Here is a 55650-nt window from a genome sequence, read left to right on the forward strand (position 1 = left end):
CTCCCGGCCGCCGTCGGTGAGTACGCCACCGATACCGTCTTCGCCCTCGCGCTTGGCGAGGAACACCGCGGCGTCGATCGCCACGTCGAGCGCGACCGCGATGAGCACGAACGCGACGACGAACCCCTCGGCGGAGACGAGCGTGGCGTCGATCGCCTCGATGTCGATGTTGAACATCGCGTAGCCGATGCTCGCGGTGATCGATGCGCCCTCGGGGAAGCCGGCCGCCTCCCCGAAGGAGGCACCGAGGAACACGACCGTCAGCACGGCGAACAGGGCGACGGCCGCGAGCCCCGGGACGAGATGTCCCCCGAGCTTCAGGCGCGGTCGCGATCCCGCGTCGCTCACGCGTCGCTCACCCCGAGTTGCTCCGGTTCTCCTTCCCTGCGCACCAGCATCACGGCGAACGTGATGAGTATCAGGACCCCGCCCACGTAGACGAGGATCTGCATGGCGGCAAGCAGTTCCGCCTGCAACATCACGTAATGCACCGCGACGCTGAGGAGCGCGGCCCCGAGGAGGAGTGCGGAGTGCCACACGTCCTCGACGAGCACCACGCCCAGACTGCTCCCCACCGTGACGATGGCGAACAGCGCGAACGCGATAGTCTCTACAACCATTACCCGACACTCCCGCCGGAGTCCGTTTGAAGCTTTCGAGAACGGTTTGCGCGTACGCGTGTGCGGGCGGTCGGAGCTCGCGGATCGGTAGCGACGCGACAGGTGCGAGATATCGGCGGAAGGACACCGGTACCGCCCGAATCGACGGCTACTGGTCGCCGGATCTCCAGCGGGTCGTCGCCCGATCGGAGCGATCCGGCCGACGCGGTCGCTGTCGAGTCGTCGAACGGGGTGGAGAACCCGAGCGCGTGGGACGGTCCCGACCGACCGGCGGTTACTGGTAGTCGATCTCGCCGTCCCCCTCGCCGATCCACGCGTCGCGGTCCGGCTCGCGGGAGTTGAGCGGGTCGATCCCCTTGTACCAGGGGACGTTCTTCAGCTGTTCTTTGTTGTAGACGAACTCGTCTTTGGTGTCGGCGGTGAACTCGAAGTTCTGCGTCAGCAGGATCGCGTCCACCGGACACACCTCCTCGCAGAGCCGGCAGTAGATGCACTGTCCGATGTGGAGGTTGTACTGTTCGCCGTTGCGCTGGTCGTCCTGGACGATCTGGATCGTGTCGTTCGGACAGACGTTCTCGCACTGGCGGCACCAGATGCACCGCTCCTGGGAGAACTTGTGGACCCCGCGGAACCGCGGGCTCACCTCGGGCGCGACGTCCGGGTACTCGACCGTGAACGTCTTGCCGTCCAGCGCGTGCTTCATCGTCGTCGCCATTCCTTTGAGTAGTCCGATCATGGTTACGCGAGCACCCCCACGATGACCGCTGTGAGGATCAGGTTCGCAAACGCGAGCACGAGCATCCCCTTCCAGCCGATCTCGATGAACTGGTCGACGCGCAGGCGCGGGACCGCCGAGCGCAGCCACTGGGTGAACAGGAAGAACGCCCAGATCTTCGCGGTGAACCAGACGATCCCCAGCACGGCCGGGCCGGGACCGGCCGGACCGCCGAGGAACAGCGTCGCCGCGATCGCGCCGCCCAGGAAGATGTGGATGAACTCGCCCAGGTAGATGAGCACGAAGTACACGGAGGAGTACTCCGTCTGGTAGCCGGCGACGATCTCCGTCGGTGCCTCGGGGATGTCGAAGGGGTTGCGGCCGACCTCGGCGACGTTCGCCACCACGAACAGCACGAACGCGAACGGGTTCACGAACGCGAACCACTGCGGGATCGTGACGCCCGCGACCGAGACCAGCGCCACCTGCTGTTGGGCGACGATCTCGCTCATCTGGAGCGTCCCCGTGAATAACACGACCGAGACGCCGGTGACGATGAGCGGGATCTCGTAGGCGATGTTCGACGCGACCGCGCGAAGGCCGCCCAGCAGGCTGTACTTGTTGTTCGACGCGTACCCCATCATGATCAGCCCCAGCGAGGCGATCGAGGAGGCGGCGAAGGCGAACGCCAGCCCCGTTTCGGGGTCGGCCAACTGCAGGCCGCTGCCCATCGGGATGACCGCGAAGCCGAGCAGCGCCGAGAACGGAATGAGGAGCGGCCCCAGGTCCCACGCGGGGCGGTCGACGCCCTCGGGGACGATCAGCTCCTTCGAGAGGAGCCGAACCGCGTCCGCGACGATGACGAACAGGCCGAACGGTCCGACCCGGTTGACCGCGATGCGGTCGGTGAACGCCGCCGTGATCTTCCGCTTGGCCCACGGGCCCGCGAAGGCCGTGTTGATGAGCAGGAAGTTGGCGATGAGGAACGCGCCGAGCAGCGCGCCGACCACGTCGGCCGCGAGGCCGCCGAACGGGAGGAGCCCGGCGATCGTGTCGGGGAGCATCCCCTGCTGGAGCGGGACCCCCCCGGTCATCTGTCCACCTCGCCGAGCACGATGTCCAGGCTACCGAGCGCGGCGACGAGGTCGGGCACGTACTCGCCCTCGGCCATCTCCGGCAGCGTCTGGAGGTTCGAGAAGCACGGCGACCGGATCTTGAACCGCGCCGGCTTGTCCGTGCCGTCCGAGCGCATGTAGATGCCGAGTTCGCCCTTCGCGCCCTCGACCGCGCGGTAGATCTCGGTGTCGTCCTCGGGCTTCAGCGTCCGCGGGACGTTGGCCTGGATGGTCCGGTCCTCCTCGGGCCAGTCCTCGAGCAGGTCGATACACTGCTCGATGATCTTCGCGGACTCCTCGACCTCGCGAAGCCGCACGAGCAGGCGGCTGTAGTTGTCGCAGCCGTCCTCGGTCACCACGTCCCAGTCGAGTTCGTCGTAGTAGCCGTACGGGTCGTCGCGGCGCAGGTCGTAGTCGACGCCGGACCCGCGGGCGACCGGGCCGGTCGCGCCGTAGTTCTTGGCGACCTCCGGCGGCAGCACGCCGGTGTCGATGGTCCGCATCTGGAGGATCTCGTTGCCCGAGATGAGGTCGTGGTACTCCTCCAGCGCCTCCGGGAGGTCCTCGAGGAAGTCGCGGGTTTTCTCGAAGAACTCCTCGCGGGGCTCGGGCAGGTCCCAGACGACCCCGCCGAGGCGGAAGTAGTTGAACATGAGCCGCTGGCCCGTGAGGTCCTCGAGGATGTTCTGGGCCTTCTCGCGGTCCCGGATCGCGTACATGAAGATGGCGGTGAAGTCGCCGTACACGTCGAGCGCGAACGTGCCGACCGCGAGCATGTGCGCGGCGATGCGGCACAGTTCCGCGCCCATCGTCCGGATGACCTGCGCGTACTCTGGCACCTCGATGTCGGCCATGTCCTCGGCCGCGCGCGCGTACGCCCACTCGTTGAGCAGGCCCGCCGAGATGTAGTCCCAGCGGTCGGGGTACGGCATGATCTGGTGGCGGTAGGTGCCGTTCTGACAGATCTGCTCCTCGCACCGGTGGAGGTAGCCGATGTCGCTTTCCACGTCGGCGACCTGCTCGCCGTCGAGCGTCGTCTCCAGGTGGAGCACGCCGTGGGTCGCGGGGTGGTGGGGACCGATGTTGAGGAACATCGTGTCCGTGTCGTCCTCCCCGCGGTGGTCCTCCTCCAGCGGGTTCGCGTTCTCGCGCAGCGGAACGACCTGCGGGCGGTCCTGGTCGTAGTCCGTCGCCAGCGGGTGGCCCTGCCACGTCTCGGGCAGGAGGATGCGGCGCAGATCGGGGTGGTCGTCGTAGTCGATGCCGACGAGGTCGTACGCCTCGCGCTCGTGCCAGTCGGCCGTCCGGAACACCGGCTCGGCCGACTCGCTGACCGGGTTCTCGCGGTCGGCGGGGACGACGACGCTGACCTCCTGGGTCGGGTCGTCGAACTTCTTCAGGTGGTAGATGGACTCGTAGCGGTCCTCGTACTCCTGTGCGGTGACACACGAGAGGTGGTCGTACCCCGCCTCGTTCTTCAGCGTCGAGAGCACGTCCTGCACGGCGTCCGGGCGGATCACGTAGCCGGGCGCGTTCAGGTGCTCCTCGCGGCCGATGACGTGATCGCCCAGCAGCTCGGCGAGCTCGTCGGGGGACTGTTCCTCGACCGGTGCCGGAACGTCCGGCTCGGGTTCTTCCAGACTCATGATCAGGGGGAGTCCGCCCAGTTGTACCGCATGACGAGGTCCTCCTCGTCGATCTCCTGTGCGAGGTGATCGACGATCTCGTCGCGGTCGAGGTCACCGAACTGTTCGAGCTCGTAGGGCTTCACCGTCACCGGCGAGGACTCGCCGTTGGCGATGCGCTCCTGGAGCTTCGCGACGCCGTACACCAGCGCCTCGGGGCGGGGCGGGCAGCCGGGGACGTGGATGTCCACCGGGATGACCTCCTCGGCACCCTTGATCACGTTGTACCCCTCCTGGAACGGGCCGCCGGAGATGGTGCACGAGCCCATGCCGATGACGAACTTCGGCTCGGGCATCTGGTCGTACACGCGCTTCATCCGCGGCGCGAACTTCGAGACGATCGTTCCGGGAACGATGATCACGTCCGCCTGTCGCGGCGACGCGCGGGGGACGCCCGCGGCGAAGCGGTCGAGGTCGTGTTTGACCGCGTACGTGTGCATCATCTCGATGCTGCAGCAGGCGATGCCGAACTGCAGCATGAACATCGAGGAGCCCCGCACCCAGTTCATGAACTTGTCGAACTTGGTGAGGATGAACGGCGAGGAGCCGAACGCCTCGCGCAGCTTCGAGTTGAAGCGGTTGTCCTCGCCCGTCATCCGGGCGTCCCGGGTGTCGGTCAGTACCTGGCTGTCGTCCGTGACGAACGGTCTGTTGTCGCTACTCATTGTCGGGAACGCTCCGTCTTCTGTCTCGCCGCACGCGGGCTGGAGGCCCACTTCACGGCGCCCTGCCGCCACGCCCAGACGAGTCCCACGACGAGCACGCCGATGAAGATCAACATCGGGAGCAACACCGTCGTGAGGCCGACCCCCGCCTCGAGGGCGGGCTGATAGATCACGGCCCACGGGAAGATCAGGACGGTCTCGATGTCGAACACGACGAACAGCAGCGCAACCATGTAGTACTGGATGTTGAACTGGATGCCCGTCGCCGATCCCGTCGGAACCTCACCGGACTCGTAGGTGGCGCTTTTGCCTTGTTCCGGCACGCTCGGACGGAGGATCGCGGACACCGCCATCATCCCGAGCGGGATGCCCACGCCCATCACCGCCAACGCGCCGATCGCTATCCATGGATTCATACCGGGTTCTCCGTATCGTACGTCGGTTTGGAGCCCCCACACATAAGCGCTTCACTTGCACGTGCACGCGCGGAGCGGCCCGGAGGCCGCAGAGTGCTCACTCTCCGCCGTCGCGCGACGCGCGGAAGCCGGCGACGCCGAGGTCGTGGAGCTCGGCAGAGACGTCCGCGACGCCGCCCTTGAGGTCCTCGTGGTACTCGACGAGTCGTTCCTCGACGGCGTCGTGCTCCCTGGCGAGCACCTGCGCGGCCGACAGCGCCGCGTTGAACGACTTGCCGGCGTCAACGGCGACGATGGGCGCGCCCGTCGGCATCCCGATCACCGAGTCGACCGACTTCTCCTGGACGGGGACGCCGACGACGGGGATCGGGTACGCGAGGCTCGCGGTCATGTTCGGCAGGTCCGCGGACTTGCCGCCCGCACCGGCGACGATCACGTCGAGGCCGCGGTCGTCGGCGGTCTCGCCGTACGCGTACAGCAGCTCGGGCGTCCGGTGGGCGGAGACGACGTACGTCTCGTAGGTGAACCGCGCCTCCGGCGGGTCGCGGAAGTCGGTCTGCTCGGCGAACCCCAGTTCGTCGAGGGCGTCGAACGCGCCCTGCATGGTGTCGAGGTCCGAGTCCGACCCCATGATGACGCCCACGTCGGGCGTCGCGTCGGGGTCGGCGTCGCTGTTCGCCTCCGATTCGAGTCGGTCGATGAGGTCCTGAACGGTTGTCATGGTCCGTGAGTTCGGTCGGCTCGGTGGGCGATCACTCGAAGGTGAGTCCGTCCCGCAGGTCGCGGGCGCGGACGAGCAGGTCGTCGCGGTCGGCGTCGGTCGCCGAGAGGGTTACGTGGCCCATCTTGCGCAGCGGGCGGGCCTCGCGTTTGCCGTACCAATGGAGGTGCGCGTCGCCGGCGGCGAGCACGTCGCCGACGCCCGACAGCGACGCGGGGACAGGTTCCGGAACGTCGCCGAGGACGTTCGCCATCACGGTCGGCGCGCGCGCCGCAGCCGACCCGAGGGGCCACCCGAGGACGGCGCGGACGTGCTGTTCGAACTGCGAGGTCGTCGCCCCCTCGATGCTCCAGTGGCCGGAGTTGTGCGGGCGCGGGGCGACCTCGTTCACCAGCGTCTCGCCGTCCGCGGTCTCGAACAGCTCCACGGCGAACACGCCGCGACCGTCGAGCGGTTCGAGGGTGTCGAGAGCGACCTCTCGAGCGCGCTCGGCGACGGCCTCGGAGCACCTGGCGGGCGCGACCGTCTCGCGGAGGATCTCCTCGCGGTGGACGTTCTCGACGACGGGGAACGCCCGACGGTCGCCGTCGCCGCGGGCGGCCACGATCGAGAGCTCCCGCTCGAAGTCGATCAGCTCCTCGGCCATCGCGCCGCCGTCGCCCGCGCCGACCTCCGCGAGTTTCGCCTCGTAGTCGTCGCCCGGCTCGACCGGGAGGTTGCCGCGGCCGTCGTAGCCGCCGGTACGGGCCTTCAGCATACAGCCGTCGAAGCGCTCGACCGCGTCGGCGAGGTCGTCGGTGTCGTCGACGGCGACGAACTCCGGGACGGGGATCCCGGCGTCCGCGAACGCCCGCTTTTGCACGAGCTTGTCCCGGATCGTCCGCAGCGCGTCCGGCGAGGGGTGAACCGGCACGTCGTACTCCTCGCCGACCGTCTCCAGCACGTCGGGGTCGGCGAGTTCGATCTCCAGCGTCAGCGCGTCGGATCGGTCGGCCAGTTCACGGACCGCGTCGGGGTCGTCGAACGATCCCTCGATCTGCTCGGCGACCCGTGAGGCGGGGCAGTCGGGCGTCGGGTCGAGCACGACCACGTCGACGCCCAGGGGCGAGGCGGCCTCCGCGAGCATGCGGCCGAGTTGTCCGCCGCCGACGACGCCGAGCGTCGGTCCGGGACAGGTCGGTGTCACGGCCGGCGGTTCGGCAGGTCCGCGAATAAATCTTGCCTCATGCGTGAAGAGTGATCCACGTATGTGAAGTTCCGAGAGGAAGAGTGGAGCGCGGTCAGGGGTCCGATTCGGCCTCAAGTTCGTACGCCCGTTCGAGTTCCTCCTCGTCGATGAACACGACGATCCGCTCGGTCCACAGCCGGAAGGCGTACTCCCGCGACTCGTAGCCGTCGAGGCGTTGCTCCAGCTCGTCGGCGTCGTCGGGTTTGGCGAACACGACCGGCGGCATCTCCTCCGGGAGGCCGTCGAACCGAGCGCTGGGCGGGGTCGAAGTCTGCTCGGCGTCGGCCAGCTCGAGGTACCACGGCGTCGGCAGCCGCGAGTGCCAACTCGGCCCGCCGGGCGGCATCCGCTCGACGCTCGACTCGTCCTCGACGTACAGCCGGGTCCCGCGCGGCGTGTCGGTCCCCACCCACAGCACGTCGGTGCCCTCGTGGTTGCGGGCGATCACCTGGGCGTCGCGGAGGGCGTCCTTGTAGTCGTTCTCGGGCTGTGCCCACTGGAGCACCTGCTTGTCCTCCTCGGCCGCCGAGTTCCAGTAGTCCGCCGTGGGGGCTGCGACGCCCGCGACCGCGGCGAACACGATCAGCCCCGCGATGATGACCGTCTCGACGTCCTCGCGGGCGATCGCCGTCCGGAGCGAGTCGCCGACGTGTGCGACGCCGACGGCCGCCGGGATCGACAGCGGGAGGACGATGTGGATCGCCGCCCACGGGGCCTGGATGTCCGTCGCGACGGGGTAGCCGACGAGCGACGCGAGCCCCCAGTAGGCCGCGTACGCGACCAGCGGTCGGGTGCCGCGCTCGGAGCCGTAGCCGTCGGCGACGAAGCCGACGGCCGCGAACACGGCGAGCACGGCCGACCCGTACGCGAGCGTCTCACCGATGTCAAAGAGGTACGGCACGTACGGGTGGCCCGAGTGACTCCCCGCGGCCCACGTCCCCCAGAACTTCTCGCCAGACCCCCACGTCGCCTCCGTCAGCACCGACCCGAGCGTCGCCGCCGAGCCGCCGGACCCGCCGGCCTGCGAGGCGACGCCGAGCGCCTGCCACAGCTCCGGCCGCGGGGCGTAAAAGAACGACGTGACCCCGAGGAACGTCGCGACGACGCCGACCGCGACGACGGGCACCCAGACCGCGAGGTGGCCGACCAATCCGGCCTCCGGGGCGTACGGCGCGGGAGTGCCGGCGGCCCCGCGGTCGGCGTTCCCGCGGTCGGCGTCGCCGGCGTCGGTCTCGGTTCCGGTAGCCGCGTCGCCGTCGCCGACGCGGTCGCGGACGCGACGCTCGATCCACCGCCGGGTGCGGGCTCCCTCGGTCCAGCCGTCGAGGAACCTCGCGAGCGCGACGGCCTCTCCGACGACCGCATCGAGCGGTGAGCCGGTCCGAGAGGCCGTTCGGACGAGCCGGTGATCGAGCAGGAGCACAGCCGCGCCGAGGAAGCACGCGAGGTACACCAGCGCGTTCTCCTTGGCGGTGAACCCCAGCGCCAGCAGCGCGGCCGAGCCGAACAGCGGGAGCGTCCGCCGGGTGTCGATCGCGTACACGACGAGCGCGAACGCGGCGACGCAGAAGGAGCCGACGAGCACGTCGCCGCGCATGAACCGGCCGTAGTAGACGAGCAGGGGGTCGGCCGCGAGCACGAGCGCGAGCGCGACCACCTCGCGGTCGCGCAGGCGGTGTCGCAACAGCAACGCCGCGAGTGGAAGCAGCCCCCCGACGACCGCGACCGGAAGTCTGGCGGCGAAGTCGGACGCGCCGATCAGGTCGAAGAGGACGTTGTTGACGACCGGGAGGAACGGCCCGTGGATGATCGGCCGGTAGAAGAACTCACCCGTCGCGTCGAACCGGAGGATCCAGTAGGCGACCCGGCCTTCGTCCCAATGGAAGACCCGGCTCCCGAGTTGGACCGTCCGGAGGAGCAGCGAGCCGACGACGATCAGGAGGACGGCAGCGACCGCGGGGTCGCCGACGCGGTCGCGGAGACGATCGAGCGCGCCGTCGTCGGCGGCGGCCGGATCGGGGAGGGCGTCGGCCTCGTCGGCGGGTTCGTCGTCGTCCGAGCCGCCGGCTTCGGCGGGGTCGTCGTCGGTCGCGTCGTCGTCCGCGCGCCGGTCACCCCCGCCGCTCGCGACCCGATCGTCCGGGGACGCGTCCTCCACGGGGTCGTCCCCGTCGGCGGGACCACTCATTGGCGGCCGGTCGCACGCCGCCGGTAACAACTCTTGTGATCCGCGCGACACGGCGGGACCGCGTCTGCGACGCGGACTACGGAGGGCGGACACATCGGCCACGAGCGGTATGCCTTTGACCGGGCCGACCCTTCGCCTGTACAATGACCGAGACCGCACTCGGGCTGGTGGTCGCACGCTACTACGCGTCCATCGCCGAGGCAATGGAGGAGTCCGCCCGCGAGGCAGTCGCCGACCGCGGCGCGACCGTCGCCGAGACAGTCGACGTGCCCGGCGCGTACGACACGCCGCTGGCGGCCGACCGACTGGCCCGCCGCGACGACATCGACGCCGTCGCCGTCGTCGGGACCATCGTCTCCGGCGACACCGACCACGACCAGGTGATCGGCCAGGCCGTCGCGACGAAGCTCGCCGACGTGAGCCTCGACCGCGACACGCCCGTCACCTTCGGCGTGTCGGGGCCGGGACAGTCGGGGGCGGAGGCACGGGAACGCGCACAGAAGGGCGCGGAGGCCGCGAGCGCCGCCGTCGACCTCGCGGAGGGGCTCCCCGCCCCGGAGGTGGCCGCATGAGCGGACGGGAGGCCGCAGGGGAGTTCGCCTACGACTTCGCCGAGCGCGTCGGCCGCGTCGAGCCGTCGGCGACGCTGGCGATCTCGAACGCCGCGAACGAACTGGAGGCCGAGGGCCACGACGTGGTCGACCTCTCCGTGGGCGCGCCAGACTTCCCCACGCCCGAGACCGTCGTCGAGGCGGGCAAGGACGCGCTGGATGCGGGGCACACGGGCTACACCTCCTCCAACGGCGTCCCCGAGCTGAAGGAGGCCATCGCGGAGAAGCTCCGCGCCGACGACATCGACGCCGACGCCGACGACGTGATCGTCACGCCCGGCGCGAAGCAGGCGCTGTACGAGACGGTCCAGACGCTCGTGGACGACGGAGATGAAGTGGTCCTGCTGGACCCGGCGTGGGTGTCCTACGAGGCGATGGTGAAACTCGCCGGCGGCGACCTCGCCCGCGTCGACCTGGCCCCGCACAACTTCTCGCTGGCCGACGGGCTCGACGACCTCGCGGCGACGGTCTCCGACGACACTGAGCTCTTGATCGTCAACTCACCCAGCAATCCGACGGGCGCGGTCTACGCCGACGAGGGGCTGGAGGGCGTGCGCGACCTCGCGGTCGAGCACGACGTCGCGGTCATCTCCGACGAGATCTACGACGAGATCGTCTACGGCGTCGAGCAGACCAGCCTGGCGAGCCTCGACGGGATGGCCGACCGCACGGTGACGATCAACGGCTTCTCGAAGGCGTACTCGATGACCGGCTGGCGGCTGGGCTACCTCCACGCCACGGGCGACCTGATCCCGCAGGCGGGGAAGCTCCACAGCCACTCCGTCTCGTGTGCGACGAACTTCGTCCAGCGCGCGGGCATCGAGGCCCTGCGCAACACCGACGAGTCCGTCGAGGAGATGCGCGCGGCCTTCGAGTCGCGCCGCGACATGCTCGTCGACCTGTTCGACGACCACGGCGTCGACGTGACGGTGCCCGACGGCGCGTTCTACATGATGCTGCCCGTCGACGAGGACGACTCCGCGTGGGCCGAGGAGGCGATCCAGGAGGCGCACGTCGCGACCGTCCCCGGCTCCGCCTTCGGCGCGCCCGGCTACGCCCGCATCAGCTACGCCGCCAGCGAGGATCGCCTGAAGGAGGGCATGCAGCGCCTCTTCGACGCCGGACTCCTCGGCGACGAGTAGCGGAACCATCGCACAACAGTTCTGACTCCCCGGCGCGGTTTCTCGCGGGAGTCCGGGTTCGACGACTGCCCGTCCGACCGCCGAGCGACGACGCCCGTCCGACCGCCGAGCGACGACGCCCGTCCGAGCCACGGGTGGGACTGAAAGGGGCCGCGGCTGTGCGCGAAGGCGCGGACCGACAAGCACCGCAAGGCGAGCGAAGCGAGCCGAGGAGCGCAGCGGCCGCACCGAGCGCACAGCCGCGGGGGCTTTCGCGGTCGTCACCACGGTATCGCGGGCGGCGTCCCGAACCAGATCCATGCTACCGCGTGGCGAGATTTTATCAGCCGCGCCGGAATCAACCGTGTATGGACGGGATCCACGACCTCGGCGGGATGGATTCGTACCACGACCTCCCGCCGGACCAGCCCGACGACGCCAGCCCGTTCCACCACGAGTGGGAGGGCGTCGTCCAGTCGCTGTACATCGCCGGCCTCGGCTCGGACACGTTCGAGCTCGACCGCTTCCGGTACACGCTGGAGGGGGACGACCCCGAGCGCTACCTGACGGTTCCCTACTACGAGCGCTGGCTGGGTGCCATCGAGACGCTGTTCGTCGAGGCGGGCGTCGTCGACGCCGACGAGCTGCGCGAGCGCGCGGAGGCGTTCGCCGCCGGCGACGCGGAGGTGCCCGACGAGACGGACCCCGACCGGCTCCCCGCGCTGCTCGAGGGCACCCGCGAGAAGTACCTGAGCCGCCGCGGCGACGGCGACCCGAGCTTCGCCGTCGGCGACCGCGTCCGGGTGCGAAAGCGGCATCCGACCGGCCACACGCGCTGCCCGCGGTACGTCCGCGGCGCGGTCGGCGAGGTCGTCGCCGACCGCGGCGCGCACGTGTATCCGGACGAGAACGCCCGGAGCCGACGGGAGAGAGGGACCGACGGCGAGCGCGCCGAACAGCTGTACAACGTCCGCTTCGACGCCGCCGAGCTGTGGGGCGAGGACTGCACGGACGCCGACGGCCTCCACATCGAGCTCTGGGAGCCGTACCTCGTCGCGCCCGAGGACCGATAGGCCGACGCGGCCGAGGCCCCGAACCGGTCGGTTTCGGGGGCGGGGCGAACGCATAAGCCCCCAGACGCGCCACTACATCACATGACCGGCGACCGCGGCGATCACGACGGACGCGACCACGACGACCCGCCGTCTCATCCCGACCCGGAACTCCGCGACGAGATCGGCCCGCAGGCGAGGGCGCGCGCGCTCCAGTCGCTGCTGACCGAGAAGGGCGTCCTCAGCACCGACGCCGTCGACGAGGTGATCGCCACCTACGAGGGCGACGTGGGGCCGATGAACGGCGCACGGGTCGTCGCGCGGGCGTGGACGGACCCCGAGTACCGCGAGTGGCTGCTGGAGGACGGCATCGAGGCCGTCACGGAACTGGACATCTCGGTGAACGACGAGGTGATGGAGCTTCGGGTGGTCGAGAACACCGACGACACCCACAACGTCGTCGTCTGCACGCTCTGCTCGTGTTACCCGTGGGCCGTGCTGGGGCTGCCGCCGACGTGGTACAAGTCGCCCGCCTACCGCTCGCGCGTCGTCGACGAGCCGCGCGCGCTGCTGCGGGAGGAGTTCGACACGGATCTCGCGGACGGCGTGGACGTGGAGGTGTGGGACTCCAACTCCGAGGTGCGATACATGGTGCTCCCGCAGCGGCCCGACGGAGCCGAGGACATGAGCGAAGCCGAGCTGGCGGAGCTCGTCTCACGCAACGCGATGATCGGCGTCGAACGGCTCGGCGACGGGGGCTCGATCGCCTCCGACGGCGGCGCGCGGACGGCCGGCAGCGACGCGAACGCGACGGCCGGCAGCGACGCGACCGTCGATTCGACCGCTGAGGTCGACACAGCGGCCAAGCAGGTCCCGCGGACCGACGCCGACGGCCCGACGTTCGCGGAGCCGTGGATGGCGCGGTCGTTCGCGCTGGCGGTCGCGCTCACTAACGAAAACGACCCCGGGCACACGTGGGACGACTTCCAGTCGGAACTGGTCGCCGAACTCGACGCGAACCCGGGCGCGGAGGACGGGAGCGACGCCGACTACTACGGCGCGTGGCTGGCCGCCCTCGAGCGCTTCCTGACCGAGCGCGACCTCGTCGACGGGTCGGACTTCTCGGCCCGCGCGACCGCCTTCGCCGACGGCGACCGCAACGCCCACGAGTTCGTCGAGGGCGACCCCCACGCCCACGCCGACCAGTTGCCCGAGGGACACGCCGACGGCGCACATCACCACCGCGGTCACGACGACGACCACAGCCACCACTAACCGTCACGGCCGCGGGCGAGTCGGTCGGCGCACGGAGGTTTATATCCGAGAGGGACCCAGGGCCGGCATCGAATGCGCGTCGCCGACCTCCCGCTGGCCCCCGAGTACGTCGACCACTTCGCGGGCGAGGGGATCGAGGAGCTGTACCCCCCGCAGGTCGCAGCCGTGGAGGCCGGCGTCTGCGACGGCGACAACGTCGTCGCCGCCGTGCCGACCGCCTCGGGCAAGACGTTCGTCGCCGAGCTCGCCCTCCTGACGGCCGACGGCCCGGGGCTGTACGTCTGTCCGCTCCGGGCGCTCGCCCGCGAGAAGTACGAGGAGTTCGACGCGCTCCCGGGCGTCGAAGCGGGCATCTCCACCGGCGACTACGACTCGGCCGCGAGCGACCTCGCCGGCAACGACGTGATCGTCGCCACCAGCGAGAAGGTCGACTCCGCCATCCGAAACGGTGCCGAGTGGGTCGACGACCTCGCGTGCGTCGTCGTCGACGAGGTCCACCTGCTCGGCTCGCCCCGGCGGGGGCCGACGCTGGAGGTGACGCTCGCGACCCTCCGCCGCCGGACGCCAGACGTACAGATCGTCGCGCTGTCGGCGACCGTCGACAACCCCGCCGACATCGCCGACTGGCTCGACGCCGAACTCGTGGAGTCGACGTGGCGGCCGGTCGACCTCCGGGTCGGCGTCCACGCCGAGGGGACCGTCCGGTTCGACGACGGCACCGATCGCTCGCTCCCCGTCGACGGCGACGGTCCCACCGCCGATCACGCCGCCAATCCTGCCGACGACGCCGACACCGAGGCGACGGCGGCGCTCGTCGCCGGCGCGGTCGACGACGGGGGACAGGCGCTTGCGTTCGTCGCCTCTCGACGGGAGGCCGAGGCGCTCGCCGACCGGCTGGCGGAGGAACGGTTCGGCGGCGGTGGCGACGCCGCCGACGACGCGAGCGACGCGGACGGCGTCGCCGCGGACCTGCGCGACGCCGGCGGCACCGAGACGGGCGAGCGCCTGGCCGAGGCCGCCGAGCGCGGCGTCGCGTTCCACCACGCGGGGCTCTCCTCGGACCACCGGGCGACCGTCGAGCGGGCGTTCCGCGAGCGGAGGCTGGCGGTCATCTGCGCGACGCCGACGCTCGCGGCCGGCGTGAACGTCCCCGCGCGCCGCGTCGTCGTTCGCGATCAGCGGCGCTACACCGGCGAAGGCACGGAGTGGCTTCCCGTGCTGGAGGTCCATCAGATGTGCGGGCGTGCGGGGCGACCGCACCTCGATCCGTACGGCGAGGCGGTGCTCGTCGCCGACGACGCCGACGAGCGCGAGGAGCTGTGGGACCGGTACGTCACGGCCGACCCCGAGCGCGTGGAGTCGAAGCTCCGGGATCCCGCCGCGCTGCGCACGCACACGCTCGCGCTCGTCGCCACCGGCATCGCCGGGTCGCAGGCGGGGGTGCTCGACGCGCTCGGCGGGACGTTCTACGCCTCGCGCACGTCGAACCCGAACCTGGGGGGCGTCGTCGGCGACGCGATCGCGAGCCTCATCGACGACGGCCTGCTCGCGCCCGCACCCGACGGCGGCATCGAGGCGACGCCGGTCGGCTCGCAGGTGTCCCGACAGTACGTCACCCCCGACACCGGGGTCCGGATCGTCGACGGACTGCGGACGGTCGCCGGGATGGATCCCGACGACGTGACCGAGTTGACCGCCTTCGAGATCGTCTGCGACACCCCGGACATGGACGACACCTACCTCGGCAACGCCGAGCGCGCCGACATCTACCAGTTCGCCCGCTCGCGCTCGGCGGAGCTGACGACCGGCATGACGGACGCCGAGGACTTCGAAGGCTGGCTGGAGTCCGTGAAGACCGCCCGGGTTCTGACGGAGTGGGTCGACGGCGCGAGCGTCGAGGAGCTGGTCGAGACGTACCGCATCGGTCCCGGCGACCTGGAGTCGCGGATCGAGCGCGCCGAGTGGCTGCTGGGCGCGGCCGACGCGCTCGCAGAGGAGATCGGCGTCGAGCTGCCGGCGATCGGGTCGGCTCGGTCGAGGCTCTGACCGGGTTCAGCTCCCCTCGCGGTCGTACGCTCCCGCCATCCGGTGCTCCCCTGCCTCCCGGAGTACCGACGGAGTCCGACAGACGCCCTGCTCGCCGGCCGCCTGGGGGACGACGCAGTTGTTGCAGTCCTCGCAGGCGACCGCGACCCCGCGCTCGGGGGCGTCCTCCCGGAGCAGTCTGGCCGGCAACTCGGGTTCGGCGTAGAACGGCCGTGCCATCCCCACGGCGTCGGCGGATCGAACGGCGTCAGCGGATCGGACGCCGTCTGCGGACCGGCTGTCGTCAGCGGATCGGCCGCCGTCGCCGAGCAGCCCGTCGATCGTCGCCCGGTCCCTGACGCCGCCCTCACAGAGGACGGGCACGTCGACGCGCTCGCGCACCCGCCGGCAGAGGTCCGCGTTCCACGCCGGCTCCCGGGAGTAGACGAGCGACTCGACCCAGTTCGCGGCGGCGACGAGCGCCGCCCGCGGTCGCGAGCCGAAGGCGTCGACGTACTCCTCGCGGAAGCGCTCGTCGCGCCACGAGCGGCCGGGAAAGGCCCCTCGGATCACGCTCATGTCCCAGAAGACGGAGCCGTTGACCGGGACCAGCGCGTCGTAGCCCGCGTCCGCGAGGCGCTCGCAGAGCCGGACGCAGTCGGCGGCCGACAGCGTGGGCCCGATCCCCGGCGGTGCCTCGGTCTCGGCGGGGACCTTCGTCAGGACGGGCACGTCGCCGGCGCGGTCGCGGATCTCGGCGAGCACGACCTCGAAGAAGCGCGCGGGGTCGCCGAACTCGTCGTCGCGGCGGTTGTAGAACGGCGACGCGAACTGGTGGAGGATCCCCATGTTCGCGCCCGCGAGGTGTATCAGGTCGTAGTCGGCGTCGACCGCGGCGGCGGCCGCGCGACCGAAGTCCGCGGCCAGTTCGCGACACTCCTCGGTCGCGAGGACGTGCGCGTCGTAGTCGAGAACCCCGAGACGGTCGAGCAGACGGAGGGGTCGCGGGGGAGGCGACACCGCGAGCTGTTCGAGATCCGGGTTGCGGGCGCGGAAGCCGCGGTGCCACGTCTCCATCGAGCGCAGGCCGCCGTGTTCGAGTTGGATCGCGATCCGGCCGCCGTGATCGTGGATCGCCCCGGTGAGTCGGGAGAGCCCGGCGACGAAGTCGGGGTCGTGGACGCGGGTCATTCCGGGCGCGGCGCAGCCGCCCTCCTCGCGAACGATCGTCGCGCCCTGACAGACGAGCCCCGCGCCGGCCGCGGCCGCCGGCTCCAGCTCCGCGATCAGCGTGTCCACCGCGTCGGGACCGTTGCCCGCGTGCTCGAGCAGCGGCGCGCGGTAGAGCCGGTTCGGGAGCGTGACCCCCCCGATCCGGAGGGGATCGGTGATCGACGGCACGGAGATCTGATCGGGCTCGTCGGGCTTGAACGCTCGGCCGGAAGGTCGGGACCGTCGGGAAGGCACATCGCCGTAAGCGACACGACGGCGATCCGGCGTCCTGGCGGTGATCCGGCTACCACGTGGCGACCCGGCGGCGACTCGGCGGCGACCCGGCGACGGTCCCGATTTCAGACCCGTCGCTCGCTGATCTCCTCGGCGACGCGCTCGCCCGGCCGCCGAAGCTCGCCGGACTCGACCTCGTACACGTAGCCGGAGACGGTCACGTCCTCCGGAATCAGCTCGTGTTCCTCGAGGTAGCGGACCTGCGCGGCGCAGGCCTCGTCGATATTGTCGGTCATGCGGACCCACTCCTCGACGGCGGCGTCGCCGATGTCGAGTTCGGGCAGCGCCGGATCGAGATCCACGTCGTCGAGGTCGACGCCCGCGGCCTCCGCCCGCGCCTCCAGGCCGGCGGCCACGTCGTCGTCGCTCGCGGACATCATCCCGCAGTCGGTGTGGTTCACGACGACGATCTCGTCGGTGTCGAAGAAGTTCGTCGTCAGCGCCGCCGAGCGGATCACGTCGTCGGTGACCTTCCCGCCGGCGTTTCGGTAGATCTGCGCGTCGCCGAGGTCGAGGTCGAGGGCGTCCTCGACGGGGATGCGCTCGTCCATGCAGGCGACGACGAGGAGGTTCTCGTCGGTCGGGATCCCCTTGCGTCGGCGTCGCGCCCAGTCGTCGCGGGCGTCGACCGCCTCGTCGACCCGCTCGTGGACGTGGTCGTGTTCGTGCCCGTGCTCGTCGGTGCCGGTGTCGGTGTCGGCGTCGGTGTCGGACATCGACGGATCACAGGGCCCGCAACGACGGGGTCGTTTCGCCGTCCGTAATCCCGACCGGTGATCGCAGAAAGGGGCGATTTGATCCGGTAGGGTCCGGAGTAACGCGGCGACCCGGGTTTGACGCGGGCGACTACCCCTCGCCGGCGTCAACCTGCTCGTGAGTGTGGTGGTAGAACTCGACGAGGGCCTCGCCCCCGTCGCCGGCGACGGGTTCGAAACACACCCGACGGTAGCGCTCGTTGTCGAGGAGGTTCACCGCGAGTCCGGCGTCGTGCACCGAGACGGAGTCGTAGGCGACCCCGCAGGTCGGACACGACTCCGGCGGGTCGCTCGGGCGGTCCACGTGAGCGAAACGGTCGCCGGCGGCAAACCTGTGTCGACGGGACCGTGGCGGATGTGCGGACCGCCGCGGGCGACGACGGGTCCGGCGTGGACGACGCGAACCCGCGGGGCCGGCGCGTACCGGTGCGGATCCGCGTGAACCGACGCGACCGCCGCCGCCGACTCACTCGCCGACGGCCTCGCGGACCGTCTCGTACTCCGAGTCGGAGTAGGCGATGAAGCGCACGTCCCGCAGCGAGTCGGGGTCGAACGCGCGGATCTCCTCGGAGATGAGGCGCGCGCCCTCCGCGAGGTCGAACCCCGCGACGCCACAGCCGAGCGCCGGGATCACCAGCGACTCACAGCCGCGCTCGTCGGCCGCGGCGAGGGCGTTGCGCGCGGCGTCGCGAATGCTCTCGGCGGTCGCCTGTCCGTCCCCGTAGTGGGGCATCGCGGCCGCGTGGATCACGTACTCGGCGTCGAGGCCGAACGCGTCCGTGACCGCCACCGCACCCAGGTCGACCGGGCCCTTCGCCATCGCCGCCTCGTTCAGGCCGACGCCCGCGGCGCGCCGGAGCGCGCCGGCGACCCCGCTGCCCATCTTGAGGCTCGTCCCCGCCGCGTTCACCAGCGCGTCCGCGGACTGGTCGGCGATGTCGCCACGGATCACCTCGAACTCCATGTCGGGGGATCCGCGTCGATCGGCAAAGGCGTTGTCCGGTGGGCGTCGATGAATGGGAGCGTCAACGAGCGAGAGCGTCGGCGAGCGAGAGCGTCGGCGAGGAGCGCGACGGCGACGCGTCCCGGGACTACTGCGGCTCCTCGTCCGCGCGGTCGTGCGGGTCCGCCGCGTCGGGGTCGTCGACGGCGGGGTCGTGTCGGGCGTACCACGCGGTGACCTCCTCCAGTCGGTGGATCGCGCGGTCGGGCGTGCCGATGTTGTGGTGCTCGTTCTCGTAGAGGACGAGCCGCGCGTCGACGCCCTGTTTCTTGGCGGCGACGTACAGCTGCTCGCTCTGGCTCGGGGGACACCGCCAGTCCTCCTGGCCGGCGGTCACCAGTAGCGGCGTCTCGATGTTCCCCGCGTCCGTGATCGACGACGACGCGTCGATCCCCTCGGGGTTCTCCCACGGGAGGCCGTACTCGTTCTCCATCCAGACGTGGGAGTCGTCGGTGCCGTACGCCGACCGCAGGTCGTAGATGCCGTGTTCGGGCGCGGCGGCGGTGAACAGATCCGGCTCCTGGGTGACGAGGAACCCCTGCGCGATGCCGCCGTAGGAGAAGCCGTAGCCGAACACGCGGTCGTCGTCGACCCAGCCGCGCTCGACCACGTCGTCGACGCCGTTGGCGATGTCGGTCACCTCGTGGGTGCCCCACTGCCCCTTCAGCGCCTCGGCGAACTCGCGGCCGTAGGAGGAGCCGCCGCGGTAGTTGGGCCGGAGGACGACGTAGCCCCTGCTCGTCAGGGCGGCGTGGGCGAAGCTGAACACGGGCTCGTCGTAGCTGATCGGCCCGCCGTGGATGGCGACGACGAGCGGGTGATCGCCGTCGGAGAGGTCCACGTCAGGGTCGTGATACACGATCCCCGAGACGTGCTCGCCGTCCGACTCCCACTCGATCCGGCGGGCCTCCGGCATCGCGTACTCGTCGGTGAGGTCGGCGTTCACGGCGGAGAGCCGCGCCAGCGACTCGGCGTCCGTCTCCTCGGCGGCGTCGAGGTCCGCGGCGTCGACGGCGTAGACGTCCTGGCCGTCGCTCGGGTGCGAGAAGGCGAACCCGGCGCGCCCGCCGTCGGCCGAGAGGTCGAACGCGCCCATCGCCCGGTCGTCGCCCTGCGCCTCGAAGACGCGCTCGGCGGCCGGGGGCGCGCCGTCGGCGTCCGCGGTCTCGGCGGCCGTCGCGGGACCGCCGGCGACCGCGGCGTCGGGGTCGGCCGCGACCCGCACCAGTCGCGTCCGAGCCTCGTCGGCGACCAGGCAGTACAGCGTGTCGTCGTCGGCCCACGCCGGCGCGCCGCCGCGGGCGACCGTCCGGTCGAGGTCCGCCGTCAGCGACCCGTACTCGCCGTCCGCATAGAGGTACACCTGCGTCGGAACGCACCAGTTCACGGGATCGCCGGCGCAGAAGGCGAGTCGGTCGCCGTCCGGCGACCAGGTCGGCGCGTTCGCCGAGAGGTCGCCGTCGGTGAGCCGGCGGAGTCCGGTGCCGTCCGGATGGATCGTGAACACGTCGCGGACGAGGGTGTCGTCGGGATTCTCCTCGCGACAGGAGGTGAACGCGATCCGGTCGTTCGCGCCCCAGTCGGGCTCCATTCCGGAGAGTCCCTGATACGCCCCGCCGCCGTGGGCGTCGTCGAGACGCTCGGCGTCGCCCGTCTCCGCGTCGACGACGTGGAGGTACGTCGTCACGGTGTCGGTGTAGCCGACCCCGTCGAGCTTGTGCTGGAGGCGCTCGGTCTCGACCGGCTCGCCCTCCTCGCGGCCGTCGAGGTACGCCCGCTCGGCGTCGGTCGGGTCGCGCGCGGCGACGACGAGGCGCTCGCCGTCGGGGCCCCAGTCGAACTCCTCCGCGCCCTCCTCGAAGTCGGTCACCTGCCGGGCGTCGCCGCCGAGCGCGAGGTCGAAGGCCCACACCTGCGGCGTCGGCTCCTCGTCGCCGCCGGCACCGGCGTCGGCGGCGTCCGCGTCGCCGTCGTCCTCGTCGTCCCGCCCGACGCGGCGGTCGGCGTCCTCGTCGCGGGCGGCGACGAACGCGAGGCGGTCACCGGCGGGTGACCACGCCGGCGAGGAGGCACCCGAGACGCGGGTGAGGCGGTGCGGATCGCGCGAGCCGTCGGCGGGCGCGACGAACAGCGACGCGACCGGTTCGTCGGCGTCGGGGTCGTACTCGGTGGTCGTGAAGGCGACCCGGTCCCCCGTCGGCGAGACGGCCACCTCGCCGACCTGGGTCAGGTCGTAGAACGCGTCGAGCGGGAGCGTCGACATGCTCTGACGTGCCGGCGCGCGCGGCAAATACCTTCGTCATGCGGTCGCGTCGGCCGCATCCCTCCGGCCGTCGGACTCAGCGGATTCGGCGGGCTCGGCGGGCTCGGCGGGACCCCGTGACCGCTCCCGCCGCGGCGACGCGGTCGCCCCGTCGGCTCCTCGAACCGACGCGCTGAACCCGACCGCACGCACACCACCGGATATGACAGATGACGCCGACCGGGACGCGCCGCCCCCGGAGTCGCTGGCGGCGACCGCGGAGGCCGCGGTGCGAGCGGCCGGGGCGTACCTCGCCGACCGCTTTCGCGACGGCGACACCGTCGGGGCGTTCGAGACGGACGACGTGAAAGCGGCGGCCGACGAGGCGGCCGAGCGGCTGGCGTTCGACCGGATCCACGCGGACTTTCCGAACCACTCGCTCCACGGTGAGGAGTCGGGCCGCGCCGGCGAGGGTCCCGTCGAGTGGATCGTCGACCCGCTCGACGGCACGAACAACTACGCGATCGACTACCCCTCGATCGCCTCGGCCGTCGCCGCCCGAGTCGACGGCGAGGCGGTCGCGGCCGCGATCCACGAGCCGCTGGTCGACGACTGCTACGTCGCGGTCCGCGACGGCGGCGCGAGACTGAACGGCGAGCCGCTCCCGCCCGCGCCCCGCGACCGGCCGCTCGAGCGCTCGACGGTGTCGCTCGTGGTCGGCCTCCCCGCCGTCCGCGACGAGTCGCTGTCGGCGGAGGTCGCGTCGGTCCGGTCGGCGCTTCGCGGCCGGTGCAAGCGGGTGCTGGAGACGTGGTCGCCGTGCGTCGACTGGGGGCTGCTCGCGCGCGGCTCGATCGCGGGCGTCGTCTGCGCGTATCCGGACGTGTTCGAGCAGGAGGCCGGCGAACTCCTCGCGAGCGAGGCCGGCGTCGTCTCCGCGTCGGCCGACGGCTACTACGTCGGCGCGCTCGACGAGGCGACCCGAACGGAGTTGGCAGAGGCGCTTCCGGTCGCCGTCGGCGACGGGGACGAGAAGTGAGCGAACGGCGAGTCCCCGACGGTCACGGACCGCGTCGTCGATTCCGGAGGTACCGGACGCCGAGCGCGACCCCCGCGAGGGGCACGCTCGCGACGAGGAGGAACGGCAGCGCGTAGGCCGTCAACACGACGAGACTCCGGCCGAGCACGATCACGCCGTCGACCGACTGGAGGAACGCCTCCGTGACCGGCGTGTCGTACCAGCTCGTTCGCTCGACCGGCTCGGGGTCCGGGGCGGGCTCGCGAAGCTCGACGGTGATCGTCGCGTACGCCACGCGGTCCTCCAGGCTCCGCAGTCGCGCCTCCGTGCGCTCGATCTCGGTTTGCACGTCCGAGAGCTCGCGCTGGACCGCCAGCACCTCCTCGGTGTCGTTGGCGTCCTCGTACAGCTCGCGGAGCCGGTCGCGCTCGGCCCGGAGACTCTCCAGGCGCGCCTCGAGGTCGACCACCTGGTCGGTCACGTCCCGCACCGACTGCTCGGAGGAGCGGACCTCGCCGCGCTCCTCGACGGCCGACAGCGCCCCCGAGTAGTTGCCCGTCGGCACCCGAAGGACGATCCGCCCGGCCGTCCACGTGCGGTTCCCCTCGCCGTTGACCTGCCGCGAGGAGTCGCCGACGTAGCCGCCGCGCTCGCGGGCCGTCTCGGCGATGTCCGCGCGGGCGGCGTCGAAGTCGTCGACCCTGAGTCGCACGGTCGCCTCGTAGATCAGATCGCGTTCCGCCGCCTGCGCGCGCACGCCGCCGTCGCTTCCGCCGTCCTCGCCCGACTCGGCGTCGGCGGCGGCGGTCGCCTCGGCGGTCACGTCCACCGATCCGCCGGTCTGCGCGGCGTCGCCGCCGGCGGAGTTTCCGGCTCCGGAACACCCCGCGAGGACCAGCAGGAGAGCACAACACACGGCCAGTATCGGGCCTCGTCGCATGCCCGGCGCTACCACGCCGGGTTCCCTAACCGTTCGGTACGGTGAAAGGGTCGTTTGACCCTTCCGTGTGCGGCCCGTCGGGTCGATCGTGTCCCGACGGCTGCTCTCGATGCGGTGGCGCGACGCGCTGTTCGCCCACTGGCGGGTCGACCCCGCGACGGTCGCCGCCCGCCTGCCCGACCCGCTGTCGGTCGCGACGCACGACGGCGACGCGTACCTCGGGGTCGTCCCGTTCGAGATGACCGACATCCGGCCGCGGGGGTCCCCGATCGGCCTGTCGTTCCCGGAGCTCAACCTCCGGACGTACGTCACCCACGGCGACACGAAGGGGGTGTACTTCTTCAGTCTCGACGCGGAGGACGCCCTCGGCGTCGGCGTCGCCCGGACGCTGTTCCGGCTCCCGTACTACCGCGCGTCGATGGACGTGACCAGGGACGACGGCGACGTGACCGTGCGGAGCCGCCGGGCTCACCCCGGCGCGCCGCCCGCGCCGTTCGACGCGACCTACGGTCCGTGTGGGGAGACGAGCCCGCCCGAGCCCGGGAGTCTCGAGGCGTTCCTCGTCGAAAACTACCGCTTCTACACCCAGGGCCGCGACCGGATCTACTACGGCGACATCGACCACGAGCCGTGGCCGCTCGCGCCGGCCGACTGCGAGATCCGCGAGAACGGCCTGTTCGCAGCGAACGGCTTCGACGAGCCGGAGGGTGACCCGATCCTCCACTACTCGCCCGGGATAGACGTGACCGCGGATCGGATCCGGCGACTGGACGCGAACGGGCGCGGCGACGGAACCGTCGCCGGCGACGCCGCGAGCGTGTCGATCCCCGTCGACGACGACTGACGGGACCCGAGTCTCACTCCGGCAGGTCGTGGAGGAACGTCTGGAACTCGACGGTCCGGCCGTCCGGATCGGCCGCGAAGAACTGGTAGATGTCGTACCGGTCGTTCACGTGCGGCTCCTCGCGGGCGGCGTCGCCGACGCGGTCGTGGAGGCGGTCGACGCCGGCGCGGTCCGGGTAGACGAACGTGAGTATCCCCTCGGTCTCGGTGTCGCCCTCGTCCGCGTCACAGAGGCCGAACCGGAAGCCCTCCCGCGAGAGGATCGTACAGCCGGGCTGTTCGAGCCAGACCTCACAGCCGACGACCTCGCGGTACCAGTCGACGGCGCGGTCGCGGTTCGCGGTCCGGAAGAAGACGAGGCCGCCGGGGTGCGACATGGGAACCGGATCGCCCGCCGGCGACGAATAGGCTTCGGCCGAGGGTGTCGTAGAACTCTTCTCAGGGCGATCGGTTTCGGTGTAGAATCCGCCGAACGGGCTGGTGAGTGGGATTGCGGAGTGACTACTCGATCTCTAACTGACCACTTCTGCTCTCTTCCCCACCGTCGTTCTCGTCCCATTCGAGTTCGAACTCGATGCTGCGTTCGGTCATGTTGCCAGCGGGACCTTCGCGTTCAGCTTTGACCTCGAAGGTCGGCCGGGCAGGGGGGTTCAGCGTTACGGACTCGGAGCCCGCTTTCAGCTTGATGGGGTCTCCGCTCTCGAGATTGTCCGCGACTTTCCGGAGGTACGATGCAATCGCTTCTCGACTCTGGTCGCTCTCTGATTTGAACAGGACTTCTTCGGGCATACACCGGAACGTACACAGCCTGCACCGATAAATGCGCCCGCTGTTCGTAGCGGATCACAGGACTCTCGATGCGGGTGTGAACTGTACGACACCACCCGATTGACCTCGCTACTCGCGTGCGGCCTCGATGACCTCGCGGAACGCCTCCGCGCGGTCGGTGATCGCCTCGAAGTCGCCGGCGGCGACGAGGTCGCGGTCGACGAGCGCCGACCCGGCACCGACGCAGACCGCGCCGGCGTCGATGTACTCGCCGGCGTTGTCGGGGGAGACGCCGCCGGTGGGCATGATCTCCAACTGGCCGAGCGGTCCCTTCAGCGCCGCGACGTGGTCGGGTCCGACGGTCTTCGCCGGGAACACCTTCACCATGTCCGCGCCGGCCTCGTAGGCCCGTTGTGCCTCCGTCGGCGTCATCACGCCCGGGGCGCACAACACGCCGTAGCGGTTGCACGTCTCGACGACGCCCGCCTCGAACGTGGGGCAGACGACGAACTCCGCGCCGGCGGCGATCGCCGCGCGGGCGGTCGCGGCGTCGAGGACGGTGCCCGCGCCGACGAGCACGTCCTCGCCCAGCGCCGCCGAGAGGGTCGCGATCATGTCGGTCGCGCCGTCGGTGTCGGCGGTGACCTCCAGCGCCGTGACGCCGCCGGCGACGAGCGCCTCGGCGGTGTCGACGACGGTCTCGGGCTCGGCCCCCCGCATGACGGCGACGACGCCCGACTCGCGCATCGCCGCGAACGCCTCGGTGGTACTCATACGCGAGTGAACTTCCCGGCAGCGAATAAAAGCGACGGGTGCGAGACGTGCGAGACCGAGCGAACGACCGGAGGGAGTGAGCGAGGTCTCGGCGGACGGCGGCGAGCTTGTGGGTGAGCCGCCCACAGAACATGCGAGACGTGCGAGGCGCGAGGGAGCGACGCGACCGAGCGCCTCGTACTCACGGCGGCGAGGTCTTCGGGCCGAGCCGCCCACGGAGCTGCTGACTGAACAGGGGAGCGACGCGAGCGAGCGCCTCGGGGAACGGCGGCGAGCTTGTGGGCGAGCCGCCCACGGAGCTGCCGGCTGAACAAGGGAGCGACGCGACCGAGCGCCTCGACCCACGGCGGCGAGAGTCGACCACCGCCGCCGGCGACTCACTCCCCGCGCGGCACGGCGACCGCGCCGGCGACGAACGCGACGACCGACAGCGCCGCCAGGATCGCGAGGTTCTCCGCCGCGCCCACCCCCGCCAGCCCGCCGGCGTCGGGAGCCTCGAACGTGAGCGCGCGCACCCCCCGCGAGAAGTAGGTGAGCGGCGAGAGGTTCACGGCGGGGAGGAACCACCCCGGGAGGAGGTCGGGCGAGACGAACGTGTCCGAGAGGAACAGCAGGGGAAGCGCCACCGAGTTCGAGGCGGCGATGACGCCGTCCTGGGTGTCGGCGACCCGCCCCAGCACCGCGCCGACGCCGCAAAAGAGGACGACCCCGACGACGACGAACGGGACGAGCAGGAGGAGGTCCGCCGACAGCGGGATGCTCGCGCCGGTGACGAGAGTGACGAGCGCGAACACCGCGATCGAGGCGACGCCGATGACGCCGACGTTGACGAGCGTGTGCGCCAGCAGCCACTCCCCGCGCGTCAGCGGCGTGGTCGCCAGCTTCTCGAAGCGGTGGCCGTCGCGGTGACGGGCGATCTCCGAGCCGACTCGGGAGAGGGGCGTAAAGAGGACGACCGTCGCGAGGTAGCCCGGGAGGTAGTACGCGTCCGGCCGGGAGAACAGCCCCCCGCCGCCCGGCTGTGTCCGCACGAGCACGCCGAAGATCAGGACGAGCAGCAGCGGGAAGAAGAAGGTGAAGAACACCGCCGTCCGGCGGCGGAGGAACGACCGCGTCGCCGCCAGCGTCTCCGCGCGGACCCGACCGAGGCGGCTCACCGTTCCACCCCCGAGGGGGCGTCGCCGGCGCGGTCGCCGGGGGTAGCGTCGCCGGCGCGGTCGGCGGGGGAAGCGTCGCCGACGGCGTCGCCGTCAGCGGTCGAGTCGTCGCCGGCTGCGGCGTCGCCGTCAGCGGTCGAGTCGTCGCCGGCTGCGGCGTCGCCCGCGACCGCGCTCGCGCCGGGAGTGAACGCGCCCTCGAACGTCTCGCCGGTCAGTCGGAGGTACACGTCCTCGAGCGTCGGCTCGGTCCACGTGAGCGACTCGTAGTCGACGCCGGCGTCGGCGAGCGCGGTCACCGCCTGCCCCAGGTCCTCGGGACTCACGTCGCCGAGGACGACCTCGTCGGCCCCGACCTCGACGGCGAAGCCCGCCTCCCGAAGCGGGGCAGCCCCGGCCTCCGCGTCCGGTCCGGCGACGACGAGGCGGGCGGGCCCGCCGTGCTCCGCGACCAGTTCCGCGGGCGTGCCCGTCGCGACGAGGCGGCCGTCGCGCAGGAGGCCGACGCGGTCGGCGAGGCGCTCGACCTCGTCCATCGAGTGGCTGGTGAGGAGGACCGTGACGCCGCCGTCGGCGAGCGACTCCAGCAGTTCCCACAGCGCGCGCCGGCCCGCGGGGTCGATGCCGGTCGTCGGCTCGTCGAGCACGAGCACGTCGGGGTCGTTCACGAGCGCGGCGGCGACGCAGGCGCGGCGCTTCTGCCCGCCCGAGAGGTTCTCGTACCAGGTGTCGGCGTCCGCGTCGTCGGCGAGTCCCACGTCCGCGAGCACCGCCTCGACCGGTCGGGCGTCGTCGTACAGGCCGGCGTAGTAGGCGACGAGTTCGCGGGCGGTCAGGCGCTCGGCCGGGCTGAACTCCTGGGGGAGCAGGCCGAGTCGCGAGCGGTCGGAGTCGCGGGCGGGGTCGCCGAACAGCTCGAGGGTTCCCTCGGCGTCGACGGTGCCGGTGAGCGCGCGCACCAGCGTCGTCTTGCCCGCGCCGTTCGGGCCGATCAGCCCGAAGACCTCCCCCTCACGCACGTCGAGCGAGACGCCGTCGAGCGCGACCGTCCCGTCGTAGGACTTGCGCGCGCCGACGGCGCGCACGACCGGCTCGTCGTTCATGCCCACGGCTCCGGGCGTGGCGGAAGTAAGGGTGCCGAAGCGGGTCGCCGACGCGAGCGACGAGATCCGGCGGCGGCTCACCACTCGACCGCCCGCGTCGCGAACAGCGACACGCCGACGGCCCAGCGCGCGACCGCGCAGGCGACGACGACCGCGGCCGCGCCGGCGGGGTCGAGTCCCGTCCCGACGAGCCACTCGTGGGACGCCCAGAGCAACTCTGCCGGCGAGAGCGTCGCGCCGAGCGCGAGGAAGCCGCCGAGTTCGCCCGCGAGCGCACCGCGAACGGCGTCTATCGAGGAGAGCTCGGACGGCCACGGCTCGATCGGACCCCCCGACATACCCGACCGATCGGACCGCCCCGACGGATAATTCCACCGCCACGGGTATCGAACGTGAGTTCCGGGGCGGCCGTCGTCGCCGTCGTCGCCGCCGTCGAGCGCGGCCGTCGGACCGTCGCCGCACCGCGCCGGCGACGACGACGGAAACCGTGTGATACCGCGGACCACGGACGGGAAACGCTCTTGTGCACGTCATCGAAGTTGCGGACGTGAGCGACGACCCCGATCCGCCCGTGGATCCGCACACCCAGCGCGCGACCGTCCGCGACGGCTACGACGGCATGGCGGCCGCGTACGACCGCGAGCGAGAGGCGTCGGACGCGCCCTTCGTCGAGCCGTTCCTGGAGGGACTCTCGCCGGGAGACCGGGTCCTCGACGCCGGGTGCGGGCAGGGAACGCCGGTGTTGAACCGCGTTCCCGACGGTGTCAGCGTCGTCGGCGTCGACCTGTCGGCGTCGATGCTCGACCTGGCGCGCGACCGGACCGACGCCCCCCTCGTCCGCGGCGACCTGACCCGACTGCCGGTGGCGTCCGACGGCGTCGACGCCGTCACCGCCCTCCACTCGGTGATCCACGTGCCGATCGCCGAACATCCGACGGTGTTCCGAGAGTTCGCGCGGGCGCTCCGTCCGGGCGGCCGCCTGTACCTCACCGCCGCGACCGACGGGGAGGGGTGGGCCGGAGCCAACGACGACTGGCTCGGGGGCGGCGAAACGATGGCGTGGTCGTTCCCCGGTCTCGACGAGACTCGTACACAGCTTCGCGAGGCCGGGTTTCGTGTGACCGACGAACGCGTCCTCGACGACGCCGTCGCCGAGGACGACGGCGGCGCGTGGACCCACCTGTTCGCTCGACTCCGCGAGAACTGAGACGGGAATCCGAGTCGCCTCGCGGCGGCCCTCCCGGTGATCCCTCTCTCAGGCCGCCGCGCCGACGCGGCCTCCGACCGCGTCGACGATCGCGTCCACGTCGAACTCGTCGGACTCCTCGTCGAAGATGACCTCGTCGTCTGCGCGGACCTCGAAGACGCCGCCGTCGCCGGCGACCAGCGACACGGAATCGACCTCCGTCCCGTACCCCTCGAGGATCGCCGCTTGGACGTCCTGTGCACGGTCCAGCATCCCGCAGGGGACGCAGTACTCGATCTCGACGTGTGTCACCGTCCGCGTGTACGGACGCCCCGCGAGTGCCGAGGCCGACCCGTTCCCGACTACGTCGTTCACGCCCGCGTCGAACGGAGCTCCCGTACAAGGAACACCCTTAATGCGGTGAGTCGGAAGCCTACCCCAATGGTCGAACTCGAGGATATCACTACTCTCCCCGGATTCGGTCCCTCCAAAGTGGATAACTTCCGGGACGCAGGCTACCGATCTCTCGAGGATCTGCGCGGAATCACGTGGGACGAACTGGGCGAGATCAACGGGATCAAATCCGCCGCGAAGCGGCGCGCCCTCCTCAACTTCTTGGAGGAACACGACCTCAGAGAGACCCCCGAGACCGAGGAGAACTACGAACGGTTCCGATCGCTCCTCGAGGAGCTGTTTCAGTTCGAGAGCGCCGACCTCGACTTCGGCGTGTACCGGATACTGAACGCGAGGCGGGATCGGATCGAGGAGTTCCTCGACGAGGAACTTGAACGGACGGTGAAAGCGGAACTCGACGCGTTTCGAGCGGCCGAACGGGGACCGGCACGGGAGCGACTCGATGCAGTCGTGGACCGAATCGCGGAGGACTTTCCGCAGTGGTTGGACGAGAACGGGACCGTCGACGAGACCGCACTCCCCGAGGACCCACAGGGGATCGCCGAAGAGCGGATGAACGCCTATCTGGAGGCGAAAGCCGAGGCGGAACGGGCCGAGATCGGCGAGCGGACGGAGGCCGCGATCTATCAGGACCTCTATCGGTTCTTCAATCGCTACTACGAGGACGGCGACTTCGTCCCCCAGCGTCGCGCCGCGAACCAGGAGAAGTACGCCATCCCCTACAACGGCGAGGAGGTCAAACTCCATTGGGCCAACAGGGATCAGTACCTCGTCAAGACGGGCGAACGGTTCAGCGACTACAGGTTCCGGGAGGACTCCTACGAGGTCGAGTTCTCGCTGCACGACGCGTCCGTCGAACCGAGCAACAGGAAGGGCGACGAGCGGTACTTCGTCCTCCGGGCCGAGACGCCGGTCGAACAGGACGGCCGTCGGCTCACGGTCCACTTCGAGTACCGACCGCTCCGGGACGACGACTACGACGACTACGACCTCTCGGAGGGGTCCCGCACGAAGGCGCGAGATCTCCAAGCGAGGATCGAGACCCGGATCCTCTCGGGAGTTAGCTCCCAACTCGAGGGCGTCCTCGATCGAGAAACCGACGACGCGTACAGCGACAGCACCGTCCTCCAGAAACACCTGCGAAACTACCGGACGAGAAACGAGGAGGACTACTTCATCCACAAGGACCTCCGGGGGTTCCTCGAGCGGGAACTCGACTTCTACCTGAAAAACGAGGTATTCTCCTGGAGGGAACTGACCGACGACACGGGCGAGATACCTGCCCACGTCCGCGCGAGGATCGAGGCGATCGAGAACATCGCCGGCGAGATACTCGAGTTCGTCTCCGAGATAGAGGAGTTCCAGAAACGGCTGTACGAGAAGAAGAAGTTCGTCGTCGACACCGAATACTGTGTCACGCTGGACAACGTTCCCGAGGAACTCTACCCCGAGATCCTCGAGAACGAGGGACAACTGAACGAGTGGGAGTCCCTCTTCGGAGTCGAACGGGAGGATGGGATGACCGAGGACGACCTACGGGAACGGCACGGACTGGTCCTCGATACGAAACACTTCGACGAGGAGTTCCGATACGCCGTTCTGTCGAGCTTCGACGACATCGCCGAGCGAACGGACGGAATCGCGGTCAACGGCGAGAACTTCCAGGCGCTACGGCTGCTCGAGGCGACGTTCGAGGACCAGGTAGACTCCGTCTACATCGACCCGCCCTACAACACGGGCGAGGACGATTTCGTGTTCAAGGACGACTTCGCCGACTCCAGCTGGTTGTCCATGATGAACGATAGGCTCGACCTCGGGTTCGATCTGATGAAGCCCTCGGGAACGCTCCTTTGCCACATCGACGAACACGAGCTGTCCGAGCTCCATCGACTCCTCACGGAGAACTACGGGGAGGAGAACAACCTCGGAGAGATCGTCTGGAACAAGCGAAACCCGAAGGGGGACGCCGGAGGGGTGGCCACGCAGCACGAGTACGTCTTCTCGTGGACGAACAGCATCGAGGAGTTCAAATCCGCGAACGGTTTCGTCCGCCTGAAGGAGAACGCCGAGGCGATGCGGAACAAGGCGGACTCGCTGTTCGACGCCGTACAGCGGTCGGAGATCACGCTCGAGGAGGCGAACTCGAGGTACCAAGACTGGATACGGAACAACGAGAGCCTCAGCGGGGGAGAACGAGCGTACAAGTACATCGACGAGGAGGGGCGTATCTACCGGCCCACCTCGATGGCGTGGCCGAACAAGAACGATCCCCCCGACGACTACAGGTCCGACCTCGTTCATCCGAAGACCGGAGAACCCTGTAAGAAACCGAAGAGAGGCTGGCGATTCCCGTCCGACTCGTTAGCGGAGATGCAGGAGGGGACGCTGCGAGAGCGGGCGGATCACCTGATCAAAGGCGAGATCGTCTTCGGCCACGACCACACCACGATACCGAACAGGAAAACGCTCCTGGAAGGGAACGTCGTGGAGAACCTCCCCTCTGTGCTCTCGTACGGAGGAAGCGCGGACGCGCTCTTTACCGGGTTGGGACTGACGTTCGACGACAATCCGAAGCCGTTGGAGATAAGCAAGCGACTCCTGGAGCCCGCGCTGCTGTTATCGGACCCGGACCACACCGTCGAGAACCCCCTCGTGTTGGACTTCTTCGCGGGGTCCGGGACGACCGGCGACACCGCGATAACCCTCGAACGGGAGTTCGACACGGACATCGATTACATCCTGGTGGAGATGGGCGACCACTTCGATGAGGTCCTCCTGCCGAGGATCAAAAAGCGGGTGTTCTCCTCGACCTGGACGGACGGCGTCCCGCAGACCGAGGACTCGATCGGACACGTCGTTCGCTATCACCGGCTGGAGAGCTACGACGACACGCTCGATAACTTGGACGTGGACGAGGGACAAGCCAGCATCGACTCGTTCACGCCGAACACCCTGGAGTACCTGCTCAGGTTCGGCGTCGACGGTCCGTCCCTCCTCGACCTTGCCGGACTCAAAGACCCGTTCGACTACGAGATAGACGTCCGGAACGGTGACGAGTCCAGGACCGAACGGATCGACCTAGTCGAGACGTTCAACTACTTGCTCGGATTGCGGGTCGAAACGGTCCGGACCTTCGAGGAACACGGCCGGAAATACAGAGTGGTGAACGGGCAGACGGACGGCAAATCGGCCGTGATCGTCTGGCGACCCGTGAGCGAGGACGACGGGGCGGACTTCTTCGAGGCCGAGCGAGCGTTCCTGAACGCGACCGTCCTCGACGACGAGGACCTCGTGTACGTCAACTACGACTGTGCGGTAGCGGACGCCAAGTCCATCGAGAACGCGTTCCAGAACAGGATGTGGGACTGAATGGAGGACTTCGAGGAGAAACTCGTCGTCGTCGAGTACCTCCACGACACGTTCGGCGCGGACAGCTTCGAGGACTTCCGCGACGCCCTGAACGAGGTCGAAGAGGGGTTCAAAGCCGACAATCGAAGCCGGTTCAAGGAGCGCCTGATCTCGGAGCTGGATCCGACTGACTGGCTCCGGGAGCGGATGGACGAGTACGACCAAAACGTCGGCGAGTACGAACGCAGACTGAACGAGAACAGGGACGACGCCATCCAGTTGAAGTACTACCAGTACCTCTCGCTGCTCTTCGCCGAGATATACCTCGACCTCTACTACAACTACCGAGAGAAGCTCGAGCGGGAGCTCGGAGGAGTGATCGAGGACAAGCGAACCGAATTGGATGCCGAGGACCTCTATCCGCTCGACGAGGGAAACCTCGGCAGGATCGCCTACTGGATGGCGACCGGTTCGGGGAAGACACTGATAATGCATGCCAACCTCTGGCAGTTCCACCGCTACGCCGATCAGGAACCGGAGAACGTCCTCCTCATCACGCCCAACAGCGGACTCACCGAGCAACACCTGACCGAGTTCGAGGAGAGCGGTATCGACGCCGAGGCGTTCGGGACCGACGGCGTTCATACCGAGGACCTCGGATACGCCGGCGATTCGTCCTCGGTACCCACGGTCGGGGTCCTGGACATCCACAAACTGCGGGAGGAGGGGGGTGAGAAGACGTTCCCAGTAGATCTGTTCGAGGGAGACAATCTGGTGTTCGTCGACGAGGGGCACAAGGGCGCACAGGGAGACACGCACATCGACTACCGGGAACGGGTCATCGGGGATGACGGCTTCTCCTTCGAGTACAGCGCGACCTTCGGGCAGGCGCTCAGCTCCATCGACAACGAACAGCTACAGAACCGATACGTGAAGTCGATCCTGTTCGATTACTCCTTCCGGAACTTCCACGTCGACGGGTTCGGCAAGGAGTACGACATTTTGAACCTGGCGGACGACGACCGAACGCGTCGGGACAAATACCTCACGGCGAATCTGCTCTCCTTCTACGAGCAGAAGAAGTACTTCACGGAGAACACGGCGAGGCTCGAGGAGTTCAACCTGGAGGACCCGCTCTGGATCTTCGTCGGCCAGACGGTGAACGCGGTTCGCGGCCGTGAACTGACCCGGGAGGACAAGGTATCGGACGTCGAGGAGGTCGTCAGATTCCTCGACCGGGTTCTCGGTGAGCCCGAGGCCGTCATCGGCGAGATAGACGACATCCTCTCCGGGTCGGAGTTCCTCGACGAGAACGGAACGCCGCTGTTCGAGGACAGATTCGGGTATCTCAAATCGGCGGCTGTCACGCCCGAGGAGATGTATCGGGAGATGATGGATCTCGTCTTCAACGCCGCCGCCGACGCCGAACTGAACGTCGTCCGCCTGAACGACGCCGACGGCGAGATAGGACTCCGCGTCGGCCGAACCGAGCACTACTTCGGACTCATCAACATCGGGAAGGGGACGACGAGACGGTTCGTCGATCGCATCGAGGAGAACACGGACATCGCCGTCGAGAAACAGGAGTTCAGGGGATCGGTCTTCTCGGAACTGAACGAGGGGGACTCCGACATCAACGTCCTGATCGGCGCAAAGCGGTTTACCGAAGGCTGGGACAGCTATCGGGTCGCCAGCATGGGGCTCCTGGGCGTCGGCCGTACCGAGGGCGCGGAGATCATCCAGATATTCGGGAGAGGAATCAGACTCCGCGGGAAGGACCACTCGCTCAAGCGGACGTCCTACCTCGGTCTCCCGGAGTCCGAAGTCCCCGACGGGATCGAGATCCTCGAACGGCTCAACGTGTTCGGCATCAAGGCGGACTACATCAAGGAGTTCGAGGAGCAACTCGAGAAGGAGAACATCCCCGCCGGCTTCGTCACCAAGTCGCTCCGGACCGATGTCGACGCGGACCTCCTCGATGGAGACCTGAAGGTCCCCCGGAAAACGGACGAGGCAACGTACGCGGAGGAGACGGTTACCTCGCTACGCGTCTCGGAAGCCCACGGACCGATCGTCGATCTCTATCCCGAAGTTCAGACGCTCCGGAGCGACTCCTCGATCGGCCTCTCCGAGGAGAAAAACAGGGTGACGAGCGCGGAGTTGCACACCGAGGTCGTAGACTGGGACCGGATGCTCGTCGACATGGTCGAGTACAAGCGGCGCAAGGGGTACTCCAACCTGATCGTGAACGAGTCCGCCCTCCGATCGGTCGTCCTGAACGACGAGTTCGGTCTGTACTGCCCGGAACGGCGACTGAATTCGGATACCCCCGTCGAACGAAAAGAGCAGACCGAGGAGATCGTCAGGATCGTTCTCCGCAGCTACATCGACAACCTCTACGCCGCAGAGAAGTCCGACTGGGAGGACCGACGCCGGGAGTATCAGCGCCTGGCTGCCGACGACCCCGAGTTGAACTTCGATCTGAACTTCCGGGTCCCCGACGACGATGACCTCGTCGCGGAGGTGACCGAACTGATCGACGACGCGACGGCTACTGACAACGAGTATACGCTCGGCTTCGATCGGAGCCTCTATCGACCCCTCTTGATCAAGGAGCGAATCGAGGACAGGGACCCCGAGACCCGTCTCCGAGCGCCGGCGGAATCTCTCAACGAGGACGAACGGCGACTCGTCGAACGGTTGGAGGCCCTCTGCAGGCGGGGGACGATTTCCGAGGACACGGTCTATCTCTTGAGAAATCCCAGCGGTCGAGGGATCGGATTCGAACAGGGCGGCTACCCCGACTTCCTCCTCTGGGTCAAGACCGGGACCGAACAGAAACTGATCTTCCTCGATCCGCACGGGATGATATGGGAACCCGCCGCCGTCGAGAACGCGGACAAAGTGAAACTCAGCGAGCGCATCGACGGCCTGGAAGAGCGCCTCGACGACCCGACCGTCGAGATGCACTCGTACGTCATCTCGGTCACCGACGAGGAGACGCTCGCCGAGCGGTTCGAGGACTTCAGCGTGGAACACTACGAACGGAACAACGTCTACCTGCAGAACACGAAAGGAGGGCGGGGCTACGTGGAGCGAATCCTCCTCGACGCCGGTGTGACGCTCGAATAGGCGAGGGTTCGATACCTCCGTTGGGGTCCGTCCCGGTCGACCCCGCACCGCACCGTGCTCGCGACCGGCACGTCGCCGGCGACACTACGACTAAGTCCGTCGATCGTCAAGCGGACACGATGGCCACGGAGTCCCGGGACGCGGAACAGTACTTCGCTGACCTCTATCGGCTCGCGATCGCCGACGACCTGACGCTCGAGGAGAAGATCGACCGCGCGATCGCGGTCGGCTGTGAGCGCCTCGGCGTCGAGAACGGCGTGCTCTCGTACACGGGCGACGGCGACTACGAGGTCGTCGAGTCGACGATCGGGGAGGGCGTCTACGCTCCGGGCGGTCGAAGCGACCTCGACACCACGTGGTGTCGTCACGTGACGGAGTCGCGCGAGTCGCTCGGGTTCGCGGACGTGTCGGAGTCGGCGTACGCCGACGACGTGGCGCGGGAGGCGACCGGCCTCGCATGCTACATCGGCGCGCCGGTCGTCGTCGACAACGAGACGTACGGCACGCTGTGTTTCTCCGGCGACGACCCGCGGGAGACGGCGTTCACCGAGACCGAACGGCGATTCGTCCGCCTGCTCGCGCGGTGGGTGTCGTACGAGCTCGAACGCGACAGACACCACCGCGAGCTGCGCGAGCAGAACGAGCGCCTCGACGAGTTCGTCGGCATCGTCGCTCACGACCTCCGCAACCCCATCTCGACGGTCCGGGGGTACGCCGACCTCGCGCTGGAGTCGGCCGAGGGCGAGCAGGCCGAACACCTCGAGCGCATCCGGCGGGCGGCCGAGCGGATGGAGGGGTTGGTCACCGACCTCCTCGCGCTCGCGCGCGACGGGGGCGGCGTGGGCGAGCGCGAGCCCGTCGAACTGACGGCGGTCGCCCGCGACGCGTGGGCGTTCTTCGAGAGCGACGACGCCGAGTTGCGCCTCGAGACGGACGCGACGGTGTACGCGAACCGCTCACGGCTCCAGCAACTGTTCGAGAACGCCTTCCGGAACGCCGTCGAACACGGCGGTCCCTCAGTCACCGTCACCGTGCGCGACGTCGACGGCGGCTTCGCCATCGAGGACGACGGACCCGGGCTCCCGGCGGAGATCGCGCGGACGCTGTTCACCTCCGGGTCCGAGCGCACCGAGAGGATCGGCCTCGGCCTGTCGATCATCGAGCGCGTCGTCGGCGGTCACGAGTGGGACGCGACCGTCCGAAGCGACGACGGCGGAACCGTCCTCGAGTTCGTCGGCGTCGAACGCGTCCCCGCCGGGTAGGCGACCCTTCGTGCGACGGGCGGTGTGACGGGACCGCGTCCCGTCCTCCCGGCGCGTCCGCTCGCCGGCCGAGTCGCGAAAGAACCGATCGTTCGCTTCGCCGCTGATCCGACGGCGGGTCCCTGTTCCGCTCGTCGCGGCCGTCGCCGTCAGTCGGTCACACGTCCCCGGTCTCCGTCTCGGTGGACGTTTCGGTCTCGTTGGCCGCGGGCGTCTCCGTGGCGGTCGGCGGCGGCGACTCGGTCCCGTCGTCCGGCGTCTCCGTGGCGTCGTCCGACGGGGACTCCGTCCCGTTGTCCATGGGCGTCTCGGTCTCGTTGTCCATCGGCGTCTCAGTCTCGTTATCGTCCGCCGGCTCCCGCTCACTCGGGAGCGTCACGTCGGTCGTCGCATCGGCGACCAGCGAGACCTGGAAGGGCTCCCCGTCGGGCGCGGTGTCGTCCGCGCTCGGCGTCTCGGTCTCGTTGTCCATGGGTGTCTCAGTCTGGTTGTCGTCGGCGGGCGGCGTCTCAGTCTCGTTGTCCATCGGCGTCTCGGTCTCGTTGCCGACGGAGTCGTTCTCGTCAGCGTCCGCACCGAAGTAGCCGATCGCGTACGCGGTGTACGCCGAGCCCTCGTCGAGCGACACGTCGACGGTGTCGACGACCTCGCCGTCGTTATCGGCGGTGGCCGCGCGGATCTCGAGGGTGTAGTCGCCCGCGGGCACGGTCACGTAGTCGGTGACGGTGCCGTAGGTGACGTTCTCGGCGATGACGGTGCCTCCCTCGGTGACGATGTCGACCTCGGGGGCGTCCGGCGAGAGGTGCGCGACCGCGACGGCGGCGTCGCCCTCGGCGGGCGTGAGCGCGTCGTCACGGACGAACAGCGGCGAGAACGGAACGGTCGCGTTCTCGCCCACCTCGCCGCTGGCGGCGACGGTCGTCACCGCCCGCGACTCTACGGTGATGTTCGCCTCGTAGACGACCTCGTCGGTCCCGGCCGCCGAGATGGTCAGCCGGTAGTCGCCGCTCTCGATCTGGAGGTACTCGGAGTCGTTGCCGAAGCCGAGGTCGCTCACGACCGTCTCGTTGTCGAGCGACACGTTGACCGCCGGCGCGTCCGGCGAAGCGTGGACGACTCGGAGGTACGCCGTCTCCTGCGTCACCGGCTCGGCCGGCTCGTCGTCCGCCTGCGCGGTGGTCTGTGCGGGCCCAGCGACGCCGCCGAGGGTCGCCCCGCTCGCGAGGACGCTCCCCACGAGTATCAACGCGAGCGCTACTGCGAGTGTTCCTGTTGGATATCGCATCACGCCAGTAGGCCACGTGAGCGATGAGGTTTGTTATGCACCGACGGGCGGTTTCGGGCGCTGTCGCCGGCGTTTCGGCACGCTCGTAACGCTGTCGTACCCGGCCGTCCCGTGGGGCCGTCAGTCGACCCCCGATCCCGGTGCAGTCTGCGAGTAAGGAGTCAACCGGCGTCGAAACGACGAACTTCGAACGAGTAGTCCGTCGATTCGGGAGTCGAACTCCCCGGCACCTCCCGGCCGTAGGCGAGTCGTTCCCGCCGACTGATCAGGCCGTTTCCGTCTCGGTGGCGGTCTCGGTACCGGCTTCCGTCTCGGTACCGGACCCGGTGCCGTCGGCGGTTTCGGTACCGGTCTCGGTGCCGTCGGCGGTTTCGGTCCCCTCGACCGTTCCGCCGGCGTCGACCGTAGTGAGCAGCTCGAACGGTTCCTCGACGGGCGCGGCGGCGGTGTCGAGGTAGCCGACGGCGAACACCGACGACACCGTTCCCCCCTCGAGTGAGACCTCCGCGGCGGCGACGACCTCTCCCGTCTCGCCCGTGCCGTCCCCGGTTCCGGTCTCAGTTCCCGTCTCAGTTCCAGTTTCAGTTCCCGTCTCAGTTCCAGTTTCAGTTCCCGTCTCCGTCCCAGAGTCGTCCGTCTCAGTTCCGGTCTCGGTGTCGCTCGGCGTCCCGGTCGGCGTCCCCGCCGCCTCGTCGGCGGCGCTGACCGCCAGCGAGTAGTCGCCGGGGGCGACCTCGACGTACTCGCTCGCCTCGCCGAAGCCGACTCCCTCGAACAGCGGGTCGCCGCCCTCGACGGAGACGTCGACGGCCGGCGCGTCCGGCGCGGCGTGAACCAACCGCACGGCCGCCGACTCCTCGTCCGGCGGCTCGACCTCGTCCTCGAACGTCTCGATCCCGAGCGACTGGTTCGTCCCCGCGACCTCGCCGAGGGCGGCGACGGTGAACGCGCCGGTGGCGAACTCGGCGTCCTCCTCGAACACCGTCTCCTCCTCGCCGGTGGCCGTCACCACCACCGTGTACGTGCCCGGCTCCAACACGTAGTAGTCGCTCACGGTGCCGTAGGCAACGTCGCTCAGGATCTCCGCGTCGTCGACGGTCACGTCGACGTTCGGCGCGTCCGGCGACAGGTGCGCGATCCGAACGACCGCGTTCCCCTCGGCGACCGCCTCGGCGGGGTCGTCTGTCGCCTCGGGATCGGCCGCCGGTTCGTCCTCCGTCTCGGTCTCTGGTTCGGTCTCCTGGGGTGTCCCGTCGGTCTCCTCGTCGACCGTTCCGACCGTCTCGTCGGTCGCGTTCGTGCTGTTGTTCACGCCGCCGCCGCATCCCGCGAGGCCGACGCCGATACCGACCCCGAGCGCCGTCGCGAACCGTCGCCGTGACACGTCTCGTTGAGTCATGCAGGCCGTTCCGTCCCCCCGTGCGGCCTTTGTTATGCGTCGGACCGGTCTGGAAACGATCGGATTACGTCCCTCCGCGTGCCGTAGCCTCCCCGTGCTCCGGCGGCACCGCGAGTGCGACGTGGCCGTCGCTCCCGTTCCGTGGCGGTCAGTATGCGGACCCAACGCCGCGGTGGGTCCGAGTAATCGCGTCGTACGAACCGTGACGGTCCACGGCTGACCGCCGAAGACCGCCGAGGACCGTCGTCGGTCGTCGCGGGTCGAGGAGGGCCGTCGTGAGCCGCGGGGGAGTTGTCGCGAGTCGAGGCGAAGCCGTCGCGGGTCGAGGCGGATCCCCGTCGGAACCCGCCGCCTACCCGGTCGTGACGACTTCGACCACGTCGCGGTGAGCCAGCACGGTGTCTGCACCGACCTGGCGACCGCTCCGGCAGTCGATCCCGTGGAGGAAGCCGTCGCCGATGTCCGAGTGCAGCGTGTACGCGAAGTCCTCGGCGGTCGCGTGGCCCGGGAGCACGAAGCAGTCGCGGAACGGTCCCTTGCTCCAACTGCCGCTCGCGCTCCCGGGGAACACCGCCTTCGCGTCGAGCTCGTCGAACAGCGCCGCCTCGATCACCGACTGGACGCCCGTGCCGCCGTACTCGGTGACGAACTCGCGGATCACCTCGAGCCCCTGCGCCTGCTCGTCGCTCACGTCGCCGACGACCTCGAAGTCCTCGTCCCCGGGCGTGTAGTCGACGACGCCGGCCTCGTCGGCCGTCTTCAGCGACCCCTCGGCGTGGGCGCTCGCGGGGACGATAGTGAGGTGCTCGTACTCGGGATCGCTCGTGATCGCCTCGTAGTTCTCGCGGGCGGCGGGCGCGTCCATCTTGTTCGCCGCGATCACCATCGGCTTCGTCCGTTTGCGGATCTCGCGGGCCAACTCGAAGCGGTCCTCGTCGTCCCAGGCGTCCGGCTCCAGAGACAGATCCAGCGAGAGGACGACCTGCTTGATCTCGTCTTTGTTCGTCCGGAACGCGCTCATCTGCTCGGCGAGCACCTCCTCGACGCCGACCTCGTCGCCGGGGTTGGGACCCCGGTACATCGATTCGAACTTCTCGATCCCCTTCTCCAGGATGTCGAGGTACCACTGGTCGAGTTCCCCCTCCAGGAAGTCGATGTCCTCGCGGGGGTCGTGTCCCTCGGTGGGTTCGCCCTCGATGTCCGTCGTGCCGGAGAAGTCGACGACGTGGACGAGCACGTCCGCCTCGTTGAGGTCCGAGAGGAACTGGTTGCCCAGCCCCTTGCCCTCGTGTGCGCCGGGGATGAGCCCCGCCACGTCGACCAGTTTCACGGGGACGAACCGCGTGTCGTCGCGGCAGAAGCCGTGGTTCGGCTCGCACGTCTCCTCGAACTCGGGGGCCGGGCAGTCGACGCCGACGTACGCCTCGCCGACGCTGGGGTCGATTGTCGTGAACGGGTACGCCCCCTCGGGCACGTCGTTCATCGTCGCGGCGTTGAAGAAGCTCGATTTCCCGACGGACGGCTTTCCGACGAGACCGATCGTGTAGCTCATTACGCTCGCTGGGCCGTCGCGCCTGAAACGGCTTTCTACCTCACCGCGGCCCTGTCGGGCGTTCACACGGGATCCGGACGGGATCGCTCGGATCCGCTCTGAAGCGCTCGGGTCCGGACGGGAGCGCTCGGATCCGGACGGGAGCGCTTCGGGTGGAACCGCTGGCGTCGCCGAGTGACTGATGCGTCGCTCGGGGGGTGAGTCGGGGGCGGCGGGATGACGGTCGGATCGGTCGCCGAACGGCCGTCGTCTCCCGATCGTCTCGGAACCACGGTATCGACTCTCTCGGAAGCCATATACGTCGAAGCGTCCTCCTTCGCTTATGAACTACGCCGACGCACTCGACAGAGCCTACGACGAGTTGCCCGACACGCCCGCCGACGCCGGCGACCGCCTGCAGGTCCCGGACCCGGAGGGCCAGACCGACGGGGCGTTCACCCGCCTGACGAACCTCTCGGACATCGCGGACGCGCTCTCTCGGGACGCCGAACACCTCCACAGCGCCATCCAGCGACAGCTCGGAACGAACGGCCAGTACGAGAACGGCGTCGCCCGCTACAACGGGTCCTTCTCGATCGCCGACTTCGACGGGGCCATCGACGAGTACGTCGCCGAGTTCGTCACCTGCTCGGAGTGCGGCCTCCCGGACACCGTGCTCAAGACCGAAGACGGCGTCCGAATGCTGCGCTGTCAGGCCTGCGGTGCGTTCCGCCCGGTCCAGAAGCGCTCCTCGGCGGCGGCCTCCCAGTCGCAGGGTCCCGACATCGAGGAGGGGAAGACGTACGAACTGGAGATCACCGGCACCGGCCGCAAGGGCGACGGCGTCGCCGAGAAAGGGAAGTTCACCGTGTTCGTCTCCGGCGCACAGGAGGGCCAGACCGTCCAGGCGTACGTCCACAACGTCTCCGGCAACCTCGCGTTCGCCCGGCTGACGTAAGCGGGCCGGACCGCGACGGCGACACGGCACCGCCGGACTCGACCTCGACCCGGACCGCGACGGCGACCCGTCGCTCGCAGTTCTCTCGGTTCGCCTCCCGCTTTCAGTCGTGACAGTCGGGACCGAAGCTACTTGTTCGCCAGCGCCCGCGACCGGGTATGGCACGGCTCGACCTCTCGGACGGCTTCGACGTCCACGAGTACCGCAGCAAGCTGAAGCTCCAGCGACAGGACGCCGGGTCGATGACGCTGTCGAACCGCGACGGACTGGGCTGTCCCGCCTGCGGCGACCCGTTCGAGCGCCTGTTCGTCAGCGACGACGAGACGGTCACGTTCGCGTCCGCGCCGGACGGACCGATCTGTCTCGCCAGGACGGACGAGCGCCTCCTCGTGTTGACTCACTAATTGTCGTCCCCCTCACGTCACGCGGTTTCTCAGTCTCTCCTCGCCGTCCCTGGCGAGCCGGCGGTAGTTCTCCGCGATGATCTCCGTCCAGCGCTCGGCCTTGTGCGGCGTGCTCCCGGCCATGTGCGGCGTGACGACGGCGTTCGAGAGCTCCCACAGCGGCGAGTCCGACGGCAGCGGCTCCTCCTCGAACACGTCCAGGGCGGCCCCGCGGATCAGGTGCGAGCGCAGCGCCCCGACGAGCGCGTCCTGGTCGCAGACCTCGCCGCGGGCGACGTTGACGAGCACGCCGTCCCCGCCCAGCAGGCGGAGTTCGTCGCCGCCGATCAGCCCCGCCGTCTCGTCGGTGAGCGGGCACGCGAGCACGAGGTAGTCGGCGGCCAGACACACCTCGTGGAGGTCCTCGGGCGACCGGGGCTCGTCGACGGCGTCGGGCATCGAATCGAGGTCGCGCTTCACGCCCCACACGTCCGTCCCGAAGGCGCTGGCGAGTTCGGCGACCCGCGTGCCGATCGCGCCGACGCCGACGATACCGACAGTCTTCCCGCGCAGTTCGCCGCCCTCGCGTCGCTCCCAGCGCGACTCGGCCTGTTGGCGCGCCAGCGCGTGGAGGTCGCGCTCGAAGCTCAGCATGTAGCCGAGCACCTGCTCGCCGATCGGCTCGGCGTGGACGCCCGCCGAGTTCGTGACTGTCACTCCGCCGTCGGCGAGCTCCGCCGTCGGGAGGTAGTCGGTTCCGGAGGAGAGCGTCTGCACCCACCGCAGCGAGTCGGCCCGCTCGAGCAGGCCGTCGGGGAGTCGACCGATCACCACCCCGCGGGCGTCGGCGGCGTGGGCGTCGGTCTCGGCGGGCGTCTCCGCGGCGACGACGCGGTCGGCGGGGAGCCCCTCGGCGAGCAGTCGCTCGCGGAGGTCGCGCCCGCGGTCGGGGCCGACGGTGTGGGCGAGCAGCAGCGTGGGGTCGGCGGACATATCGCCCGCCTCGCCCGGTCAAAACTAAAACGCGCCGATGGCCCCCGTCGAGACGCTCGGTGGCGAATCCCCGTTTCGCGGTGTCGAGAGCGACTACCTGACTCAAAGAGAGAGTCCCGCCATTTAGGTCGGGCGTGAATCCGACACTCCACGACACAGACCACGCTCGACGCTTAATCCGGGGTATCCTCTCGGACCTTCTTTTCGCCCTCAAGGAGCAATCCCTTCCACGTCAACCCTCGGTGTTTTTTCAGTTCTTTCAATCGCTTGTACTGTTCATCGTCATCGAACTCGATGCGGACTTCGACCATACAGTAACACACAAACCACATCTTTATGTGTGTTCTGATACAAATAGTAGTCGATGAAGCGAGCCAACACATTCGAGGTGGTTCCGCAGTCCGACGAGGACGAGGAGTTGCTTCGACGCCTATTGGACGCTTCTGCCGCTCTCTGGAACGAAATCAACTACGAGCGCCGCGAGAACTATGCTGACCCAGACGGAGACGTGTGGGACATCAGCGAGTATCGCGGTCGCTATGGCGGAACACTCGGCGCATCCACGGTTCAGCAAATCGAACGCAAGAACCGCGAAGCGTGGAAGTCGTTCTTCAGCCTCAAGAAGAAGGGTGAAGCTAACGGCAAACCCGGATTCTGGGGTAACGCAGACGATGGTCGAGAACTTCGCACGTACATCCGAAACACGTCGTACTCCGTCGAGTGGGGTGAATACTCCCGCCTGGAAATTCTCGTCGGTCAAGACCTGAAAGACGAGTACGGGTTGGGACACCGCGAACGTCTGCGCCTCGAACTTCGAGGCGACCCCAATTGGAACGAGTATGAGAAGCAAGGTCGGTTGGAGTTGTTCTACGACGAGCAAGCACAGACATTCAGGGCCTTTCAGCCAGTCACCGTCGATGATTCTCGACTGGCACAACCACTGGCTTCGGAAGAAGCCGCTCTGGATATTGGTGTGAACAACCTCGTCGCCTGCACAACCACAACCGGCCAGCAATACCTGTACGAAGGACGCGACCTGTTCGAGCGATTCCGCGAGACGACGAGAGAAATCGCCCGCCTCCAATCACTCTTGGAGGACAGCCGATACAGCAGTCACCGCATCCAACGCCTGTACGACCGGCGCACCAAGCGACGTGACCACGCTCAAGACGCACTCGCCCGTGACCTCATCGAGCGTCTGTACGACAAAGGTGTTTCGACAGTATATATCGGGGCACTGACGGACGTGCTTGAGACGCACTGGTCGGTCGAGACGAACGCGAAGACGCACAACTTCTGGGCGTTTAGAGCGTTCGTGAATCGACTGGCTTGTACCGCTGAGGAATACGGTATCTCGGTGGAAGTACGGTCTGAGGCGTGGACGAGTCAGGAGTGTCCGAACTGTGGTTCGACAGAGGACACGACACGTCACAGAGACACTCTGACGTGTCCGTGTGGCTTCGAGGGGCACGCCGACCTCGTGGCGTCAGAGACGTTCCTTCGACGGCAGACAACGGTAACACGGTCGATGGCACGGCCTGTATGCCTCAAGTGGGACAACCACGACTGGTTGGAGTCATCACGCTCTCGCCGTCCCAACGAGGAGCATACGAACCCGAAAGTTGCCTCCGTGGGCCGGTAGCGATACCCCCAGCGCGAGGAAACCCCGCCGTTCACGGCGGGGAGGATGTCATTCGTCGGATTCGAACTCGAGGGCGGCGGAGTTGATACAGAAGCGCTCGCCGGTCGGTTCGGGACCGTCCTGGAACACGTGCCCGAGGTGGCCGTCGCAGACGGCGCAGTTCACCTCGACGCGGGACATGCCGTGGCGGTCGTCCTCGGTCAGCGTCACCTTCGAGTCGTCGGCGGCGTAGAAGCTCGGCCACCCGCACCCGGAGTCGTACTTCGTCTCGGAGTCGAAGACGACGGTGCCACAGCCGGCGCACGTGTAGACGCCGTCGTCGTCGCGGTCGACGTGCTCGCCGGAGAAGCGCGCCTCCGTGCCGCGCTCGCGAAGGATCCGGTACTGCTCGTCGGTCAGTCGTTCGCGCCACTCGGCCTCGCTGTCGGGCAGGTCGTCGCCGTCGGGCAGGTCGTTGGTGTCAGGCAGGTCGTCGGCGTCAGTCAGGTCATCGTCGGCGGCGGCGTCGCCCTCGGGAGTCGCCTCTGCGGGATCGCTCATGGAGGGCGATACGTGACCGAGACGCATGAACCCACGGTCGGGACGGTCCGCCTCGACCCCAGTCCATCGTTCGCCGGCGGTTCGTCGTTCGCTCCCGGCCGCCCGTCGTCCGTCGTCTCAATGACAGATCGCCCGAAGGTCGTCGAGTCCGTCGATGTCGTAGGTGGGCGTGACCGAGAGGTTCCAGTCCTCGCGGTGCGGACGGCGGATGAACGCCGAGTCGACGCCGGCGTTGTCGGCGGCCTCGATGTCGGACTCGTTGTCGCCGACGAACAGCGCGGTGTCGGCCTCGAGGTCCGCGAGCGCCCGGTCGATGTAGTGGCTGTTGGGTTTCTTCAGGCGGAGGCTCTCGACGGTCGGCTCGCGGCCGTAGGCTGTGTCGAAGAGGTCGCGGACGCCGAAGTGGTCGAGGAGGAACTCCACCGTCTCATGCTGGTTCGAGGAGACGATCCCGAGGGGGGCCGAGAGGTCACGTAACACGTCGATGTCGTCGTACAGGCGCTTGTTGCCCTCGCGGACCTCGCGGCGCTGGGCCTCGAAGGCCGTCCGGTCGCGCATCGCCCAGAACTCCCGCGGCGTGAGGTCGTAGGTGTCGCACACCTCCTCGACCTGCCCGGGCGAGACGCCGACGACCATCGACTCGACGTGGTCGGGGTCGGGGTCGGCCACCGAGAGCGCCTCGAAGGCGTCCCAGGCGGCCTCGTGGAGCACGTCGTAGTGGGTGCGCCCCACGAGCACCCCGTCGTTGTCGAAGACGATCGCGTCGTACACCATCATCCACATTCGCCGGCCATCCCGCATAAGGCTTTCACACCCGACAGCGCCCGAGCCTCGGCCTCCGTCTGCCGTCCGCTCCGGTAGTGACGACGACCGTGGACGACCCGGTAGTGACGACGACCCGCACCCGACCCGCCGGCGGTGCGCGAGGAACGCTCCGGGGATCGACGGAACCACCCGCAAGCGATACGGGAGTCCCGCCCGTGGATCGGACGATGGCACACATCGGCATCGTCGGTGCGGGCCTCGCCGGCGTCGGCGCGGCGTACGCGCTCCGGGAGTCGGACCACGAGGTGACGCTGCTCGAGAAGTCCCGGGGCGTCGGCGGCCGGGCGGCGACCCGTCGGCGAAACGACTGCGTGTACGACCACGGCGCGAACTACGTGAAAGAGCGCGACGACCGCACGACCGATCTGATCCGCGAGTTGGGCGAGGAGGGACTCGTCGACGAGATCGGTCCCGTGTGGACGTTCGAGCGCGACGGCGAGATCGACCCCAGCGACCGCGAGGAGGAGCGCAAGTACACCTGGGAAGCGGGAATCACCCAATTCGCCAAGCGCCTGCTCGCGCGGACGGACGCGGACGTGCACAAGACCACCCGCGTCGAGTCGCTGGCGCGCGACCCCGAGGACGACGCCTGGACCGCGACCGACGCCGACGGCGACGACCACGGCCCGTTCGACGCGATCGTGCTCACGCCGCCGGCCCCCCAGACGGCCGACCTGCTCCGGGCGACCGACTGGCCCGACGACGACGGCGCGCTCGAGGCGCTGGCGACGGCAGTCGAGGACGTGCCCTTCCGGACGATCCGCACGCTGGTGTTCGGCTACGACTTCTCGCTCGACGTGCCGTGGTACGCCGCGGTCAACACCGACACCGAACACGAGGTCGGCTGGCTCGCCCGCGAGGAGTGCAAGCCCGGGCACGTGCCCGACGGCGAGACGCTGCTCATCGCGCAGATGAGCCCCGAGTGGTCGAGCGACCACTACGACGACTCCCTCGAGGACGCCGCCGAGGCCGGGGCGTCGCTGGTCGCGGGCCTCGTCGACGACGGCCGCCTCGAGGACCCCGAGTGGGTCGACGACCAGGGGTGGCGCTACGCGCTCCCGAACGCCGGACTCGACCTCGACGCGGACGACGGCGCGCGCTCCCGCGCTCGCGACGCGGGGCTGTACGTCGCCGGCGACTGGGTCGCCGGAGCGGGTCGCGTCCACGAGGCGCTGTGGAACGGCGTCGACACCGGCGAGGCGGTCGCCGACCGACTGTAACCCCGGGCGAACGTCCGATCCGCGACGGCGACGCGGTCGCGGGTGCTGTTGCTGTCGCTGACGCGGTCGCGGGCGCTGTCGCCGACGCGGTCGCGGGCGCTGGTACCGTCGCCAACGCGGTCGCCGTCAGCCGCTATCACGTCGCTCGCCGCTTCCGTCCGTATTCTCCGCTGTCGAAACCGACAGGCCGCCCTCACCCGACCGATCAGACGACACCATGCCGGCCGATCCCGGTGACGCCGACGGCGACGTTTCCCGCCCGGTGACGGTCGAGTCCGGCGCGCGCCTCCACTTCGGCTTCGGCAACCTCTCGCTGGCGCACGAGCGCATCTACGGCGCGGTCGGCGTCGGCCTCGCCGAGCCGCGGGTCCGGCTCGCCGTCGAGCCCGCCGGGTCGGTCGTCGCCGCCGACGACGCGGTCGCCCGGGCCGCCGACCGCGCGTGCGACCTGCTCGGGGTTCCGGGTGCCCGCGTCGCCGTCGAGGAGTCGCTCCCGCGGCACATGGGGCTGGGGAGCGGGACGCAGCTCACCCTCGCGACGCTCGCGGGGATCGCCCGGGCGCACGGGCTGGCCCCTCGCGTTCGCGAGCGCGCGCCGGCGCTCGGACGGGGCGGTCGCTCGGGGGTCGGCGTCGCGACGTTCGAGGACGGCGGGTTCGTCCTCGACGCGGGCCACCCGACCGGCCGGTTCACGACCGACCGCCCGGCCGACGGCGACTGGCGGGTGCCGGCGGTGGCGGCCCGTCACCGCGTCCCCGACGACTGGCGCTTCCTGCTGGTCGTCCCTGACGCCGACCCCGGACGCTCGGGCGACGGCGAGGACTCCGCGATCCGCAGGGCCGTCGAGGACGCCGACCCGGCGGTCGCCGACCGCGTCGCGGGGACGATCCAGCGGCGGCTTCTCCCCGCGGTCGCCGAGGGGTCGGCCGAGCGCTTCGGCGCGGCCGTCGACGAGATCGGTCGACTCAACGGCGTCTGGTTCGCCGACGAGCAAGGCGGCGTCTACCGGCCGCCCGTCGGCGACCTGGTCGCCCGCCTCGGCGACGACCCCGCGGTCTTCGGCGCGGGCCAGTCGTCGTGGGGGCCGACGGTGTACGGCGTCACCGACCGCGATCGGGCGGATGCGGCCCGTTCGGCCGGTGAACGCGCGCTGGCTGCGGCGGGCGTCGACGGCGACGTTCGGGTCGTCGAGGCGAGCAACCGCGGTGCGCGGATCCGCGCCGGCGACGAGGGACGTGCCGGCGACGACAACGGAGACGGTGACTGATCGGCACAACGCCTAAGCACGCGCCCGGGTGAACACGCCCCATGGACCGGATCCCGTTCGGCGTGAGCCAACTCGACAGGGTGCTCGGCGGCGGCGCGCCCGAGGGGAACGTCGTCCTCGTGGCCGGCGAGGCGGGGGCCGGCGCGCGCGAGTTCGCCTACACCAGCGCCGCGATGAACGCGCTCGCTCGCGTCGATCGGGAGCTGTTCGACCTCTACTACGACGACATCGCGGCCGAGGCCGCCGTGCCGCCGGAGGTGCACTACCTCTCGTTTACCACCGGCGCAGACTACCTCGAGCGCGAGTTACGCTATACGATGGACGACGAGATAGTCGACGCGGCCGTCGACGGGATCGAGTTCGTCGACCTCTCGCCGGAGTACTTCCAGCTATCGACGATCCCCCGTGAGTGGTACATGGGAACCACCAGCTCGATCACGGACCTCGGAAAGGCGGGCAACCGCGACGGCGTGCTCACGGCGCTCGGTGAGTACCTCACGGAGCACGCGGCGGGGAATCTGGTCGTCATCGATTCCATCACCGACCTCGTCGGGGCGTCCGGCGGCGAGGTCGAGTGGGAGGACGTCGCGATGCTCGTTCGGGGGCTCGGCAAGGCCGCCCACTCGTGGGGTGGACTCCTCCTGGCGCTGGTCAACGTCGACACGATCTCCGATAACCAGTTCGGCCAGCTCATGGACGGCAGCGGGGGAACGCTCCAGTTCAGCTGGGAGTCCGGCGGGTCCAAGCGCGCCCGGACGATGGTCGTCCGGGAGTTCCGCGGCGTGCTCTCGCAGTTAGAATCGGAGAACATCGTCCGCTTCGAGACGGAGATCCACGACGGCGGTCTCGACATCAGCGACGTGCGGAAGATCCGATAATTCGCCGGCGGCGACCCCGAACTCGACAGTTTCGAGATGTTCGAACACTTCCGGGTGTCGTTCCCACCCGATCGTTCAATTCTGTTTCGAGACGGCGAAATCTGCGGCGGTAGTATTTACACCTCCGGGGGCCATGACCTGATGAATGGCCGGAGAACAGGTCGAGGGACTGCCGGAGGGGCTCCGTGAGTGGGTGCTCGCGCGCTCGGAGGAGACCGGTCGGTCGTCCGAGGAGGTGCTCGCGCGTGCTGTGACGATCGCGAAACTCCTCGACGAGTACGACGGCGACCTCGCCGACGGCGACGCGGACCCGATCACCAACGGCGACGCGGACTCACTCACCGACAGCGAGGGAGCGATCGCGGCGTCGGGAGCGCTGACCGATCGGATCGCCGAGGTCGAGGCGGCCGTCGCCGACCTCGATACCGAACTCGACGAGAAGATCGACGACGTGCGCTCGCGGGTGATCCAGGTCAAGCGCGAGGCCGACGCGAAAGCCGACGCCGACCACGACCACCCGGATCTGCGCGAGGAGGTGGAGAGCGCGTCCGCGACGGCCGCGGGACTCGACGACGACCTCGCGGAACTCCGGGCGGACTTAGAGGAGTTGGAGGAGACCTTCGAAGACGGGTTCGCCAACTACGAGGACGTGCTGGAGTACCTCACCGACGCCGTCGACGAGCACGACGCGAAGCTGTCGACGCTGGCGTCGGTACTCGCGGACCTCCGAACCACCGTCTCGAACCTCCGGGCCCGGGAGGCCCAGCGCCGGGCGGCCGCGGAGCTTCAGGCGGAGGCGAACCGCCTCGGCGTCGCTGCCGCGTCGTGTGCCGCCTGCGGGTCGAAGGTGCGTCTCGGCCTGCTGTCGTCCCCGGAGTGTCCGCACTGCGGCGGCACGTTCGAGTCGGTGGAGCCGGCCTCGGGGTTCTTCGACTCCGCGTCGCTCGCGGTCGGTAGACGACCGGCCCTGGAGGGGGAAACCACCGAGGAGACCACGGCCGAGGACATCTTCGACGAGGCGTAACGGATGCCGGACCACGATCCCGACGAGGAGTCGGACGCGAACGGGCCGGGGGAGGAGACGCCGGAGGCGAGCGATCCCGACCCGGCGGTGGAGGACGATCCCGCCTCGATCGACGACGATCCCGCCTCGATCGACGACGATCCCGCCTCGATCGACGACGACTCGACCACCGGCGGCTCGACCGACGCCGCGGCTGACCCGCTCGACGAGGTGATCCCGGCGTCGGACGCCGCCGGGGGCGACGCGGACGCCGCCCGCCGCCGGGACGACTCACCCGAGCCGGTCGACGACGCGGACGCCGACGCCGACGGAGCCGCCGACGCCGACGGAGCCGCCGACGCCCCCGGATCGACCGGAGCCGGACCGAACCCCTTCGCCTTCGACGAGGAACGCCCCGGCGCGAACGACGAACGCGAGGACAGCGAGCGGACCGGACCGGACGACGGCTCGGACGACGGTCCCCCGACCGTCGAGAACCCGTTCGCTGCCGACCGCGCCGGCGACCTCGAGGAGGCGGCCGACGGGGACGCCGACCGCGACGGCCGCGGCGATGCCCCGTTCGGGGAGTTGGCTCGCGGGGTCGAGGAGCGCCGTCGCCGGGATGACGGTGAGGACCCGTTCGAGTCGGTCGAGATCGCCGACCTCGACGAGGACGAGCTGTGGGCGGCGCTGACCGAGGGGGCCGACGAGGCTCCGCTTTCGCCCGACGCCACGGCCGCGGAGACGGTCTCGGGGGCGACGGATGCCGACTCGGAGCACATCGTCGACAAGCGCGAGTACTGTCAGCAGTGCCCGCATCTGTCGGCTCCCCCGGACGTGGCCTGCGAACACGAGGACGGCGAGATCGTCGAGGCGGTCGACCCCGAGCGGTTCCGCGTCCGCGGCTGCCCGGTGGTCCGCGACGAGGGGCCGGACTTCACCGCGGGCATCGACGCCGACGGCGACACCGCGGGGGGAGCCGTCGTCGGCGACGCCACGCGGGAGGACGAGGAGCTGACGGCCTCGGAGTCGGTCGTCGGCGGCGAGATCGACGGCGACGAGGACGTGGCCGTCGGCGCGAGCGACGCCGGCGGCGTCGACGGTACGGGGAGCGCGGGCGACGGGGGCGACGCGGTCGACGCCGCCGGCGACGACGCGTAAGCCATACCGGTGGCCGCACGCTACGGTGGCAACATGCAGTTCTGCGACGAGTGCGGATCGATGATGCACGCCACCGAGGGGGAGATGGTGTGTTCCTCCTGCGGCGCGAGCGCCGACCGCGACGAGGCGCTCGCCGAGCAGTTCGTCTCGACGGAGGCGCAAAGCGACGACGACGTGATCGAGACCGAGGAGGGGGCGAACTTCGAGGGGAAACCCACCTCCGAGGACGTGATCTGCGACGAGTGCGGCCACACCGTCGCGTGGTACACGATCAAACAGACCGGCGCGGCCGACGAGCCCCCGACGCGCTTCTTCAAGTGCAAGGACTGCGGGTATCGCTGGCGGGAGTACAACTGACGGCTGTCCGCAGAACCGATCACAACTCCTCGAGCAGCCATCTCCCGACCGCCTCGCCCACCTTCCCCGCCTGTCCGACGAAGAAGTGGTCCGCCGAGAACTCCCGCAGGTCGAACTCCAGTTCCCGGGCGCGCTCCACCACCGGCTCCCAGTCGGCCGTGTCGTCGCGGGTCGCGTACACCACCTGTGCCGGGCAGCCGCGGGCGTCGATGTCCGCCATCGCCTCGACGGCGTCGAGGTCGTCGGCGAGGCGGGCCGTCGGCGCGAGCGCCGAGACGGCGTCGAGGTCGTCGGCGAGGCGGGCCGTCGGCGCGAGCGCCGAGACGGCGTCCACGTCGCCCTCGCTTCCCACCAGCAACGCCACGCAGCCGCCGAAGCTGAAGCCGAGCAGGCCCACGCGGTCGTACCGCTCGCGCGCCCAGGCGACGGCGTTGCGGGCGTCGGCGCACTCGCCGTACCCCTCGTCCCAGTCGCCGTAGTCGAATCGGAGGCAGTCGACGCCGCCGGCGACGAGCACGTCGGACACCGCCCGGAGGCGCTCGTCGCCGCGGTGGCCGCGGTGCTGCGGGTGGGGCGGACACGCGACGACGCAGGCGCTCGCGCCCGCGTCGTCGCCGGCGGTCGAGCCGTCCGCCGTCCGCCCTCCGTCGGTCTCGTCGAGGGTCCCGCGAACGTCGCGTCCGCCGGGGACGAGTACGTCGGTCATGCTCGCGGATCGGTCGCCCGGCGCAAAACGGTAGCGGGAGTCCTCTCGGTCGGGTGAGATTTATACGCCAGGTCACCCTAGCCGAGGCCATGGGAATCCTCTCGCGCACCTCCTACGTCATCCGCTCGAAGATCAACGCGATCCTCAACCGAGCGGAGGACCCGACGGAGACGCTCGATTACAGCTACGAACAGATGCGCGACGAACTCCAGGACGTGAAACAGGGGATCGCCGACCTCACGACCCAGAAGAAGCGCCTGCAGATCCAGAAGCGCCGCTTGGAGGAGAACGTCGAGAAACACAACGAGCAGGCGCGCGAGGCCGTCCAGCAGGACCGCGAGGACCTCGCTCGCAAGGCGCTGGAGAAGAAGAAGTCGAAGATGAACCAGATCGAGGACCTGGAGGGACAGATCGCCGAGCTCCAGAACACCCAAGATCAGCTCGTCGACAAGAAGGACGAACTCCAGGGCCGCATCGACGAGTTCAAGACGAAAAAGGAGACGATGAAGGCGCGCTACGAGGCGGCGGAGGCGTCGACCCGCGTCTCGGAGGCGATGTCCGGCGTCGGCGACGAGATGGCCGACGTGTCTCGCGCGATCGAAAACGCGGAGTCGCGCACCGAGGAGATGGAGGCGCGGTCGCAGGCGATGGACGAGCTTCAGGACACCGGTGCGTTCGACGACGCCCTCTCGGACGAGGACGAGATCGACAGGGAACTGGAGTCCGGACGCACCGACCGCGAGGTCGAGGCCGAACTCGAGACGCTCCAGGCGGAGATGGGGACGGAGTCCGCCGCCGACGACGCGGACGCCGCCACGGGGGACGCCGACGCCGACGTAGACGTGGGCGGCGAGGACGTACCCGACGAGGAAGTGGAGGCGGAGCTCGAGGAGCTCCAACAGGAGGAGGACGCCGACGCCTCGAAGTAGCTCCCTGACGCCGGACCTCGATCCCGAATCGCGACGCCGTCTCGGTCCTCGCCACGGTCGTCGTCGTCACCGTCGTCGCCGCCGCCGTCGTCACCGTCGTCCTCGCCGTTTCCGTGCTCGCTGTTCCCTCTCCGTGCTGCTCCGGTCCGTGTTCACGCCCGTGCCGACTCCGGGACGGCGACTCGTCGCCGCCCGGTCGGCCGTCCCGTTTTTGTCCGTCGGTCTCGACCGTGGCCCCATGGCCGACGACACCGACCAGCCGAGCGACCGGCTGCGCGACCGGGCCGGTGAGAGCCGGTGGAAGCTGTGGCTCCTCCTGGAGGCGGACCGACGAGTCGTCGTCGCCGGGTCCGCACTCGCGGTGTTCGGCGTCCTGCTCGCCGCGGGGACGCTGTACGGGCCTACAGCACACGCGCTCCGGTCGACTGACTCCGTCGACACGACGTTTCAGGGGTTCCTGACGGCGACGATCACCGGCGTCACGCTCGTGCTCACGCTGAACCAGCTCGTCCTCTCACAGGAACTGGGGGCCGTCGGCGACCAGCGCGAGCGGATGGACGAGGCGATGGCGTTCCGATCGGACGCCGCGGACCTGCTCGACGCGCCGGTCAGCCCGGCGCGGCCCGCCCAGTTCCTTCGGGCGCTCGTGCAGGTGTCGGCCGACTGCGCCCGCGAGGTGCGCGAGGCGGCCGACCGCGCCGGCGACGACGAGGCGGCCGCGGCGGTCGACGACCTCGTATCCAGCCTGATCGGCAACGCCGAGGAGGTGTCGGAGGGGCTCGACGACGCGCGCTTCGGCGGGTTCGACGTGATCTCCTCGGCCCTCAACTTCAACTACTCCTGGAAGGTGTTCGCGGCGAACCGGATCCGCGCCACCCACGGCGACGCGCTCGAGGGAGAAGGGCTGGAGGCGCTCGACCGGCTGACGGACGTGCTGGAGATGTTCGGGCCCGCACGCGAGCACTTCAAGACGCTGTACTTCCAGTGGGAGCTGATCAACCTCTCACGAGCCGTTCTCGCGTCGGCGCTTCCCGCGCTGCTGGTGTCGACGTTCATGGTCGCGTTCTTCCACGCGGAAGCGTACGCCGTTACCCTGTTCGGCGTCGGGACGCTCGTCCCCCTGGTCGCGGCCGCCGCGACCGTCGCGACGGTCCCGTTCCTCGTGTTGCTCGCGTACGTCCTCCGGATCGCGACCGTGACGAAGCACACGCTGTCGATCGGCCCGTTCATCCTCCGGGAGACGGACGAGGTGTCGGAGGTCGAGTGGAACCGATGACCCGGCGGCGCGTACGCCCGGCACCGACAGACGAAAGTCGCCCGGGGCGGAACGTCGGGTATGAGCGACCTCGACGCGGAGGTACAGACCGCCAGCGACGTCGGCGGCGACGGGCCGCCCGTGGAGGAGAAGCCGTACAAGATCATCTTCGAGGCGAACGCCTGTTTCGGCGCGGGCAAGTGTGCGGAGGTGGCCGACAACTGGGAGATGGACATCGCCAGCGGGATGGCGAGGCCGAAGTCGTACTACGTCGGCGAGGACGAACTCGAGGAGAACGTCCGCGCGGCTGAGGTGTGCCCGGCGAAGAAGGACATGGGCTGTATCCACGTCGTCGACCGGCGGACCGACGAGGAGATCGCGCCGGACCCGCACGGCGACGGAACCCTGAGCGTCGACTGGTGAGGCGGAT

Annotated in this window: 54 protein-coding genes (1 of these 54 only partly in view); 23 read left to right on the forward strand and 31 right to left on the reverse strand. The window is 69.4% G+C overall.

Annotation, left to right across the window (positions count from 1 at the left end):
- The 10 genes from Hbl1158_RS12430 to Hbl1158_RS12475 form a co-directional block, all read right to left on the reverse strand.
- Positions 1-348, reverse strand: the 5' portion of a protein-coding gene (locus tag Hbl1158_RS12430; protein WP_234297574.1) for a proton-conducting membrane transporter. 33 nt of this gene lie to the left of the window's left edge; the window shows 348 of its 381 coding nt (coding positions 1-348); its start codon is at positions 346-348; its stop codon lies beyond the left edge, outside the window.
- A complete protein-coding gene (locus tag Hbl1158_RS12435) occupies positions 345-620 on the reverse strand; it encodes an NADH-quinone oxidoreductase subunit J (protein WP_234297575.1) in 276 nt (91 codons plus the stop codon). Before Hbl1158_RS12435 ends, Hbl1158_RS12430 begins: the two co-directional genes overlap by 4 nt.
- A 274-nt stretch (positions 621-894) precedes the next feature.
- On the reverse strand, positions 895-1356 hold the full coding sequence (locus tag Hbl1158_RS12440; protein ID WP_234297576.1) for an NADH-quinone oxidoreductase subunit I: 462 nt from the start codon (positions 1354-1356) through the stop codon (positions 895-897).
- Positions 1357-1358: 2 nt separating this feature from the next.
- The gene (locus Hbl1158_RS12445; RefSeq protein ID WP_234297577.1) at positions 1359-2429 is read right to left on the reverse strand and encodes a complex I subunit 1 family protein; all 1071 of its coding nucleotides are present in this window, start codon (positions 2427-2429) and stop codon (positions 1359-1361) included.
- Positions 2426-4096 (reverse strand): NADH-quinone oxidoreductase subunit D, encoded by a 1671-nt coding sequence (locus Hbl1158_RS12450; protein WP_234297578.1) that lies wholly within the window; start codon positions 4094-4096, stop codon positions 2426-2428. Before Hbl1158_RS12450 ends, Hbl1158_RS12445 begins: the two co-directional genes overlap by 4 nt.
- Positions 4097-4098: 2 nt before the next feature.
- On the reverse strand, positions 4099-4800 hold the full coding sequence (locus tag Hbl1158_RS12455; RefSeq protein WP_234297579.1) for an NADH-quinone oxidoreductase subunit B: 702 nt from the start codon (positions 4798-4800) through the stop codon (positions 4099-4101).
- Positions 4797-5216 (reverse strand): NADH-quinone oxidoreductase subunit A, encoded by a 420-nt coding sequence (locus Hbl1158_RS12460; protein WP_234297580.1) that lies wholly within the window; start codon positions 5214-5216, stop codon positions 4797-4799. Before Hbl1158_RS12460 ends, Hbl1158_RS12455 begins: the two co-directional genes overlap by 4 nt.
- Before the next feature lie 97 nt (positions 5217-5313).
- Entirely contained in the window at positions 5314-5937 is a 624-nt protein-coding gene (gene purE, locus Hbl1158_RS12465) for a 5-(carboxyamino)imidazole ribonucleotide mutase (RefSeq protein ID WP_234297581.1), read from the reverse strand.
- Positions 5938-5968: 31 nt separating this feature from the next.
- A complete protein-coding gene (locus Hbl1158_RS12470) occupies positions 5969-7123 on the reverse strand; it encodes a 5-(carboxyamino)imidazole ribonucleotide synthase (protein WP_234297582.1) in 1155 nt (384 codons plus the stop codon).
- Between the two features lie 94 nt (positions 7124-7217).
- Positions 7218-9353: a flippase activity-associated protein Agl23 gene (locus Hbl1158_RS12475; protein ID WP_234297583.1), complete on the reverse strand. Its 2136-nt coding sequence runs from the start codon at positions 9351-9353 to the stop codon at positions 7218-7220.
- Between the two features lie 143 nt (positions 9354-9496).
- On the opposite strand from Hbl1158_RS12475, the gene ribH reads away from it, so the two are divergent.
- The 5 genes from ribH (at position 9497) to Hbl1158_RS12500 (ending at position 15458) form a co-directional block, all read left to right on the forward strand.
- Positions 9497-9925, forward strand: a complete 429-nt coding sequence (gene ribH, locus Hbl1158_RS12480; protein WP_234297584.1) for a 6,7-dimethyl-8-ribityllumazine synthase — start codon at positions 9497-9499, stop codon at positions 9923-9925.
- Complete coding sequence (locus tag Hbl1158_RS12485) at positions 9922-11106, forward strand: pyridoxal phosphate-dependent aminotransferase (protein WP_234297585.1); 1185 nt, start codon at positions 9922-9924, stop codon at positions 11104-11106. The genes ribH and Hbl1158_RS12485 overlap by 4 nt, the downstream gene beginning before the upstream one ends.
- Positions 11107-11453: 347 nt before the next feature.
- Positions 11454-12158, forward strand: a complete 705-nt coding sequence (nthB, locus tag Hbl1158_RS12490) for a nitrile hydratase subunit beta (protein ID WP_234297586.1) — start codon at positions 11454-11456, stop codon at positions 12156-12158.
- An 81-nt stretch (positions 12159-12239) separates the two neighbouring features.
- Complete coding sequence (nthA, locus tag Hbl1158_RS12495) at positions 12240-13412, forward strand: nitrile hydratase subunit alpha (RefSeq protein WP_234297587.1); 1173 nt, start codon at positions 12240-12242, stop codon at positions 13410-13412.
- Between the two features lie 72 nt (positions 13413-13484).
- On the forward strand, positions 13485-15458 hold the full coding sequence (locus Hbl1158_RS12500) for a DEAD/DEAH box helicase (RefSeq protein WP_234297588.1): 1974 nt from the start codon (positions 13485-13487) through the stop codon (positions 15456-15458).
- 6 nt (positions 15459-15464) lie between these two features.
- Here the strand turns inward: Hbl1158_RS12500 and Hbl1158_RS12505 are convergent, their stop codons facing one another.
- The 5 genes from Hbl1158_RS12505 to Hbl1158_RS12525 all read right to left on the reverse strand — a co-directional run bounded on the left by Hbl1158_RS12505 (position 15465) and on the right by Hbl1158_RS12525 (position 20964).
- Positions 15465-16844, reverse strand: a complete 1380-nt coding sequence (locus Hbl1158_RS12505) for an NADH:flavin oxidoreductase (RefSeq protein ID WP_234299533.1) — start codon at positions 16842-16844, stop codon at positions 15465-15467.
- 164 nt (positions 16845-17008) lie between these two features.
- Positions 17009-17659: a carbonic anhydrase gene (locus tag Hbl1158_RS12510; protein WP_234297589.1), complete on the reverse strand. Its 651-nt coding sequence runs from the start codon at positions 17657-17659 to the stop codon at positions 17009-17011.
- Positions 17660-17789: 130 nt separating this feature from the next.
- Positions 17790-18002 (reverse strand): hypothetical protein, encoded by a 213-nt coding sequence (locus Hbl1158_RS12515; RefSeq protein ID WP_234297590.1) that lies wholly within the window; start codon positions 18000-18002, stop codon positions 17790-17792.
- 162 nt (positions 18003-18164) lie between these two features.
- Positions 18165-18662 carry a macro domain-containing protein gene (locus Hbl1158_RS12520; protein ID WP_234297591.1) on the reverse strand — a complete coding sequence of 166 codons (498 nt, stop codon included), beginning with the start codon at positions 18660-18662 and terminating at the stop codon, positions 18165-18167.
- A gap of 127 nt (positions 18663-18789) precedes the next feature.
- On the reverse strand, positions 18790-20964 hold the full coding sequence (locus Hbl1158_RS12525; RefSeq protein WP_234297592.1) for a S9 family peptidase: 2175 nt from the start codon (positions 20962-20964) through the stop codon (positions 18790-18792).
- A 202-nt stretch (positions 20965-21166) separates the two neighbouring features.
- Between Hbl1158_RS12525 and Hbl1158_RS12530 the strand changes: the two genes are divergently transcribed.
- Entirely contained in the window at positions 21167-21982 is an 816-nt protein-coding gene (locus tag Hbl1158_RS12530) for an inositol monophosphatase family protein (protein ID WP_234297593.1), read from the forward strand.
- A gap of 22 nt (positions 21983-22004) precedes the next feature.
- Here Hbl1158_RS12530 and Hbl1158_RS12535 read toward each other — a convergent pair whose 3' ends face one another.
- Positions 22005-22901, reverse strand: coding sequence for a DUF4349 domain-containing protein (locus Hbl1158_RS12535; protein ID WP_234297594.1), 897 nt, complete (start codon positions 22899-22901; stop codon positions 22005-22007).
- A gap of 85 nt (positions 22902-22986) precedes the next feature.
- On the opposite strand from Hbl1158_RS12535, the gene Hbl1158_RS12540 reads away from it, so the two are divergent.
- Positions 22987-23745 (forward strand): DUF2071 domain-containing protein, encoded by a 759-nt coding sequence (locus Hbl1158_RS12540; protein ID WP_234299534.1) that lies wholly within the window; start codon positions 22987-22989, stop codon positions 23743-23745.
- Between the two features lie 13 nt (positions 23746-23758).
- Here the strand turns inward: Hbl1158_RS12540 and Hbl1158_RS12545 are convergent, their stop codons facing one another.
- The 6 genes from Hbl1158_RS12545 to Hbl1158_RS12570 form a co-directional block, all read right to left on the reverse strand.
- Positions 23759-24121: a VOC family protein gene (locus Hbl1158_RS12545; RefSeq protein WP_234297595.1), complete on the reverse strand. Its 363-nt coding sequence runs from the start codon at positions 24119-24121 to the stop codon at positions 23759-23761.
- A gap of 124 nt (positions 24122-24245) precedes the next feature.
- Complete coding sequence (locus tag Hbl1158_RS12550) at positions 24246-24533, reverse strand: amphi-Trp domain-containing protein (RefSeq protein WP_234297596.1); 288 nt, start codon at positions 24531-24533, stop codon at positions 24246-24248.
- A gap of 108 nt (positions 24534-24641) precedes the next feature.
- On the reverse strand, positions 24642-25286 hold the full coding sequence (locus tag Hbl1158_RS12555) for a bifunctional 4-hydroxy-2-oxoglutarate aldolase/2-dehydro-3-deoxy-phosphogluconate aldolase (RefSeq protein WP_234297597.1): 645 nt from the start codon (positions 25284-25286) through the stop codon (positions 24642-24644).
- Positions 25287-25663: 377 nt separating this feature from the next.
- Positions 25664-26443 carry an ABC transporter permease gene (locus Hbl1158_RS12560; RefSeq protein WP_234297598.1) on the reverse strand — a complete coding sequence of 260 codons (780 nt, stop codon included), beginning with the start codon at positions 26441-26443 and terminating at the stop codon, positions 25664-25666.
- Positions 26440-27546 carry an ABC transporter ATP-binding protein gene (locus tag Hbl1158_RS12565; RefSeq protein ID WP_234297599.1) on the reverse strand — a complete coding sequence of 369 codons (1107 nt, stop codon included), beginning with the start codon at positions 27544-27546 and terminating at the stop codon, positions 26440-26442. The genes Hbl1158_RS12560 and Hbl1158_RS12565 overlap by 4 nt, the downstream gene beginning before the upstream one ends.
- 77 nt (positions 27547-27623) lie before the next feature.
- Positions 27624-27884, reverse strand: a complete 261-nt coding sequence (locus Hbl1158_RS12570) for a hypothetical protein (RefSeq protein WP_234297600.1) — start codon at positions 27882-27884, stop codon at positions 27624-27626.
- Between the two features lie 209 nt (positions 27885-28093).
- Here Hbl1158_RS12570 and Hbl1158_RS12575 point away from each other — a divergent pair, with 209 nt between their 5' ends.
- Positions 28094-28753 (forward strand): class I SAM-dependent methyltransferase, encoded by a 660-nt coding sequence (locus Hbl1158_RS12575; protein WP_234297601.1) that lies wholly within the window; start codon positions 28094-28096, stop codon positions 28751-28753.
- Between the two features lie 48 nt (positions 28754-28801).
- On the opposite strand, the gene Hbl1158_RS12580 is transcribed toward Hbl1158_RS12575, so the two are convergent.
- Positions 28802-29044 carry an Rdx family protein gene (locus tag Hbl1158_RS12580; RefSeq protein ID WP_234299535.1) on the reverse strand — a complete coding sequence of 81 codons (243 nt, stop codon included), beginning with the start codon at positions 29042-29044 and terminating at the stop codon, positions 28802-28804.
- A gap of 129 nt (positions 29045-29173) precedes the next feature.
- Between Hbl1158_RS12580 and Hbl1158_RS12585 the strand changes: the two genes are divergently transcribed.
- From Hbl1158_RS12585 to Hbl1158_RS12595, 3 genes are all read left to right on the forward strand, one after another.
- Positions 29174-32515: a DNA methyltransferase gene (locus Hbl1158_RS12585; RefSeq protein ID WP_234297602.1), complete on the forward strand. Its 3342-nt coding sequence runs from the start codon at positions 29174-29176 to the stop codon at positions 32513-32515.
- Entirely contained in the window at positions 32516-35626 is a 3111-nt protein-coding gene (locus tag Hbl1158_RS12590; protein ID WP_234297603.1) for a DEAD/DEAH box helicase family protein, read from the forward strand.
- Between the two features lie 119 nt (positions 35627-35745).
- A complete protein-coding gene (locus Hbl1158_RS12595) occupies positions 35746-36888 on the forward strand; it encodes a GAF domain-containing sensor histidine kinase (protein WP_234297604.1) in 1143 nt (380 codons plus the stop codon).
- A 157-nt stretch (positions 36889-37045) separates the two neighbouring features.
- Here Hbl1158_RS12595 and Hbl1158_RS12600 read toward each other — a convergent pair whose 3' ends face one another.
- The 3 genes from Hbl1158_RS12600 to Hbl1158_RS12610 all read right to left on the reverse strand — a co-directional run bounded on the left by Hbl1158_RS12600 (position 37046) and on the right by Hbl1158_RS12610 (position 41124).
- Entirely contained in the window at positions 37046-38173 is a 1128-nt protein-coding gene (locus tag Hbl1158_RS12600; protein WP_234297605.1) for a DUF4397 domain-containing protein, read from the reverse strand.
- Positions 38174-38438: 265 nt separating this feature from the next.
- Positions 38439-39572, reverse strand: a complete 1134-nt coding sequence (locus Hbl1158_RS12605) for a DUF4397 domain-containing protein (RefSeq protein ID WP_234297606.1) — start codon at positions 39570-39572, stop codon at positions 38439-38441.
- 352 nt (positions 39573-39924) lie between these two features.
- Positions 39925-41124: a redox-regulated ATPase YchF gene (locus Hbl1158_RS12610; RefSeq protein WP_234297607.1), complete on the reverse strand. Its 1200-nt coding sequence runs from the start codon at positions 41122-41124 to the stop codon at positions 39925-39927.
- Between the two features lie 322 nt (positions 41125-41446).
- Between Hbl1158_RS12610 and Hbl1158_RS12615 the strand changes: the two genes are divergently transcribed.
- Together Hbl1158_RS12615 and Hbl1158_RS12620 are read left to right on the forward strand one after the other, a co-directional pair.
- Positions 41447-42061: a translation initiation factor IF-2 subunit beta gene (locus tag Hbl1158_RS12615; protein ID WP_234297608.1), complete on the forward strand. Its 615-nt coding sequence runs from the start codon at positions 41447-41449 to the stop codon at positions 42059-42061.
- Between the two features lie 158 nt (positions 42062-42219).
- Positions 42220-42465 (forward strand): flagella cluster protein, encoded by a 246-nt coding sequence (locus Hbl1158_RS12620; protein ID WP_234297609.1) that lies wholly within the window; start codon positions 42220-42222, stop codon positions 42463-42465.
- 12 nt (positions 42466-42477) lie between these two features.
- Here the strand turns inward: Hbl1158_RS12620 and Hbl1158_RS12625 are convergent, their stop codons facing one another.
- Entirely contained in the window at positions 42478-43437 is a 960-nt protein-coding gene (locus Hbl1158_RS12625; RefSeq protein WP_234297610.1) for a D-2-hydroxyacid dehydrogenase, read from the reverse strand.
- Between the two features lie 173 nt (positions 43438-43610).
- A complete protein-coding gene (locus tag Hbl1158_RS12630) occupies positions 43611-43748 on the reverse strand; it encodes a hypothetical protein (protein ID WP_234297611.1) in 138 nt (45 codons plus the stop codon).
- 53 nt (positions 43749-43801) lie between these two features.
- On the opposite strand from Hbl1158_RS12630, the gene Hbl1158_RS12635 reads away from it, so the two are divergent.
- Entirely contained in the window at positions 43802-45079 is a 1278-nt protein-coding gene (locus Hbl1158_RS12635) for a transposase (RefSeq protein WP_234297612.1), read from the forward strand.
- Positions 45080-45127: 48 nt separating this feature from the next.
- On the opposite strand, the gene msrB is transcribed toward Hbl1158_RS12635, so the two are convergent.
- A complete protein-coding gene (gene msrB, locus Hbl1158_RS12640; RefSeq protein WP_234297613.1) occupies positions 45128-45619 on the reverse strand; it encodes a peptide-methionine (R)-S-oxide reductase MsrB in 492 nt (163 codons plus the stop codon).
- A gap of 117 nt (positions 45620-45736) precedes the next feature.
- Entirely contained in the window at positions 45737-46393 is a 657-nt protein-coding gene (locus tag Hbl1158_RS12645; RefSeq protein WP_234297614.1) for an HAD family hydrolase, read from the reverse strand.
- A gap of 218 nt (positions 46394-46611) precedes the next feature.
- On the opposite strand from Hbl1158_RS12645, the gene Hbl1158_RS12650 reads away from it, so the two are divergent.
- The 6 genes from Hbl1158_RS12650 to Hbl1158_RS12675 all read left to right on the forward strand — a co-directional run bounded on the left by Hbl1158_RS12650 (position 46612) and on the right by Hbl1158_RS12675 (position 52330).
- Positions 46612-47664 carry an FAD-dependent oxidoreductase gene (locus Hbl1158_RS12650; RefSeq protein WP_234297615.1) on the forward strand — a complete coding sequence of 351 codons (1053 nt, stop codon included), beginning with the start codon at positions 46612-46614 and terminating at the stop codon, positions 47662-47664.
- A 217-nt stretch (positions 47665-47881) separates the two neighbouring features.
- Positions 47882-48931: a beta-ribofuranosylaminobenzene 5'-phosphate synthase family protein gene (locus tag Hbl1158_RS12655; protein ID WP_234297616.1), complete on the forward strand. Its 1050-nt coding sequence runs from the start codon at positions 47882-47884 to the stop codon at positions 48929-48931.
- A gap of 41 nt (positions 48932-48972) precedes the next feature.
- The gene (locus Hbl1158_RS12660) at positions 48973-49809 is read left to right on the forward strand and encodes an HTR-like protein (protein ID WP_234297617.1); all 837 of its coding nucleotides are present in this window, start codon (positions 48973-48975) and stop codon (positions 49807-49809) included.
- Between the two features lie 145 nt (positions 49810-49954).
- Positions 49955-50833: a CopG family transcriptional regulator gene (locus tag Hbl1158_RS12665; RefSeq protein ID WP_234297618.1), complete on the forward strand. Its 879-nt coding sequence runs from the start codon at positions 49955-49957 to the stop codon at positions 50831-50833.
- Between the two features lie 3 nt (positions 50834-50836).
- Positions 50837-51973, forward strand: coding sequence for a hypothetical protein (locus tag Hbl1158_RS12670; RefSeq protein WP_234297619.1), 1137 nt, complete (start codon positions 50837-50839; stop codon positions 51971-51973).
- A 33-nt stretch (positions 51974-52006) separates the two neighbouring features.
- A complete protein-coding gene (locus tag Hbl1158_RS12675) occupies positions 52007-52330 on the forward strand; it encodes a transcription factor S (RefSeq protein ID WP_234297620.1) in 324 nt (107 codons plus the stop codon).
- 19 nt (positions 52331-52349) lie between these two features.
- Here Hbl1158_RS12675 and Hbl1158_RS12680 read toward each other — a convergent pair whose 3' ends face one another.
- Positions 52350-53036: an alpha/beta hydrolase gene (locus Hbl1158_RS12680; RefSeq protein WP_234297621.1), complete on the reverse strand. Its 687-nt coding sequence runs from the start codon at positions 53034-53036 to the stop codon at positions 52350-52352.
- Between the two features lie 89 nt (positions 53037-53125).
- On the opposite strand from Hbl1158_RS12680, the gene Hbl1158_RS12685 reads away from it, so the two are divergent.
- The 3 genes from Hbl1158_RS12685 (at position 53126) to Hbl1158_RS12695 (ending at position 55643) form a co-directional block, all read left to right on the forward strand.
- Positions 53126-53965, forward strand: a complete 840-nt coding sequence (locus tag Hbl1158_RS12685; protein ID WP_234297622.1) for a PspA/IM30 family protein — start codon at positions 53126-53128, stop codon at positions 53963-53965.
- 238 nt (positions 53966-54203) lie between these two features.
- Positions 54204-55241 carry a hypothetical protein gene (locus Hbl1158_RS12690; RefSeq protein ID WP_234297623.1) on the forward strand — a complete coding sequence of 346 codons (1038 nt, stop codon included), beginning with the start codon at positions 54204-54206 and terminating at the stop codon, positions 55239-55241.
- 60 nt (positions 55242-55301) lie between these two features.
- Positions 55302-55643, forward strand: a complete 342-nt coding sequence (locus tag Hbl1158_RS12695) for a ferredoxin (RefSeq protein WP_234297624.1) — start codon at positions 55302-55304, stop codon at positions 55641-55643.
- Positions 55644-55650: the final 7 nt, after the last annotated feature.

The organism is Halobaculum sp. CBA1158 (genome assembly GCF_021431925.1).
In the GTDB taxonomy this organism is placed as follows: Archaea; Halobacteriota; Halobacteria; order Halobacteriales; family Haloferacaceae; genus Halobaculum.

Excerpts from the sequence above, each read along its gene's own strand:
- Hbl1158_RS12435 (WP_234297575.1), bottom strand. The coding sequence starts at position 620 with ATGGTTGTAGAGACTATCGCGTTCGCGCTGTTCGCCATCGTCACGGTG.
- Hbl1158_RS12440 (WP_234297576.1), bottom strand. The coding sequence starts at position 1,356 with ATGATCGGACTACTCAAAGGAATGGCGACGACGATGAAGCACGCGCTG.
- Hbl1158_RS12445 (WP_234297577.1), bottom strand. The coding sequence starts at position 2,429 with ATGACCGGGGGGGTCCCGCTCCAGCAGGGGATGCTCCCCGACACGATC.
- Hbl1158_RS12450 (WP_234297578.1), bottom strand. The coding sequence starts at position 4,096 with ATGAGTCTGGAAGAACCCGAGCCGGACGTTCCGGCACCGGTCGAGGAA.
- Hbl1158_RS12455 (WP_234297579.1), bottom strand. The coding sequence starts at position 4,800 with ATGAGTAGCGACAACAGACCGTTCGTCACGGACGACAGCCAGGTACTG.
- Hbl1158_RS12460 (WP_234297580.1), bottom strand. The coding sequence starts at position 5,216 with ATGAATCCATGGATAGCGATCGGCGCGTTGGCGGTGATGGGCGTGGGC.
- purE (WP_234297581.1), bottom strand. The coding sequence starts at position 5,937 with ATGACAACCGTTCAGGACCTCATCGACCGACTCGAATCGGAGGCGAAC.
- Hbl1158_RS12475 (WP_234297583.1), bottom strand. The coding sequence starts at position 9,353 with ATGAGTGGTCCCGCCGACGGGGACGACCCCGTGGAGGACGCGTCCCCG.
- ribH (WP_234297584.1), top strand. The coding sequence starts at position 9,497 with ATGACCGAGACCGCACTCGGGCTGGTGGTCGCACGCTACTACGCGTCC.
- Hbl1158_RS12485 (WP_234297585.1), top strand. The coding sequence starts at position 9,922 with ATGAGCGGACGGGAGGCCGCAGGGGAGTTCGCCTACGACTTCGCCGAG.
- nthB (WP_234297586.1), top strand. The coding sequence starts at position 11,454 with ATGGACGGGATCCACGACCTCGGCGGGATGGATTCGTACCACGACCTC.
- nthA (WP_234297587.1), top strand. The coding sequence starts at position 12,240 with ATGACCGGCGACCGCGGCGATCACGACGGACGCGACCACGACGACCCG.
- Hbl1158_RS12500 (WP_234297588.1), top strand. The coding sequence starts at position 13,485 with ATGCGCGTCGCCGACCTCCCGCTGGCCCCCGAGTACGTCGACCACTTC.
- Hbl1158_RS12510 (WP_234297589.1), bottom strand. The coding sequence starts at position 17,659 with ATGTCCGACACCGACGCCGACACCGACACCGGCACCGACGAGCACGGG.
- Hbl1158_RS12520 (WP_234297591.1), bottom strand. The coding sequence starts at position 18,662 with ATGGAGTTCGAGGTGATCCGTGGCGACATCGCCGACCAGTCCGCGGAC.
- Hbl1158_RS12525 (WP_234297592.1), bottom strand. The coding sequence starts at position 20,964 with ATGTCGACGCTCCCGCTCGACGCGTTCTACGACCTGACCCAGGTCGGC.
- Hbl1158_RS12530 (WP_234297593.1), top strand. The coding sequence starts at position 21,167 with ATGACAGATGACGCCGACCGGGACGCGCCGCCCCCGGAGTCGCTGGCG.
- Hbl1158_RS12535 (WP_234297594.1), bottom strand. The coding sequence starts at position 22,901 with ATGCGACGAGGCCCGATACTGGCCGTGTGTTGTGCTCTCCTGCTGGTC.
- Hbl1158_RS12545 (WP_234297595.1), bottom strand. The coding sequence starts at position 24,121 with ATGTCGCACCCCGGCGGCCTCGTCTTCTTCCGGACCGCGAACCGCGAC.
- Hbl1158_RS12550 (WP_234297596.1), bottom strand. The coding sequence starts at position 24,533 with ATGCCCGAAGAAGTCCTGTTCAAATCAGAGAGCGACCAGAGTCGAGAA.
- Hbl1158_RS12555 (WP_234297597.1), bottom strand. The coding sequence starts at position 25,286 with ATGAGTACCACCGAGGCGTTCGCGGCGATGCGCGAGTCGGGCGTCGTC.
- Hbl1158_RS12565 (WP_234297599.1), bottom strand. The coding sequence starts at position 27,546 with ATGAACGACGAGCCGGTCGTGCGCGCCGTCGGCGCGCGCAAGTCCTAC.
- Hbl1158_RS12570 (WP_234297600.1), bottom strand. The coding sequence starts at position 27,884 with ATGTCGGGGGGTCCGATCGAGCCGTGGCCGTCCGAGCTCTCCTCGATA.
- Hbl1158_RS12585 (WP_234297602.1), top strand. The coding sequence starts at position 29,174 with ATGGTCGAACTCGAGGATATCACTACTCTCCCCGGATTCGGTCCCTCC.
- Hbl1158_RS12590 (WP_234297603.1), top strand. The coding sequence starts at position 32,516 with ATGGAGGACTTCGAGGAGAAACTCGTCGTCGTCGAGTACCTCCACGAC.
- Hbl1158_RS12595 (WP_234297604.1), top strand. The coding sequence starts at position 35,746 with ATGGCCACGGAGTCCCGGGACGCGGAACAGTACTTCGCTGACCTCTAT.
- Hbl1158_RS12600 (WP_234297605.1), bottom strand. The coding sequence starts at position 38,173 with ATGCGATATCCAACAGGAACACTCGCAGTAGCGCTCGCGTTGATACTC.
- Hbl1158_RS12605 (WP_234297606.1), bottom strand. The coding sequence starts at position 39,572 with ATGACTCAACGAGACGTGTCACGGCGACGGTTCGCGACGGCGCTCGGG.
- Hbl1158_RS12610 (WP_234297607.1), bottom strand. The coding sequence starts at position 41,124 with ATGAGCTACACGATCGGTCTCGTCGGAAAGCCGTCCGTCGGGAAATCG.
- Hbl1158_RS12615 (WP_234297608.1), top strand. The coding sequence starts at position 41,447 with ATGAACTACGCCGACGCACTCGACAGAGCCTACGACGAGTTGCCCGAC.
- Hbl1158_RS12620 (WP_234297609.1), top strand. The coding sequence starts at position 42,220 with ATGGCACGGCTCGACCTCTCGGACGGCTTCGACGTCCACGAGTACCGC.
- Hbl1158_RS12625 (WP_234297610.1), bottom strand. The coding sequence starts at position 43,437 with ATGTCCGCCGACCCCACGCTGCTGCTCGCCCACACCGTCGGCCCCGAC.
- Hbl1158_RS12630 (WP_234297611.1), bottom strand. The coding sequence starts at position 43,748 with ATGGTCGAAGTCCGCATCGAGTTCGATGACGATGAACAGTACAAGCGA.
- Hbl1158_RS12635 (WP_234297612.1), top strand. The coding sequence starts at position 43,802 with ATGAAGCGAGCCAACACATTCGAGGTGGTTCCGCAGTCCGACGAGGAC.
- msrB (WP_234297613.1), bottom strand. The coding sequence starts at position 45,619 with ATGAGCGATCCCGCAGAGGCGACTCCCGAGGGCGACGCCGCCGCCGAC.
- Hbl1158_RS12645 (WP_234297614.1), bottom strand. The coding sequence starts at position 46,393 with ATGGTGTACGACGCGATCGTCTTCGACAACGACGGGGTGCTCGTGGGG.
- Hbl1158_RS12650 (WP_234297615.1), top strand. The coding sequence starts at position 46,612 with ATGGCACACATCGGCATCGTCGGTGCGGGCCTCGCCGGCGTCGGCGCG.
- Hbl1158_RS12655 (WP_234297616.1), top strand. The coding sequence starts at position 47,882 with ATGCCGGCCGATCCCGGTGACGCCGACGGCGACGTTTCCCGCCCGGTG.
- Hbl1158_RS12660 (WP_234297617.1), top strand. The coding sequence starts at position 48,973 with ATGGACCGGATCCCGTTCGGCGTGAGCCAACTCGACAGGGTGCTCGGC.
- Hbl1158_RS12665 (WP_234297618.1), top strand. The coding sequence starts at position 49,955 with ATGGCCGGAGAACAGGTCGAGGGACTGCCGGAGGGGCTCCGTGAGTGG.
- Hbl1158_RS12670 (WP_234297619.1), top strand. The coding sequence starts at position 50,837 with ATGCCGGACCACGATCCCGACGAGGAGTCGGACGCGAACGGGCCGGGG.
- Hbl1158_RS12675 (WP_234297620.1), top strand. The coding sequence starts at position 52,007 with ATGCAGTTCTGCGACGAGTGCGGATCGATGATGCACGCCACCGAGGGG.
- Hbl1158_RS12680 (WP_234297621.1), bottom strand. The coding sequence starts at position 53,036 with ATGACCGACGTACTCGTCCCCGGCGGACGCGACGTTCGCGGGACCCTC.
- Hbl1158_RS12685 (WP_234297622.1), top strand. The coding sequence starts at position 53,126 with ATGGGAATCCTCTCGCGCACCTCCTACGTCATCCGCTCGAAGATCAAC.
- Hbl1158_RS12690 (WP_234297623.1), top strand. The coding sequence starts at position 54,204 with ATGGCCGACGACACCGACCAGCCGAGCGACCGGCTGCGCGACCGGGCC.
- Hbl1158_RS12695 (WP_234297624.1), top strand. The coding sequence starts at position 55,302 with ATGAGCGACCTCGACGCGGAGGTACAGACCGCCAGCGACGTCGGCGGC.